This is a genomic window from Pseudomonas sp. GW821-FHT04C07 (assembly GCF_059420325.1).
Window position 1 is genome coordinate 204658 of record NZ_JBWKTM010000008.1, and the last position, 55341, is coordinate 259998.

The 55341-nt window shown below is 59.7% G+C and carries 53 protein-coding genes and 3 pseudogenes (2 of these 56 cut by a window edge); 28 read left to right on the forward strand and 28 right to left on the reverse strand.

Translation table 11 applies throughout. The annotated features are described in order from the left end of the window. The 3 genes in view from AC07UI_RS16690 to AC07UI_RS16700 are tightly spaced (at most 41 nt apart) and all read left to right on the forward strand, a layout consistent with a single transcriptional unit that may run on beyond the window. On the forward strand, positions 1-640 hold the 3' portion of the coding sequence (locus AC07UI_RS16690; protein WP_494993530.1) for a methyltransferase. It extends 110 nt beyond the left edge of the window; only the last 640 of its 750 coding nucleotides appear in the window; its start codon lies beyond the left edge, outside the window; it ends in the stop codon at positions 638-640. A 24-nt stretch (positions 641-664) separates the two neighbouring features. Next, on the forward strand, positions 665-1276 hold the full coding sequence (locus tag AC07UI_RS16695) for a DUF4136 domain-containing protein (protein ID WP_494993531.1): 612 nt from the start codon (positions 665-667) through the stop codon (positions 1274-1276). Between the two features lie 41 nt (positions 1277-1317). Next, complete coding sequence (locus tag AC07UI_RS16700) at positions 1318-1881, forward strand: DUF4136 domain-containing protein (RefSeq protein WP_494993532.1); 564 nt, start codon at positions 1318-1320, stop codon at positions 1879-1881. A 182-nt stretch (positions 1882-2063) separates the two neighbouring features. On the opposite strand, the gene AC07UI_RS16705 is transcribed toward AC07UI_RS16700, so the two are convergent. Continuing rightward, positions 2064-4817, reverse strand: a complete 2754-nt coding sequence (locus AC07UI_RS16705) for an ATP-binding protein (RefSeq protein WP_494993533.1) — start codon at positions 4815-4817, stop codon at positions 2064-2066. Next, positions 4814-5083 carry a TadE/TadG family type IV pilus assembly protein gene (locus AC07UI_RS16710; protein WP_494993534.1) on the reverse strand — a complete coding sequence of 90 codons (270 nt, stop codon included), beginning with the start codon at positions 5081-5083 and terminating at the stop codon, positions 4814-4816. The genes AC07UI_RS16705 and AC07UI_RS16710 overlap by 4 nt, the downstream gene beginning before the upstream one ends. A 75-nt stretch (positions 5084-5158) precedes the next feature. Here AC07UI_RS16710 and AC07UI_RS16715 point away from each other — a divergent pair, with 75 nt between their 5' ends. Continuing rightward, positions 5159-5629: a prepilin peptidase gene (locus AC07UI_RS16715; RefSeq protein ID WP_494993535.1), complete on the forward strand. Its 471-nt coding sequence runs from the start codon at positions 5159-5161 to the stop codon at positions 5627-5629. A gap of 290 nt (positions 5630-5919) precedes the next feature. Continuing rightward, a pseudogene (locus tag AC07UI_RS16720) lies at positions 5920-6240 on the forward strand (response regulator); the annotation flags it as partial. 92 nt (positions 6241-6332) lie between these two features. Here AC07UI_RS16720 and AC07UI_RS16725 read toward each other — a convergent pair. From AC07UI_RS16725 to AC07UI_RS16740, 4 genes are all read right to left on the reverse strand, one after another. Further along, on the reverse strand, positions 6333-6599 hold the full coding sequence (locus AC07UI_RS16725; protein ID WP_494993629.1) for a DUF3613 domain-containing protein: 267 nt from the start codon (positions 6597-6599) through the stop codon (positions 6333-6335). Positions 6600-6617: 18 nt separating this feature from the next. Next, entirely contained in the window at positions 6618-7340 is a 723-nt protein-coding gene (locus tag AC07UI_RS16730; protein ID WP_494993536.1) for a tetratricopeptide repeat protein, read from the reverse strand. 120 nt (positions 7341-7460) lie between these two features. Then, positions 7461-8639 (reverse strand): type II and III secretion system protein family protein, encoded by a 1179-nt coding sequence (locus AC07UI_RS16735; RefSeq protein ID WP_494993630.1) that lies wholly within the window; start codon positions 8637-8639, stop codon positions 7461-7463. Positions 8640-8716: 77 nt separating this feature from the next. Beyond that, positions 8717-9268, reverse strand: a complete 552-nt coding sequence (locus AC07UI_RS16740; protein ID WP_494993537.1) for an SAF domain-containing protein — start codon at positions 9266-9268, stop codon at positions 8717-8719. A gap of 215 nt (positions 9269-9483) precedes the next feature. Between AC07UI_RS16740 and AC07UI_RS16745 the strand changes: the two are divergent. Continuing rightward, positions 9484-9612, forward strand: a pseudogene (locus AC07UI_RS16745) (response regulator); the annotation flags it as partial. Positions 9613-9668: 56 nt separating this feature from the next. After that, positions 9669-10118: a DMT family transporter gene (locus tag AC07UI_RS16750; RefSeq protein ID WP_494993538.1), complete on the forward strand. Its 450-nt coding sequence runs from the start codon at positions 9669-9671 to the stop codon at positions 10116-10118. 9 nt (positions 10119-10127) lie between these two features. Here AC07UI_RS16750 and AC07UI_RS16755 read toward each other — a convergent pair whose 3' ends face one another. Then, positions 10128-10982, reverse strand: a complete 855-nt coding sequence (locus AC07UI_RS16755; RefSeq protein ID WP_494993539.1) for a MaoC family dehydratase — start codon at positions 10980-10982, stop codon at positions 10128-10130. A gap of 2 nt (positions 10983-10984) precedes the next feature. Then, entirely contained in the window at positions 10985-12337 is a 1353-nt protein-coding gene (locus AC07UI_RS16760; RefSeq protein WP_494993540.1) for a 3-oxoacyl-ACP reductase, read from the reverse strand. Positions 12338-12460: 123 nt separating this feature from the next. Between AC07UI_RS16760 and AC07UI_RS16765 the strand changes: the two genes are divergently transcribed. Beyond that, positions 12461-13738 carry an acetyl-CoA C-acetyltransferase gene (locus AC07UI_RS16765; RefSeq protein ID WP_494993541.1) on the forward strand — a complete coding sequence of 426 codons (1278 nt, stop codon included), beginning with the start codon at positions 12461-12463 and terminating at the stop codon, positions 13736-13738. Here the strand turns inward: AC07UI_RS16765 and AC07UI_RS16770 are convergent. Then, positions 13725-14753, reverse strand: coding sequence for a bile acid:sodium symporter family protein (locus AC07UI_RS16770; protein WP_494993542.1), 1029 nt, complete (start codon positions 14751-14753; stop codon positions 13725-13727). The genes AC07UI_RS16765 and AC07UI_RS16770 overlap by 14 nt on opposite strands. 83 nt (positions 14754-14836) lie before the next feature. Between AC07UI_RS16770 and AC07UI_RS16775 the strand changes: the two genes are divergently transcribed. Further along, positions 14837-15628 (forward strand): AraC family transcriptional regulator, encoded by a 792-nt coding sequence (locus AC07UI_RS16775; protein ID WP_494993543.1) that lies wholly within the window; start codon positions 14837-14839, stop codon positions 15626-15628. 133 nt (positions 15629-15761) lie between these two features. Here the strand turns inward: AC07UI_RS16775 and AC07UI_RS16780 are convergent, their stop codons facing one another. Both AC07UI_RS16780 and AC07UI_RS16785 read right to left on the reverse strand, forming a co-directional pair. Continuing rightward, complete coding sequence (locus AC07UI_RS16780) at positions 15762-16529, reverse strand: methyl-accepting chemotaxis protein (RefSeq protein ID WP_494993631.1); 768 nt, start codon at positions 16527-16529, stop codon at positions 15762-15764. 90 nt (positions 16530-16619) lie between these two features. Beyond that, positions 16620-17708 (reverse strand): annotated as a pseudogene (locus tag AC07UI_RS16785) (cache domain-containing protein); the annotation flags it as partial. Positions 17709-18195: 487 nt separating this feature from the next. Between AC07UI_RS16785 and AC07UI_RS16790 the strand changes: the two are divergent. Further along, positions 18196-19089, forward strand: coding sequence for a PA4780 family RIO1-like protein kinase (locus tag AC07UI_RS16790; RefSeq protein ID WP_494993544.1), 894 nt, complete (start codon positions 18196-18198; stop codon positions 19087-19089). A 226-nt stretch (positions 19090-19315) separates the two neighbouring features. On the opposite strand, the gene cueR is transcribed toward AC07UI_RS16790, so the two are convergent. From cueR to AC07UI_RS16805, 3 genes are all read right to left on the reverse strand, one after another. Continuing rightward, positions 19316-19729 (reverse strand): Cu(I)-responsive transcriptional regulator, encoded by a 414-nt coding sequence (gene cueR, locus AC07UI_RS16795; protein WP_494993545.1) that lies wholly within the window; start codon positions 19727-19729, stop codon positions 19316-19318. Continuing rightward, entirely contained in the window at positions 19726-22122 is a 2397-nt protein-coding gene (locus tag AC07UI_RS16800) for a heavy metal translocating P-type ATPase (RefSeq protein ID WP_494993546.1), read from the reverse strand. Before AC07UI_RS16800 ends, cueR begins: the two co-directional genes overlap by 4 nt. 216 nt (positions 22123-22338) lie before the next feature. Further along, complete coding sequence (locus tag AC07UI_RS16805; RefSeq protein ID WP_494993547.1) at positions 22339-22722, reverse strand: hypothetical protein; 384 nt, start codon at positions 22720-22722, stop codon at positions 22339-22341. Between the two features lie 148 nt (positions 22723-22870). Here AC07UI_RS16805 and AC07UI_RS16810 point away from each other — a divergent pair, with 148 nt between their 5' ends. After that, positions 22871-23068, forward strand: coding sequence for a heavy-metal-associated domain-containing protein (locus AC07UI_RS16810; protein ID WP_494993548.1), 198 nt, complete (start codon positions 22871-22873; stop codon positions 23066-23068). Between the two features lie 94 nt (positions 23069-23162). Further along, positions 23163-24359, forward strand: coding sequence for a multidrug effflux MFS transporter (locus AC07UI_RS16815; RefSeq protein WP_494993549.1), 1197 nt, complete (start codon positions 23163-23165; stop codon positions 24357-24359). A gap of 1 nt (position 24360) precedes the next feature. Here AC07UI_RS16815 and AC07UI_RS16820 read toward each other — a convergent pair whose 3' ends face one another. Together AC07UI_RS16820 and AC07UI_RS16825 are read right to left on the reverse strand one after the other, a co-directional pair. Continuing rightward, positions 24361-24540 carry a hypothetical protein gene (locus AC07UI_RS16820; RefSeq protein WP_494993550.1) on the reverse strand — a complete coding sequence of 60 codons (180 nt, stop codon included), beginning with the start codon at positions 24538-24540 and terminating at the stop codon, positions 24361-24363. Positions 24541-24688: 148 nt separating this feature from the next. Then, entirely contained in the window at positions 24689-25702 is a 1014-nt protein-coding gene (locus AC07UI_RS16825) for a zinc-binding alcohol dehydrogenase family protein (protein ID WP_494993551.1), read from the reverse strand. A 136-nt stretch (positions 25703-25838) separates the two neighbouring features. On the opposite strand from AC07UI_RS16825, the gene vimR reads away from it, so the two are divergent. Together vimR and AC07UI_RS16835 are read left to right on the forward strand one after the other, a co-directional pair. Further along, on the forward strand, positions 25839-26768 hold the full coding sequence (gene vimR, locus AC07UI_RS16830) for a transcription regulator VimR (RefSeq protein ID WP_494993552.1): 930 nt from the start codon (positions 25839-25841) through the stop codon (positions 26766-26768). 129 nt (positions 26769-26897) lie between these two features. Next, entirely contained in the window at positions 26898-28277 is a 1380-nt protein-coding gene (locus AC07UI_RS16835) for an MFS transporter (protein WP_494993553.1), read from the forward strand. Positions 28278-28403: 126 nt separating this feature from the next. Here the strand turns inward: AC07UI_RS16835 and AC07UI_RS16840 are convergent, their stop codons facing one another. Next, positions 28404-29369 (reverse strand): alpha/beta hydrolase, encoded by a 966-nt coding sequence (locus AC07UI_RS16840; protein WP_494993554.1) that lies wholly within the window; start codon positions 29367-29369, stop codon positions 28404-28406. Next, the gene (gene ypfJ, locus AC07UI_RS16845; protein WP_494993555.1) at positions 29370-30260 is read right to left on the reverse strand and encodes a KPN_02809 family neutral zinc metallopeptidase; all 891 of its coding nucleotides are present in this window, start codon (positions 30258-30260) and stop codon (positions 29370-29372) included. It lies immediately after the preceding gene. Here ypfJ and AC07UI_RS16850 point away from each other — a divergent pair. Beyond that, positions 30259-30447 (forward strand): hypothetical protein, encoded by a 189-nt coding sequence (locus AC07UI_RS16850; protein ID WP_494993556.1) that lies wholly within the window; start codon positions 30259-30261, stop codon positions 30445-30447. The two genes, ypfJ and AC07UI_RS16850, sit on opposite strands and share 2 nt — an antisense overlap. A gap of 40 nt (positions 30448-30487) precedes the next feature. Here the strand turns inward: AC07UI_RS16850 and AC07UI_RS16855 are convergent, their stop codons facing one another. Continuing rightward, on the reverse strand, positions 30488-32206 hold the full coding sequence (locus tag AC07UI_RS16855) for an FAD-dependent oxidoreductase (protein WP_494993557.1): 1719 nt from the start codon (positions 32204-32206) through the stop codon (positions 30488-30490). A gap of 187 nt (positions 32207-32393) precedes the next feature. On the opposite strand from AC07UI_RS16855, the gene AC07UI_RS16860 reads away from it, so the two are divergent. From AC07UI_RS16860 to AC07UI_RS16875, 4 genes are all read left to right on the forward strand, one after another. After that, positions 32394-33170: an IclR family transcriptional regulator gene (locus AC07UI_RS16860; protein WP_494993558.1), complete on the forward strand. Its 777-nt coding sequence runs from the start codon at positions 32394-32396 to the stop codon at positions 33168-33170. A gap of 298 nt (positions 33171-33468) precedes the next feature. Next, the gene (locus AC07UI_RS16865; RefSeq protein ID WP_494993559.1) at positions 33469-34521 is read left to right on the forward strand and encodes a Gfo/Idh/MocA family protein; all 1053 of its coding nucleotides are present in this window, start codon (positions 33469-33471) and stop codon (positions 34519-34521) included. 10 nt (positions 34522-34531) lie between these two features. Then, the gene (locus AC07UI_RS16870; protein ID WP_494993560.1) at positions 34532-35347 is read left to right on the forward strand and encodes a sugar phosphate isomerase/epimerase family protein; all 816 of its coding nucleotides are present in this window, start codon (positions 34532-34534) and stop codon (positions 35345-35347) included. A 127-nt stretch (positions 35348-35474) separates the two neighbouring features. Beyond that, positions 35475-36353: a DMT family transporter gene (locus AC07UI_RS16875; RefSeq protein WP_494993561.1), complete on the forward strand. Its 879-nt coding sequence runs from the start codon at positions 35475-35477 to the stop codon at positions 36351-36353. Between the two features lie 6 nt (positions 36354-36359). Here the strand turns inward: AC07UI_RS16875 and AC07UI_RS16880 are convergent, their stop codons facing one another. Together AC07UI_RS16880 and AC07UI_RS16885 are read right to left on the reverse strand one after the other, a co-directional pair. Next, positions 36360-37982 carry a methyl-accepting chemotaxis protein gene (locus AC07UI_RS16880; protein WP_494993562.1) on the reverse strand — a complete coding sequence of 541 codons (1623 nt, stop codon included), beginning with the start codon at positions 37980-37982 and terminating at the stop codon, positions 36360-36362. A 96-nt stretch (positions 37983-38078) separates the two neighbouring features. Beyond that, positions 38079-39416, reverse strand: a complete 1338-nt coding sequence (locus tag AC07UI_RS16885) for an MFS transporter (protein ID WP_494993563.1) — start codon at positions 39414-39416, stop codon at positions 38079-38081. A gap of 590 nt (positions 39417-40006) precedes the next feature. Between AC07UI_RS16885 and quiC the strand changes: the two genes are divergently transcribed. Continuing rightward, the gene (quiC, locus tag AC07UI_RS16890; protein WP_494993564.1) at positions 40007-41917 is read left to right on the forward strand and encodes a 3-dehydroshikimate dehydratase QuiC; all 1911 of its coding nucleotides are present in this window, start codon (positions 40007-40009) and stop codon (positions 41915-41917) included. 102 nt (positions 41918-42019) lie between these two features. Next, positions 42020-42697, forward strand: a complete 678-nt coding sequence (locus AC07UI_RS16895; RefSeq protein ID WP_494993565.1) for a TetR/AcrR family transcriptional regulator — start codon at positions 42020-42022, stop codon at positions 42695-42697. Between the two features lie 47 nt (positions 42698-42744). Here AC07UI_RS16895 and AC07UI_RS16900 read toward each other — a convergent pair whose 3' ends face one another. After that, entirely contained in the window at positions 42745-43599 is an 855-nt protein-coding gene (locus tag AC07UI_RS16900; RefSeq protein WP_494993566.1) for a shikimate dehydrogenase, read from the reverse strand. Positions 43600-43604: 5 nt separating this feature from the next. After that, positions 43605-44045 carry a type II 3-dehydroquinate dehydratase gene (aroQ, locus tag AC07UI_RS16905; RefSeq protein ID WP_494993567.1) on the reverse strand — a complete coding sequence of 147 codons (441 nt, stop codon included), beginning with the start codon at positions 44043-44045 and terminating at the stop codon, positions 43605-43607. A gap of 324 nt (positions 44046-44369) precedes the next feature. On the opposite strand from aroQ, the gene AC07UI_RS16910 reads away from it, so the two are divergent. Together AC07UI_RS16910 and AC07UI_RS16915 are read left to right on the forward strand one after the other, a co-directional pair. Continuing rightward, a complete protein-coding gene (locus tag AC07UI_RS16910) occupies positions 44370-44798 on the forward strand; it encodes a DUF4160 domain-containing protein (protein ID WP_494993568.1) in 429 nt (142 codons plus the stop codon). Continuing rightward, positions 44795-45241, forward strand: a complete 447-nt coding sequence (locus AC07UI_RS16915; protein WP_494993569.1) for a DUF2442 domain-containing protein — start codon at positions 44795-44797, stop codon at positions 45239-45241. The genes AC07UI_RS16910 and AC07UI_RS16915 overlap by 4 nt, the downstream gene beginning before the upstream one ends. A 65-nt stretch (positions 45242-45306) precedes the next feature. Here the strand turns inward: AC07UI_RS16915 and trmA are convergent, their stop codons facing one another. Both trmA and AC07UI_RS16925 read right to left on the reverse strand, forming a co-directional pair. Further along, positions 45307-46395, reverse strand: coding sequence for a tRNA (uridine(54)-C5)-methyltransferase TrmA (trmA, locus tag AC07UI_RS16920; RefSeq protein ID WP_494993570.1), 1089 nt, complete (start codon positions 46393-46395; stop codon positions 45307-45309). Then, complete coding sequence (locus tag AC07UI_RS16925; RefSeq protein WP_494993571.1) at positions 46392-47687, reverse strand: NCS2 family permease; 1296 nt, start codon at positions 47685-47687, stop codon at positions 46392-46394. The genes trmA and AC07UI_RS16925 overlap by 4 nt, the downstream gene beginning before the upstream one ends. A gap of 203 nt (positions 47688-47890) precedes the next feature. On the opposite strand from AC07UI_RS16925, the gene AC07UI_RS16930 reads away from it, so the two are divergent. Next, on the forward strand, positions 47891-48346 hold the full coding sequence (locus AC07UI_RS16930) for a DUF4879 domain-containing protein (RefSeq protein ID WP_494993572.1): 456 nt from the start codon (positions 47891-47893) through the stop codon (positions 48344-48346). A gap of 67 nt (positions 48347-48413) precedes the next feature. Next, a complete protein-coding gene (locus tag AC07UI_RS16935; protein ID WP_494993573.1) occupies positions 48414-48965 on the forward strand; it encodes a DJ-1 family glyoxalase III in 552 nt (183 codons plus the stop codon). Between the two features lie 14 nt (positions 48966-48979). On the opposite strand, the gene AC07UI_RS16940 is transcribed toward AC07UI_RS16935, so the two are convergent. Then, positions 48980-50221 carry an MFS transporter gene (locus tag AC07UI_RS16940; RefSeq protein ID WP_494993574.1) on the reverse strand — a complete coding sequence of 414 codons (1242 nt, stop codon included), beginning with the start codon at positions 50219-50221 and terminating at the stop codon, positions 48980-48982. Positions 50222-50618: 397 nt separating this feature from the next. On the opposite strand from AC07UI_RS16940, the gene AC07UI_RS16945 reads away from it, so the two are divergent. From AC07UI_RS16945 to AC07UI_RS16955, 3 genes are all read left to right on the forward strand, one after another. Further along, entirely contained in the window at positions 50619-52052 is a 1434-nt protein-coding gene (locus AC07UI_RS16945) for a cytochrome ubiquinol oxidase subunit I (protein ID WP_494993575.1), read from the forward strand. 3 nt (positions 52053-52055) lie between these two features. Beyond that, on the forward strand, positions 52056-53063 hold the full coding sequence (gene cydB / locus AC07UI_RS16950; RefSeq protein WP_494993576.1) for a cytochrome d ubiquinol oxidase subunit II: 1008 nt from the start codon (positions 52056-52058) through the stop codon (positions 53061-53063). Positions 53064-53134: 71 nt separating this feature from the next. Further along, complete coding sequence (locus AC07UI_RS16955) at positions 53135-53302, forward strand: DUF2474 domain-containing protein (protein WP_494993577.1); 168 nt, start codon at positions 53135-53137, stop codon at positions 53300-53302. Between the two features lie 90 nt (positions 53303-53392). On the opposite strand, the gene AC07UI_RS16960 is transcribed toward AC07UI_RS16955, so the two are convergent. Next, the gene (locus AC07UI_RS16960; protein ID WP_494993578.1) at positions 53393-54517 is read right to left on the reverse strand and encodes a methyltransferase; all 1125 of its coding nucleotides are present in this window, start codon (positions 54515-54517) and stop codon (positions 53393-53395) included. A gap of 217 nt (positions 54518-54734) precedes the next feature. Further along, positions 54735-55341: the 3' portion of an autoinducer binding domain-containing protein gene (locus tag AC07UI_RS16965; RefSeq protein WP_494993579.1), read on the reverse strand. It continues 104 nt past the right edge of the window; the window shows 607 of its 711 coding nt (coding positions 105-711); its start codon lies beyond the right edge, outside the window; its stop codon occupies positions 54735-54737.

A 55341-nucleotide genomic window follows, 5' to 3' on the forward strand; every position in this document is an offset into this window, starting at 1 on the left:
CCTGCCGGACCGCCCATTGCGGGTGCTGGATATCGGTGCCGGTCTTGGTCACATGTCCCTGTGGCTGGCCGAGCGTGGGCATCAGGTGACACTGGCCGAGCCTGCCGAGCCGATGCTCGAAGGCGCGCGCCAGCGTTTCGCCGAGGCGGGTCAAACCGCGACCTTCATTCAGGCACCGTGGCAGGAATTGCTCGGCCAGCTCACCGAGCCTTACGACCTGGTGCTTTGCCACGCGGTGCTGGAATGGCTGGCCGAGCCCCACGCGATCCTGCCGGTGCTGCATCAGCTTACGACCCAGGAAGGCTGGCTATCGCTGGCGTTCTACAACCGTGATGCGTTGATTTATCGCAACTTGCTCAAGGGCCACTTCCGCAAGATGCGCAAGAACAACATGGCCGGTGAAAAGCAGAGCCTGACGCCTCAGCAGCCGCTTGATCCACGTGAATTGGCAGTGCAACTCGAAGGTCTGTGGCAGGTCGAAACTCAGAGCGGGGTGCGGGTTTTCCACGACTATATGCCGGTGGAATTCCAGGCACGCGCCGAATTGCTGGATTTGCTGGAAATGGAGCTGGCTCATCGTCGTCACCCAAGCTTTGCCGGACTTGGGCGTTATTTGCATTGGATCTGCCGTCCGGTTTAAGCGGTCCCGTCAGTGGAGAGCGAAATGAAACGCCGCGTTGGATCAGTCGTGCTGTGGTGCTCGCTGTACTTGAGCCTGGTCGCTTGCCAGGGCAACAATCCTTATGTCGCCAGCTCTAACCCGATTCCGCCCGCACCGCCACAAGCCGCCAATACTTTCGACCGCAGCGCCTATCCGGCGCCGCAACGGGATTACGGTCGCTATCGCAACTGGGCCTGGCTCAACGGGCGTTTGCCCGTCGGCTCGGCTTGGGCCGATTCGGCGCAGATTGCTGAAGCGGTCAGCAATGCTCTTGACCAACGCGGTTTGCGCCCGCTGCGTGACAACCGTCCGGCGGACCTGTGGGTCAGCGCCGACGTGCATCTGGAGAAACGACTGCGTCAGGTGCAGGACGACTACGGCTACGGCGGTTATAACCGATATGGCAATGGCTACGGTATGTACAACACGGTGCCGGTCGTGCGCACGTATGAGGTGCAAGTGATGGTCGTGCGGGTCGACTTGTTTGACGCCGGCAGCGGTCAGCCGGTGTGGAGCTCCAGTGCCGAAACCAGTAGCCAGGGCAGTCTCAGCGAGCGTGCCGATGCATTGCGCAAAGCTGTGGAAAAGGCCCTTTCGGCGTATCCTCCTGGTTAGCGACACGCCGTCAGGTTCATGTCTTCGACCGGAGAAAAATCATGTTCCGCCGTCTCGTTTTACTGGCTTTGGTTGCGTTGCTCGGCGCTTGCGCTTCCAGCCAGGTCAACCACGACTTCGATGCCAGCCGAGACTTCGCCGCCTATCGCAGCTGGAGCTGGAAAGAACCCGCCCTGCAATACCGCCCCGATGATCCACGGATCAAAAGTGACCTGACCGAGCAGCGCATCCGCCAGGCGATCAGCGATCAATTGGATCAGCGTGGTCTGCGTCCGGCTGCCACTGGTACCAAGGGCGATCTCAAGGTGCAGGCTTACCTGATCGTCGAAAACCGTCAGCAACAAGTGACCACCAGTTACGGCGGCGGCGGCGCCTGGGGTCGCCCATGGAATGGTTATTGGGGCGGGCCGATGTACAACGAAACCCGCAATGTCACCTACAAGGTCGCGACCATTCAGATCGACCTGCTCGATGGCAAGGACGGCAAGCTTGTCTGGAGAGGCAGTGACGAGCAAATGCTCAGCCGCACGCCGGAGCCGGCAGACCGCAGCGCCGCTATACGGGTAACAGTGGGCAGGATTTTGGCGAATTATCCGCCGAGGTAAGGACCTTTTCATCAGAAGCCAGGTAATGTCAGTCGGTTAAGCGATTGGTTTTGCGCAATACCCTGCTGCCGCAGCCTGCGGCAGCGGTTGCAGGGAACTTCGCCTCCCCCGGGGATTACCTACTGGAGGAAGCGCTCGGCACTGCGCCGGCAAAGGAGTGCTCGATGTCCCATTCGGGTGATCTAACCCACCACCGGCAACTCAATACAAAACCGCGCACCCTCAACCGTGTTGCTGGCGCTTAGCCGTCCGCCCATGTTCTCGACGATGCCGTAACTCACTGACAACCCGAGTCCGGTCCCGACACCGACCGGTTTGGTGGTGAAAAACGGTTCGAAAATCCGCTCCAGCAGCCGCGGGTCGATTCCGCCGCCGTTGTCCTCCACCCATAGGCGCACCGAACTGCCATCTCGTTGGGCAGACACCGCAATCCAGGGTATGAATTCCCGGTTGGCCTCGCGTTTGCTCAGCAGTGCGTCGCGGGCGTTGACCATCAGGTTGATCAGCACCTGCTCAAGCTGATCGACATAACCGCGTACTTGCACCTCGAAGGCCATCTCCCTGACCCGCAGTTCGACGCCTTTGCCGCGCATACCTTCGCTGAGCAGCGATAGCGTGCCTTCTATCGCCTGCGCCGGGTTGAACGGTTGCTGTTCGACTTCCGAGCGTCGACCGAACACCCGCATATGATCGACTACCCGCGCCGCACGCTGGACCTGGGCGTCGATACGGTTGAGTGTGTCTTGCAGGTAGTCGATCTGCACCTCGCCGCGGCTCAAACGTTTGAGCACATTGAAGATGGCCATGCGCATCACGTGCAACGGCTGGTTGATTTCATGGGCAAGGCCGGTGGCCATTTCACCGAGTGTGGCCATTTTTGCGCTTTGAGCGAGTTGCTGTTGGGAGCGACGGACTTCGGTGTTGTCACGGCCCACGGCTTGAACCTCCAGCAATCGGCCTTGCTCATCGAACACCCCCCGATCCGACCAGATCCACCAGGCGTGTTCGCGCCCAGGCAATTGCAGGCTGATTTCTGCGGTGCTCACCGGGAGTTGCGGGCTTAACCGGCTGATGCGCTGGACAAACGCTTCGCGCTGTTCGGCAGACAACCAACTGCCCAGACTCACCCCCGGCAGTTGCGCAGGCAGACATTCCAGATAGTTCGCCAGGGGCCGGTTGCCGAAGGTCAGGGTCAGGTCCGGGCGATAGCGACAGATCATCGCTGGCGAGTCCTCTACCAGAATGCGATAGCGCTCTTCGCTCTGTTTCACGTGCTCGGCGGCCAAGGTCGCCTCGGTGATATCCAGCCACAGTCCGACGGCCTCCACCGGCAGGCCCAGGTCATCACGGAGCAATTTGGCTTCATCCAGCAGCCAGTGGTAATTGCCGTGTTTATCTTGCAGGCGATAACGGCAGCGCACCGAGCCTTCGCGCAGCAGTTGCCGGGTGCGTTCGAAATACAGGTCGCGATCTTCGGGATGAACCCGGTCTACCAGTGCACCATTGAGACAATCGACCAGGTTCCAGCCGAGCAGCGGCAGCAAACTGTCGCTGAAAAACGTCGGTTGCAACGCACCTTCGACATAACGCTGCACGTAGATCACCGCAGGCGAGCTGGCGATCAGGTTATCCAGCCGCGCATGGGCGGCATCGGCTTGCCGTTCCTGGTTCTTGATATCGCTGATGTCGAGCATGAAACCGACCACCCGCCGAGCTTCGCCCACTCCCAGTGCCTGGCCTTGAAGGCGATACCAGATCGGGTTTTGCGCGGCGTCTGACCGGTGCAGGCGTACACACAGCAACAAGGCTTTGCCGTGTTGTTGCAGGTCCTGCAAGCGGCTGCTCAGCTCCAGGCGGTCAGCGGGATGAATCAGGGCCAGCCACGCGTCCAGGGGCAGCCGGGCAGTGTCTGGTTTCAGATGCAGGTTGAGGGCCAGTTGTGGCGCCAGTTGTACCTCGCCACTGTGCGCATAAAGCTCCCAGCAACCGGTGCCGAGTAATCCTTGCAGGGTTTCCAGTCGCTCCAGTTGCTGATGGTGATGCTGTTCGCGCAAGCGGCTCAACAACGGCCCGGCCAGCGAAGCGGTCAGCAGCAACCAGTCACGCTCACTCAGGTCCGGGGCGCGCTTTTGCACCGGGTAGAAGCCACAGAGCAACCAGGCCGCAACACCATGATCATCGCGGTAGGGCACCATAAACCCATCGCTATTGCCAAAGGCACTTTGCAAGCGCGGATGTTCGCTGAAGCCCTGGCGCACGCTCAGGCGCAACGGTGTATTGCCGTTCAAGCTGTCCAGGCTGGTACCCAGAAGCTGCCCGGCGTGCCATAGCGCCGGGGCATCGTGGGCCGCATACTGGCTATGGATTTGCCAACCCTGCTCCTGTTCGTCGAGCAACGCGAGGGCGATACAGGGGATGCACCAGCGCTGGGCAAGCGCTTGCAGTTGTTCGTTCAAGACCTCCGCCAGCCGCGCCATGCTGCACAAGTACAGATGTTCACTCATCTGTCCGGCAAACACTTGGCATTGCTCACGGCTTTGGGACAGCTGCCGCTCGTGGAGCAAGTCGCCGATATCAAGTAACTGCAGCAGCCAGCCGTCCGCTGTGGGCTGGACCCAACCGCGCAGATGCAGGCTTTGTCCGGTGAGGCTCAGGAAGTCCAGGTCGAGGGTCTGTCCCTGCCAATCGGCGGGCGCGCCGTCGACCACAAGCGCGCTGTGGGGCAACAGGAAATCGAGCAGACGCGGCGACTGATTACCGGGTGTTTGTTGGACCAGAGCATGGTGCAAGGGTCCGGTCATCTGCAGCACGCGGCCATCGTGGTCCAGGTACAGGTGCAGCCCGACACTGCGCGCGGTGACGCTGCCCGGCGTCTGGGCAGTGAGCGGGGGCTGGCGTCCGAGCAAGCGCCCGAAGAGTTTTTCCCCCGAATTCAAAACTGCAAACTCGACTTCGCGCTGAGTGTCACCGGCAGATTGGGGACTGTTCCCACGCCGGGTAGCAGCAGAAACGGCAGGACCTGATTTAATTTAATGGTTGGATAGTTCATGCTGACGGTCAACACCTCGTTGAACGATTGCATCGGCAGCAGCGGCAGGCTGTAACTGACCAAGCCATAAAACACCGCGAAGAAAATGACAAACACCAAAGCGAATTCAATCGCCACGGCACCTTTTTGCTTTCTGAGGAGGCTTAGCGTCATCAGTGCGTCTACCCTGACAAGTACTACGTCATACCAGCATAGAATCATTCAGCCAAAAGGGACGCTTTTTACCTGATGCAGAGCTTTATCCTATTTATCTGGCTGGCTCTCTGCGCTGTGCAGGACATTCAGCACCGCCAAATTGCCAATGGCTTGACCCTTGGCGCGACGGTCGTGGCGCTGGTGTATTTGCTGTGGAACGACACCACGTGGCTAGGCGCCCGTGCGGAGCAGGGTGTCTGGGCATTCTTGCTGGCGTTGGCCTTCACGTTGCCCGGCTACGTGTCAGGGCGTCTGGGGGCGGCTGATGTGAAGCTGATGGCTGCGTTGGGGCTGGCGACCGACAACCTGCATCTGTTGGGAACCTTCATTGGCGCGGGCATCGTCAGTGTCATCTGGCTGCTGATTGCTCCCAGGCTATGGCCGCATATCAGTAAAAAGCTGAGAACCCGCTTGCAGTACCTCGATCCGAAAGAGTCCAGACAACAACCCTTTGCGCCATTCGTTTTTGTCGGCATGCTCCTGGCTGTCGCCTGGATTCATTAGTAGCCCTGAGCTACTAGTGGCCTGTGTGGCTAGTTCTGTTAGTCAACTTCGGCGCCAGCAGCCCATATCCTGCGTTGCTGTTCCTCGCCATAGCGGGCTATGACTCGTCACAGCGCCTTGGCTCTGGGCCGCCGGCATCCGAATTTGAGCTAACGAACTAGCCACACAGGCCACTAGCGCTATGTACATAGTCGCAAAGTAGTCTATTTTCAATTCAGTACCTGAACAGCCCGACGCTGCAGGTACAGGAAAGGTCAGTCAGTCTTCGGCTGCCAGACATGGAGTCGCGCGTGAACAAGCTAATGTCCCCGGTAAAAGTGCTTGTGGTCGACGATCAGCCGCCGGTCGTGGAAGAACTCTGCGAATTTCTCGAAAACAGCGGTTATCGCTGTGTCCCCTGTAAATCCAGCAGACACGCCATCGAACGTTTCAGTGAGGACGCTGAAATAGGCCTGGTGCTGTGTGATTTACACTTGCCCGAGCTGGACGGCATTGAGTTGGTGCAGGAGCTGCAACGCATCGCCGGCAAACAGCGAGCGTTCGAGGCGATCATGCTCACCGGGCATGCCGATAAGCAGCATGTGATCAAGGCGCTACGCGCCGGGGCCGCCTTTGATCAGCGAGCCGGACACAGCAAAGCCGTGTTGACGGAAAGGCTCAGGGCGTGATGGCGGCCTGTCATTGAACGAAGATCTCGCCTTTACTAATTGGATTTCACCCTCCCGGCCATTTTCTGCTCATAGAGGGCAGGAATTTCATGTTGATAGCTTTTCAGCCAGCGCTGCATGCTCAGCTCACGCTCGGCGGGCGTTGCGATTTGCGGTATTGACGATGCCACTGTGTTGCGGCCTTGCAGCTGCAGCCAGACTTCGGTTCCTTGTTGCTGCGCCGAGGCGGGCCCGGCATCCATGGCCAGGGCGGTCAACGGCAGGCTCAGCAGGCCCGCATAGCAGAGGATATTCAGTTTCATCATGGCCTCTCTTGGTGCTTACTTGATACTCGGTTGTTGTGGATCGCTGGCGGTAACGACTTGATCGCCTACGGCCGGTTTGGCTTTGATCAGGGTTTTGAGCTTCTCGGCGCGCGCCTTGGCATTGGTGAATTGTTCAGGGCTCAGGCCGGCGCGGCTGACCACCTCGGAAGCTTGTCTCCAGTTGTCTTGATAGAGTAGCAAGGACACCAGATTCACTGCCGCCAATTGATCTGTCTGCTTGAGCTCAATGGCGGTGAGGAACTCAAAGCGTGCTTCGTTGATCCGCAGTTGGTTGAGGTAGACCACGCCCAGGTCGTTGCGGATTTTCTCGTCAGTGGGCGAGAGTCGTGCGGCACGCGACATATGTTCCAGGGCCTGGTCGTTGTCACCTTTGGCCGCGGCCAGTTGGCCCAGGCCATGTTCAGCTTCGGCTGACAGGCAGGTGCCGAGCAGGCTGCGGTACAGCGGCTCGGCTTCATTTTGGCCCAGCAAGCGGTAAATCCTGGCTTTGCGCAAGCGCACCTGGTTGAGGTCATCGGGCAGATTTTGCAGGTTGGCCAGGCCGGCGTGCAGCTTGCCATCATTGATCATGTCGTCGGCCAGGTTCAGCGACAGTTCCTGATCGGAGTTCAATTTGGCACAGGGGCCGGGCGGGGAAAGGCTCGACCAGGAGCCCTGACCGTTGGTGGCGCAGCCGCCCAGCATCAGCAGGCTTAGTACAGCAATCATTGCTTTCATCAGGATCCCTCTAGTAAGCAAATGCACGGGCGATGTCGGCGCTGATCACTTGCCCCAGTGGCGCCTCAAAGTAAGTACTGTTGCGAGTGATCGCAAGGAAGGTCTGACTCAGGCTTTGGTTCATTGCGAGAGTCCCATTTTTTTGTCGAAGTCGCCGTTTTCCAGGAAGTACATGCGGTAAAAGTTCGGGTCGTAATTGCGCAGTTGCTCGCCGGGCAGCGACGGCAGTTGCGCATTGGCCGCCAGCGGCTGAACCAGGTGCGGGGTGACGATCATCAGCAGCTCGCGCTCTTCGCGATTGATCTTCGAGTCACGGAAAAAAGCCCCGAGGATTGGAATATCACCCAGGCCGGGAAACTTGTTGACCTGAGAATTATTGCGGGTACTGATCAAGCCGCTGATCACGAAGCTTTCGCCATCGGCCAGGGAAACGCTGGTGTCGGTACGTCGCACCGTCAGTGCTGGCACCACGGTACCGGCGATGGTCACGGCGTTGGTGAAGTCGAGTTCACTGACTTCCGGCGCCACCTTCAGGGCAATGCGGTTGCGGCCGACGATCGTCGGCGTCAAGCTCAGGCGGATGCCGAATTCCTTGTATTCGATGAACACGCTGTCGCTGCCGGAGCTGGGCACCGGAATCGGAATCTCGCCGCCGGCGAGGAAGCTTGCACTCTGGCCGCTGAGGGCCACCAGGCTCGGACGTGCCAGGGTGTAGGCAAAACCGCTGCCCTCCAATGCGTTGATCGCTACCAGGGTTTTGCCGCCGATCCAGTTGAAGTTGAACTGGGCGTTATCCACTGGTGCGACGGCGGTGACGACTCCGTTAATCGTCGGCAGGGTTTTCGGTGCGCCGAACAGGAAGTTGCCACGGGTACCAAAAATTGAGGTCGTGGCTTCTTTGAGCTTGGTGCGGCTGACCTCGACAAAGCGGATGTCGGTCTGCACCTGGATGGGCAGCGTCGGGTCTTCGGACGGTGCTAACGAACTGCTGGTCAGGGAGGCGCTGGCTTTGCCCTGAACGAATATCATGCTCTGACGAGGAGCACTGGAGCACGCGGTCCAGACCATCAGGCTGGTTGCGCCCGGGGCCATACCCGTGAGCAGAAAAGCATTGTTGCCATTGAGGTGCACGTCGGCGACTTTCGGATCGCCCACCGCCAGGCGAGTGATCGCCACAGGTGATGGTATCTCTCGCTGGAGGCCCTCGCCGACTTCAATCGCTGCTGGCAATCGGTCTAATGCGGGGCAGTTGCTGGAGGCGGCTAGCGCCATATCGATAGGTAGTCCGGCCAGCATCATGGCCCAGATCACACGTTTGAACTCTGGCACGGAATGTTTGCGCATGTATGTTCTTCCCTGCTTTATCAAGGGGTTTGTCATGAGGCCTGGTTACCGCGAATAATCTCTATGGCTGTGTGTAGCGTAGCCACAGTATTGTTTCTAGCCAGCCCTTTGGACGCCGCACCGAGGGCCAGTTGGGTGAATTGGAACAAGTGACTATTGACGGCGTAGAGGTTGGCCGGGGAGTCGCTTTCGCCTGCCCAGGAAAGGGCTTGCGGGCCACCGGCCTCGAAGCTGTCATCACTGAACCAGGCACCGGCGCTCAGGTGCCGCCAAGGCGCACGACCAACAACCTGATCGATACTGCTCAGGCTGCCAGCAGGTGCACTGCGAAGTTTTTCCAGAGCAAGGTCAGCGGCGCTGATCGGCACGAAAGGAGGTACGTCGTGGACCAGCACCACGACCGGTTGACAGGGCTGGTCTTCGGCCGTGGCAACAGCTTTTTCCAGTGCGACGGGGGCGGCGCTTTGGATCATTGGTTCGGCTACCAGCACTGGTTGGTGGCTGAGTACGAGCCCCCAATAAACAACAAAAATGGCCCCTGCTAAAAGTAATCCGGCCAGGCCCATGGTGATGCGACTGTTCATCACGGCTCTCCCTTTCCTGCCGTATTACCAGTCTGTATTTCCAGACGGTCAGTTTCGCAATCAGGCAGCTATGAACATGTATCTATTTGCTATTTGACGGTAGCGCAGACCAGCCAAAATGCCATTACCCAGAAAGAAATAACTCGAAGACGTCTGAAAAATTTCAAAAACGACGGACTTTTGGCGTGATCCTTCCGGTTAATACTTTGTGATTAATCCGTTCTTGCAGTTGCTTCACCGCGACCTCGGTCAAACTTGCCCTGCAACACTTGACCCGCAATCCGGATATCGCGTTGGTCATCGCCGACCTGCGCATGCCGGAAGAAAGCGGAATGCCGATCATTTAATCAAGAGGCATTGCCTTATACTGCGCGTCCTGACTTCCCCGCTGGAGAACACTATGCCCGCCCCTGTCTGGTGGCTGCTTTGCCTGCCCTTTATTGCCGGCGCTTTTCTTCCGCTGCAGGCGGGGATCAATGGCCAACTGGCCAAGCAGGTGTCCAGCGTTCTGGCTGCGGCATTGATTTCATTTTTTGTCGGGGCCGTGGCGCTGCTGATTCTGGTCATGGTTCAACGTGAAGTACCAACCTTGAATGCGCTGAAAAGCCTGACCTGGTGGCACTGGAGCGGGGGGCTGCTCGGCGCTTTCTTTATCACCACAGCCGCGTTTGCCGGCCCGCGAATCGGCGCCATGTTGTTCATGGCGCTGGTACTGGCCGGTCAGTTGGGCATGGCCCTGGCACTGGACCATTTCGGCTGGGCCGGTTTTCGCGAAGCGCCGATCAGCGTCGGCAAGGTTGCCGGGCTGGTGCTGATCCTGGCCGGGGTGTTCATGATCCGGCGTGGTTGAGTCGCAGCCTCAGGCAATCGGCCGCCAACTGCCGAGCATGTGCTCCAGATCCCCGACACCCATCAATCGCAAATCCCCACTGGAGCCCGCTGCGCTGCTCAGTAATGTGACCTCGCCGGGCAAGCGCACCGGTTTTTTGAACTCCACCGCAATTTCTACATTGGCCGCGGGCAAACGCTCGCTGAGTGCTGCCAGGGTGCGCGCCTTGTTCCACAATCCATGGGCGATGGCCTTGGGGAATCCGAACATTTTGGCGCTGACGGCGCTCAGGTGAATCGGGTTGTAATCGCCGGAGACCCTGGCGTACCGACGGCCGATGTTGGCGGGAGCCCACCAGCGCGTCAATTCGCTCAAGGCCGTGGGCGCTGATTGCGTTTCTTCGAGTGGTTCGCCCGGCAACTCGACGCCTCTGCACAGCATGCGGCTTTCGGCTTCCCACAGCGGACCGAGCGGATCTTCAAGCGTGGTGATCAGGTCGAACACCGCACCTTTGGCGTGAGGTTGCAGGTTTTTCAGATGAACACTCACTCGCACACTGCCGACGCCGCCCATGGGTCTTAACACGCGGATGCGATTGGCCAGATGAATCAGCCCCAGCAGCGGGAAAGGGAAGTCACTGGCGGTGAGCAGTTGCATCTGCAAGGCGAACGCCAGCACATGGGGATAGGTCGGCGGTAGCAAGCCGTTCTCGGTAAAACCGCAGACTTTGCGATAGGCCGCCAGCCGTTTTGGGTCGACATCGACCCAGCAGCGCAAGCCATTCTCGGGCAGTGTGGTGCCGGTGATCTTGCGCCGCGTGGCTGCCCGAACGTATAGCTCGGTCAGGTTGGGGGCTCTGTTGAGTGTGTGCCAGTCCACTGCCATGATTATGCTCCCAATACGTTTTGCCCACAGACGCGCAAGGCTTGCCCGGTGACTGCGCCGCTACCCGGCTGGCTGAGCCAGGCCACAGCTTCGGCGACGTCCTGGGGCAAACCACCCTGACCCAGAGAACTCATGCGCCGCCCGGCTTCGCGCAGAGCGAACGGAATATGTGCAGTCATCTGTGTTTCGATAAAGCCCGGCGCTACCGCGTTGATGCTGATGCCGCGCTCCTGCAGCAGCGGCGCCCAGGCCTGGGCGAGGCCGATCAGCCCGGCCTTGCTCGCGGCGTAGTTGGTTTGCCCGCGGTTGCCGGCAATGCCGCTGATGGAGGCCAATAGAATCACTCGACCGTTATCGCACAGGGTGCCGCTGTCCAGTAGCGCCTGGGTTAGTACTTGCGGCGCGTTGAGGTTGACGGCGAGCACCGCGTCCCAGAAATCCGGGGTCATGTTGGCCAGGGTCTTGTCGCGGGTAATCCCGGCGTTGTGCACCACGATATCAATGCCGTCCGGCAGCTGTTCGATCAGTTGCGTACCGGCATCCTCTGCGCAGATATCCAGCGCGATACCGCGCCCGCCCAAGCGAGCGGCGAGGGCATCGAGATCGGATTTGGCCGGCGGCACGTCGAGCAGGATGACGTCGGCGCCATCTCGGGCCAGAGTCTCGGCAATCGCTGCTCCGATACCGCGTGCAGCGCCGGTGACCAGGGCTTTGCGCCCGGCCAGGGGGCGGCTCCAGTCCTGCACCTGGGTGTCGCAGGCACTCAGGCGCAACACTTGCCCGGACACGTAGGCGCTTTTGGGCGAAAGGAAAAACCGCAGTGCACCTTCAAGCTGCTCTTCGGCGCCTTCGCCCACCTGCAACAACTGCAAGGTGCCGCCGTTGAGCAATTCCTTGGCCAATGAGCGACTGAAACCTTCCAGCGCCCGCTGGGCACTGGCGGCGAACGGGTCGCTCAGGGTGTGCGGTGCGCGTCCGAGAATTACCACGTGAGGGCTGTTGTCGAGGTTCCTCAGCAGCGGCTGGAAGAATTCGCGCAATTGCTTGAGTTGATCGGTCCGGGTAATGGCGCTGGCATCGAACACCACGGCTTTGAGTTTGGGGCCGTGACCGGGAATCCAGGCAGGCGCCACCAGCGGCTCGGGGCCGTAGCTGTAAATAGCATCGGTCAGCTTGTTGGCGAACGCGCTGATGTTCTGCGCCAGCGGGCCACTGCCAATCAGCAACGCGCCTTCGACGGGTCGCAGGCGCCCGGCCTGCCAGCGCTCCAGACGTCCCGGTGACGGCAGGCCAAGGGCACCGACCAGGCGGCGGCCGATTGCCGAGTTGGCGAAGTCGATGTAGCGATCAGACATGGAACGCCCTCCAGCTGCTGGGGTTCAAACTGTGGACCATTGATGGTCATCAGTCGTTCGATTAAACGAGATACAACCTACGCTTGTACAAGCGTGCACCACTCACAGGATAGGGAGCTTTTCATGACTCAGCCGCGCCGCGTCGCGATTATCGGCGGTAACCGTATCCCCTTCGCCCGCTCCAATGGTCCTTATGCCACGGCGAGTAACCAGGCGATGCTGACGGCGGCGCTCGAAGGGTTGATCGAACGCTATAACCTGCACGGCCTGCGCCTGGGCGAAGTGGTTGCTGGCGCGGTACTCAAGCATTCGCGGGATTTCAACCTGACCCGCGAATGCGTGCTTGGCTCGCGGCTGTCACCGGCCACCCCGGCCTACGACATTCAACAAGCCTGCGGTACAGGCCTTGAAGCGGCGCTGCTGGTGGCGAACAAAATCGCCCTGGGGCAGATCGAATGCGGCATCGCTGGCGGGGTCGACACAACCTCGGATGCGCCGATCGGGGTGAATGAGGGGTTGCGCAAGATTCTGTTGCAGGTCAATCGCAGCAAAACCACCGTCGAAAAGCTCAAAACCCTGCTGCAACTGCGGCCCCATCACCTGAAGCCTGAACTGCCGCGAAATGGCGAACCGCGCACCGGCTTGTCCATGGGGGAGCATTGCGAGTTGATGGCGCAGGCCTGGAGCATTCCCCGTGCCGAGCAGGATCAGCTGGCGCTTGAAAGCCATCAGAAAATGGCTGCCGCCTACGCTGAAGGCTGGCAAAACGATTTGATGACGCCGTTCCTTGGCCTGACCCGTGACAACAACCTGCGCCCTGACCTGACCCTGGAAAAACTCACGTCGCTCAAACCGGTGTTCGAGCGCAGTGAAAAGGGTACGTTGACGGCGGGCAATTCGACGCCGCTGACCGATGGTGCGTCGCTGGTGTTGCTGGGCAGTGAGGCATGGGCCAAGGAGCGCGGCTTACCGATCCTCGCGTATCTGCGCGACGGCGAAGCGGCTGCGGTGGATTTCGTCAAAGGTGCGGAAGGCCTGTTGATGGCGCCGGTGTATGCGGTGCCGCGCTTGCTGGCGCGTAACGGTCTGACGCTGCAGGACTTCGATTACTACGAGATCCACGAAGCCTTTGCCGCGCAAGTGCTGTGCACCCTCAAGGCTTGGGACGATCCGGTGTATTGCAAAACCCGTCTCGGCCTGGACGCGCCGCTGGGCTCCATTGACCGCAGTCGGCTAAACGTCAAAGGCAGCTCTCTGGCCGCCGGACATCCGTTTGCGGCCACGGGCGGGCGGATCGTCGCGAGTCTGGCCAAGTTGCTGGACGCGGCGGGGCAGGGTCGAGGCTTGATCTCGATCTGCGCCGCTGGCGGTCAGGGTGTCACTGCAATCATTGAGCGCTGAGCACAGCTGCGCCTTGCTGCTCGGCGATCAACCGATTGCGGTTGGCGTAACTCTCGGCCATCACCGAGCAGACGATCAACTGCAAGGGGTGATAGATCATGATCGGCAACAGGATCAGCCCCAGCCCCGGGTTGGCGCCGAAGATCAGCGCGGCCATCGGTGCGCCGGCGGCCAGAGACTTTTTGCTGGAGCAGAACACCGCGGCGATCTCGTCGGCCGGACTGAACTTCAAGGCGCGGGCGGTGCGAGTCGTCATCCAGAGGATAGCTGCCAGCAATATCGCGCTGCCAATCAAGGCGCTGAGAATGACCGAGTTACCCTGCTGTTGCCACATGCCGGAGACCATCGAGTTGCAGAACGCGGCGTAGACCAGCAACAGGATCACCAGCTTGTCGACGATGTTGGTGTAGCGCTTGTGTCGGGCGAAAAACTTGCCGAAGAACGGCCGTAGCAACTGGCCGAGCACCAGCGGCAGCAGCAACATTGCGCAGAGGTCGAGCAAGGTCGAGCCCAGATCGATCCCGCCCGCGCCGCTGCCCATCACCAAACTCACCAGCAACGGCGTGAGGAAGATCCCCAGCACGCTGGACAGGCTGGCATTGAGAATCGCCGCTGGCACGTTGCCGCCGGCGCTGCCGGTCAGGGCCACAGAGGAGGAGATCGTCGAGGGCAGGGCGCACAAGTAGAGAAAGCCGAGCATCAACAGCGACGGGAAATGGGAACCCAGCAGTTTGTCGCTGAGCAGCCAGATCAGCGGAAACACCACGAAGGTGAAACTCTGCACCATGATGTGCAGACGCCAGTTCTTCAGACCATGGCTGATCTGTTCGCTGGACAGGTTGACCCCATGCAGAAAGAACACCAGAAACACACCAATGTTGATCACCCATTCGGCATGCATCGATCCGCCCGAAGCGCCGATGCGTGGGAACAGGTACGACAGCAAGGTCGCCACCAGCATGCCGCACAAGAACCAGTCGGTGACCACGCGTTTGAGGTGTTTGAAGGCATGCATATCCGGCACCGATAGGATTGTAAGAATTGATGACTTAGCCTAACGTCGGTGCAACAAGCCGTCTTGCGACATAAGGCCAATCAATGCCGACTAACGGACAACGTGGACTCGAACGGCAAATTCCTGCCCTGACGGCATTGCCGCGTCCGCTGTATGCGCGGGCTGAAAGTCTCAGCGCCGGCTCATGGACGCCGGCTCATCGCCACGACTGGGTGCAGTTTTCCTACGCGATCAGTGGCGTACTTGGCGTGCATACCGCCGAGGGCAGCTTCTTTGCGCCGCCACAGTGGGGGATCTGGATTCCGGCTGACCTGGAGCATCACGTGGTGACCTCGATGCGTGCGGAAATGCGTAGCCTCTATGTGCGCCGCGAAGATTGCGCATGGGCCCCTGAGCGTTGCCGGGTGCTGGAAGTGACGTCGCTGACGCGGGAGTTGATCAAGAGTTTTTGCCAATTGCCGGTGGATTATCCACAGGGCAACACCCGCGAAGCGCGCCTGGTGCAGGTGCTGATGGACCAGTTGGCGAGCTTGCCTGAGGTCGGCTTCTCCTTGCCGCTGCCACGCCATCCACGCCTGCTTGGGCTGTGCAACGAGTTGATCGCCAGCCCTGAGCAAAGCGTCACGTTGCACGAGTGGGCTGAGCATCTGGGGACATCGGAGAAAACCTTGATGCGGCTATTTCAGCGTGAGACGGGTCTGAGTTTCCGCAGCTGGCGTCAGCGTATGCGCTTGTTGTCGTCATTGCGCACATTGGAGGAGGGCGACAGCGTGACCACTGCTGCGCTGTCGTGTGGCTATGACTCGACCTCGGCGTTTATTGCGGCGTTCAAGGGGTTGTTCGGATTTACCCCGGGAGAATTGTTCAAACAGTGAAAGCGCTAAAAGAGCGATCGCTCCCACGCAGCGCGTGGGAGTGTAGCGATGGACGCTCCAGCGGCGCTTTTGAAGCGTGACGCGGAGCGTCACCGGAGGCATTCCCACGCAGAGCGTGGGAACGATCAGGCTCTCAAGTGCGGAACCTTCTCACCAAAACATCCAGCTCATTGGACAACCCTGCCAGGCTCCGGGAGTCCAGTTGCGCCGAGTTGGCCAATTCGGCCACCAGCTGCGCATCGCCATGGATCTGGCTGATGTGGCGGTTGATGTCTTCAGCGACCTGGTGCTGCTCCTCGGCGGCCGTAGCGATCTGGGTGTTCATGTCGCGGATCACGTCCACCGACTCACGGATCTGCCCGAAACTGCTACGCGCCAGCCCGATGCGGCTGACGGACTGTTGCGACACTTCAAGGCTGGCGTGCATCTGCTGCGTGACCTGACTGGTGCGCTTGGCCAGATTGCCCAGCAGGCCGTCGATCTCGGCAGTCGAGTCGGCGGTACGCTTGGCCAGGGCTCGCACTTCATCGGCAACCACGGCAAAACCGCGACCTTGCTCACCCGCACGGGCGGCTTCAATGGCCGCGTTCAAGGCCAGCAGGTTGGTTTGCTCGGCGATGGAGCGGATGGTGCCGAGAATCGACTGGATGTCATTGCTGTCGCGCTCCAGTTGCTGCATCGACTGCGCTGACTGCTCGATCTCCTGGCTCAGCTGATCGACGCTGCTGACCGCGGCATCGATCTGTTGCTGACCTTCGCGGGCCTGGCGCTGACCACTGTCGGCCGATTCGGCGGCCTGGCTGCAAGAGCGCGCGACTTCGTTGGCGGTGGCGACCATTTCGTGGAACGCGGTGGACACCATGTCCACTGCTTCGCGCTGGCGTCCGGCGGCTTCGGCCATGTCGCTGGAGACCTGGGTCGAGCTCTTGGAAGTGGCGAGGATCTTGTTCGCTGCCTGGCCGATGTTCTGGATCAGGTTACGGATCGCTGCCAGGAACTGATTGAACCAGTTGGCCAGTTGCGCGGTTTCATCGCTGCCACGGATCTGCAGGTTCTGCGTCAGGTCGCCTTCACCCTGGGCGATCCCTTCCAGACCGCTGGCGACGCTGCGGATCGGCCGCACGATCAGGCTGGCGAAACTGGCACCGACCACGGCGAAGATCACCGCCAACACCGTGGCGATGATTGCGATCAACCAGGTCAGCTGGGTCGCCGAACTCATCACTTCGGTCTGTTTGATCAGGCCGATAAAGGTCCAGCCCAGCTGTTCCGATGGCCAAACGTTGGCCATGTAGTGCTCGCCGTTCAGTTCGACTTCCACCAGGCCTTTGCCGGCCTTGGCCAGTTGCGCATAACCATCACCCAGGCTGCTCAGGGCTTTAAAGTTGTGCTCCGGTTGCTTGGGATCGACCAGCACCGTGCCGGTGTTTTCCATCAGCATCAGGTAACCGGTATCGCCAAGCTTGATCTGTTTGACGATTTCGGTGAGCTGTTTGAGCGTCACGTCGATACTTACCACGCCGCCCGTGGCGCCCAACTTGTTGCCGATGGTGCGCACGGTACTGACGTAGGTCGTGTCGTCGGCGGCATAGTAATAAGCTTCTGTGCGAAACGGTTTGCCCGGATTGGCCATGGCGGCCTTGTACCAGGGGCGCTGACGCGGGTCGTAGTTGTTCAGCTTCGCTTCGTCAGGCCAGGAGACGTAACCGCCAGCACTAGTGCCCACGATCGCATAGGCGTAAGACGGATGGCTGGTGCCTATGCTCTCGAGCAGGGTAAAAATCTGTTTGTCCATCTCCCCTTGGGGAATGTCCGCCGCGTTGGCGCTGATGTAGGTTTTGAGGCTGTCATCGCTGTTTTTGATCAGCGGCTGGTTGGCCAGATAGTTGACGTTCTGGCTGATGCTATCGAAAAATATTTGCATGGCGTTGCTGACCTGACGAATCTCACGGCCGCTGCCGTCGACGAAAGCGTCTTTCGCATCGCTGCGCAGGTTCAGCACCACCAGGGTGGCGACCAGTACGACCGGCAAGCAGGCGATGATTGCAAACGCCCACGTCAGTTTTTGTTTGATGTTCATCCGCGCTCCAGATTTTTCTTATAAGCCCACGAAGTGCTGATGACTCGCGGATTAACGGCAGCCGTAAAGCCTTGCGGTGTTTTTTGCAGTCTCTTGCATCCTGCGACGTGCGCGGCCTCCATCAAGGAGATCCAGTGCGGTACGCTGGCGTCTTTATTCTGATTGTCAGACAAAATAGGTTTGTCTCTGATGACTTCGGCTGATTGGAGAGAAAATTGAGGCTCTTCAAAAAAAATCCTGCACTGGCCTGGTGACCCGGTCTCAGCTTGTGTCACAAATGCCCTCGTATCGGGCCGCTAACAAGGGCAGGACTCTCGGCTATGATTCTGTGCGGTCGACCGATGTCGACCGGTTTCTCTGATTAATCTGGCACATTGAGTGCATCTGAGGTGTTCATAGGTCGGCAACCCCTCCCCGCTGTGAGAGGATTGCCGTATAACGAGTGACATTCGCGTGTTTGGTAATAAAGGACCCACAATAAAAGCTGATGAAGACTCCAAAACGCATTGAACCCCTGATCGAGGACGGTCTGGTCGACGAGGTGCTGCGCCCACTCATGAGTGGTAAAGAAGCAGCTGTTTATGTGGTGCGCTGCGGTAACGAGTTACGTTGCGCCAAGGTTTACAAGGAGGCGAATAAACGAAGTTTTCGTCAGGCGGCCGAGTACCAGGAAGGTCGCAAGGTGCGCAACAGCCGGCAGGCTCGAGCGATGGCCAAGGGCTCCAAGTTCGGTCGTAAAGAAACCGAAGACGCCTGGCAGAATGCCGAAGTGGCTGCATTGTTCCGTCTGGCCAGTGCCGGCGTGCGGGTTCCCAAGCCGTACGACTTCCTTGAAGGCGTGCTGCTGATGGAGCTGATCGCCGATGAATACGGTGACGCGGCGCCACGTTTGAACGATGTGGTGCTGGAACCGGATCAGGCGCTTGAGTATCACGCTTTCCTGATTCAGCAGATCGTGCTGATGTTGTGTACCGGTCTGGTGCACGGCGACCTGTCCGAGTTCAACGTGCTGCTGACGCCGACGGGTCCTGTGATCATCGATCTGCCGCAAGCAGTGGACGCGGCGGGCAACAACCATGCGTTCAGCATGCTGGAGCGGGATGTCGGCAACATGGCGTCCTACTTCGGGCGTTTTGCTCCGCAGTTGAAAGGCACCAGGTATGCCAAGGAAATGTGGGCCTTGTATGAAGCCGGCACCTTGCATCCGGCCAGCGTGTTGACCGGCGAGTTCGACGAACCGGAGGAGCTGGCGGACGTCGGCGGCATCATGCGCGAGATCGAAGCCGCACGGTTCGATGAAGAGCGTCGGCAAGCGGTGCGCGCCGCTGACGATGCGCCACCGGGCAAAACCGAAGAGCCGCCTCCACCCTGGATGCAGTGATTGGTTAAAAAAATCCGGCCTCGGCCGGATTTTTTGTGGAGGGTGTTTTCTCACGACGCGGCACATTTCCTGTAGCAGCTGCCGCTAGGCTGCGTTCGGCTGCGAAGCAGTCGTAAAATCAGGCACTGCGGTATTCCAGGCGAACCGTGGAAGCAGGATTTGCGACTGCTTCGCAGCCGAACGCAGCCTCGCAAGCTCGGCAGCTGCTACGGATCGTATAGCGGCTTCAGGCAACACCCTTCTCACAACATACGCCCGAGGCCAGCTCCTTGAGGATCGGGCAGTCGGGTCGATGGTCGCCGTGACAGTGTTCGACCAGGTCTTGCAGCGTGTCGCGTAACTGCCCCAGTTCGCGGATCTTCAGGTTCAGCTCCTCGATATGCTGACGAGCCAGCGCCTTGACGTCGGCGCTGGCCCGCTGCCGATCCTGCCACAGGGTCAGCAGCTTGCCGACCTCTTCCAGCGAGAACCCCAAATCCCGTGAACGTTTGATAAAGGCCAGCGTGTGCAGGTCGACGTCACCGTACACGCGGTAGCCGCTGTCGGTGCGATGGGCCGCTTTGAGCAGGCCTGTCGACTCGTAATAACGGATCATCTTCGCGCTCAGGCCGCTCTGACGGGCTGCTTGGCCGATGTTCATTCAGCGTCCTCCAGGTCGTTGGGTTTCCAGGTTTTCAACAGTAGCGCATTGCTCACTACGCTGACGCTGGACAATGCCATGGCGGCGCCAGCCAGTACCGGATTGAGCAGACCGAACGCCGCCAGCGGGATCCCGATCAGGTTATAGACGAAGGCCCAGAACAGGTTCTGGCGAATCTTCGCGTAGGTCTTGCGGCTGATCTCCAGCGCCGCCGGCACCAGCCGCGGATCGCCGCGCATCAAGGTGATCCCGGCAGCATGCATGGCGACATCGGTGCCGCCGCCCATGGCGATGCCGATATCGGCTGCCGCGAGGGCCGGTGCATCGTTGATGCCGTCTCCGACCATGGCCACCACGCCCGTCTTTTTGAGATCGGCGACGGTGGCGGCTTTATCGGCTGGCAGCACTTCGGCGTGTACGTCGCGAATCCCCAGCGCTTGGGCGACGACCCGAGCGCTGCCACGGTTATCGCCTGTCAGCAGGTGGCTGCTGATATCGCGGGCGTTGAGCGCTTGCACGGCTTGCAGGGCGCCGGGCTTGAGGGTATCGCCAAACGCGAACAGGCCGAGCACACGAGGTTGCGGGCTTTGTTCGATTAGCCAGGACAAGGTCCGGCCTTCGATTTCCCATGCTTGAGCGGATTCTTTCAGTATTCCGGCGTTCAAGCCGCTTTCCTCCAGCAGGCGACGGTTGCCCAGTGCCAGCTTTCGGCCGTCAAGGGTGCCGGCGATACCGCGTCCGGTCAGGGACTGGCTGGCGCTGACATTGGCCACGGGCAAATTACGCTCGGCGCAGGCGTCCAGCACAGCTTTGGCCAATGGGTGTTCACTACCGCGTTGCAGCGCACCGGCCAGTTGCAAGAGTGTGCCTTCGTCACCATCGATGGCACTGAGGTGGGCGATTCGTGGCGTGCCGCAAGTCAATGTGCCGGTCTTGTCGAAGACCACCGCGCTGACTTCATGGGCGCGTTCCAGTGCTTCGGCGTCTTTGATCAGAATGCCGTGGCGGGCTGCAACGCCGGTCCCGGCCATGATCGCCGTCGGCGTTGCCAGGCCCAGCGCGCAAGGGCAGGCGATGACCAATACCGCCACCGCATTGATCACGGCAATCTCTAGCGGTGCGCCATACAGCCACCAGCCAATTAGCGTTGCCAGGGCCAGCAATAGTACGACGGGCACGAACACCTGGCTGACTTTATCCACCAGTTTCTGGATCGGCGCCTTAGCGGCCTGGGCGTCTTCCACCAGACGAATGATTCGCGCCAGCACGGTTTCCGCGCCGAGTGCCAGGGTGCGCACCAACAGGCGACCTTCTCCATTGATTGCGCCACCGGTGACTTTGTCGCCGGGCTGTTTCGGTACTGGCAGGCTTTCGCCGCTGATCAGCGCCTCATCGGCATGGCTCTGACCTTCGAGCACCTCGCCATCCACCGGGAAACGCTCGCCGGGTTTGACCATGACCAGATCCTGGAGGCGCAAGTCGCTGATGGCGACGTCCTGTTCGCGGCCGTCGATGACTTGAATCGCCCGTTCCGGACGCAAGGCTTCAAGGGCGCGGATGGCGCTGGCGGTCTGGCGTTTTGCGCGGCTTTCCAGGTATTTGCCAAGCAGCACCAGAGCGATGACCACTGCCGACGCTTCGAAATACAGGTGCGGCATGCTGCCGGCGGTGGCAGTGGCCCATTCATAAAGACTCAGGCCATAACCGGCGCTGGTGCCCAGCGCCACCAGCAAGTCCATGTTCCCGGCGCCGGCACGAACGGCCTTCCAGGCGGCGATATAAAAGCGCGCACCGAAGATGAACTGCACCGGCGTCGCCAAGGCAAATTGCGCCCAGGCGGGGAGCATCCAGTGCAGACCGAAGGGTTGCACCAGCATCGGCAACACCAGCGGGAGTGCCAGGATGATTGCGAGCAACAAGGCCCAGCGTTCGCGAGGCAAACGCTGTTCCTGATCGGTGAAAGTCGATTGTTCGCTTTGCCACAGGCTGGCGGAGTACCCGGCGTTGCTGACGGCTGTGATCAAGGTCGCGGGATTGATCTGGCCAAGCAGTTCGAGGTGGGCACGTTCATTGGCCAGGTTGACGCTGACGCTCTTCACCCCGGCGACTTTGCCCAATGCTCGCTCGACTCGCCCGACACAAGAGGCGCATGTCATGCCACCGATGCTCAGTTCCAGGCTCTGGGCCGGAACGCTGTAACCAGCCAGCTGCACAGCTTCCATCAAGGCCGGGAGGCTGTCGCTCGGCGCCTGGACGCGAGCCTGCTCGGTGGCCAGGTTGACGCTGACGGCGCTGGCACCGATGACCTTGCTCAAGGCGCGTTCCACACGCCCGGCACAACTGGCGCAGGTCATGCCGGCAATCGGCAGATCGAAGGTGGTTGATTCGGGCATGGGCAGTACTCCCTGTAGAAATTACCTACAGGATCAACCTTGCCATGCTGGCAAGGTCAAGCGCCAATTTGCGGACACAGAATAACTGTAGGAGCAGCCGGTCGACGCTCGATTGCTCGCGATGGACGTTAACGATAACGCGTACTCATTGAAGAAACGCGTCAAGTTCATCGTCGGAACGCCGCCCGGAGCAAGCTCGCTCCTACAGGGCGGTGATTAATACTCCAGCGACGCCTGTTTCAGGTACATGCCTGCCTGGGTCATGGCGATGCGGAATTTGACAATGTCGCCCGCCTTGAGGGTGATGTTCTGCGGCCCCGAAGCCAGCATCCCGGGGTTGCAGCCCGGCGCCTGGCCCGGCAGCAACTTGAGTCGTAGTGAAACGTTGCCCGGTGGCAAATTGAACGAAGTGCTCTGCTCCTGGAACAATCGCGCAGATAACTGATCCTGTATGTACACGCCGATCTCGCACGAGGTCGCGACTTCCAGGCGTTCGCGGGAAATAATCAACACGCCGTAATCTGTTCCGGCGGCGCTGGTCGTTTGCGCGACACCGAAAAGGCTGAGGAGGCTGAATAGGCTAAAGGCTGACCAGCGCATGGCTGAATCTCCTACTGTCGTTTCATTGATGACGCAGCTTGGCCGAGCAGGGCGCCGATTGCCAGCCCGGCAGATCACTTCAGAACTTGACCTTGCCATCGTGGCAAGGTCGAGGATGGTCACATCCCTCATTAAAAGGAGAAGTGTGATGCAAGTATTCAATGTTCAAGGTATGTCGTGCGGCCACTGCGTTCGGGCCATTACTCAGGCGCTACAGGCCAAGGATCCGGCGGCCAGTGTTCGTGTCGATCTTGCTGCGAAAGAGGTGGGTGTTGAAAGCGCTCTGTCGGCGGATGAAGTGATCAACCTGATCAGCGAAGAAGGCTACGCAGTGACGCTCGCCTGAGTCTTTTTATTAGTTAGCGACCTATCGGAATGTTCAAGGCGTCCAAGCGCGGCTAGACTGTCGGGCTGCTGACTGACGTTCAACTGGATGCCTGATGAACTTTCGCACAATCCTGATTCTTGGTGCCTTGAGCGCTTTCGCACCGCTGGCGATCGATTTTTATCTGCCGGGTTTTCCGGCGATGGCGGTCGCTTTCGGTACTGATGAAAAACATATTCAGCTAACGCTGGCAGCTTATTTTCTCGGCTTGTCTATCGGGCAATTGGCCTATGGCCCGGTGGCGGATCGCTTCGGTCGGCGGATTCCGCTGCTGGCCGGGGTCACGCTGTTCACCCTGGCGTCGCTGGCTTGTGCCTTTGCGCCTGGTCTCGATTGGCTGATCGGCGCGCGCTTTATCCAGGCCTTGGGCGGCTGCGCGGGGATGGTGATTTCCCGGGCGGTGGTCAGCGACAAATGCGATGCGGTGGGGTCGGCCAAAGTCTTCTCGCAACTGATGCTGGTGATGGGCCTGGCGCCGATCCTCGCGCCGATGCTCGGCGGGCTGATGGTCAACCTCTATGGCTGGCAGTCGATCTTTATTGCGCTGACCCTGTTCAGTGCCCTGTCCGCACTGGCCGTGGCACTGGGACTGCCGGAAAGCCTGCCGGCCAGTCAGCCGCGCCAACCGTTGTCGGGTGCCTTGCGCCAATATGGTCGCTTGCTGTCAGACAAAGTCTATCTCGGACATGCCTTGACCGGCGGGATTGCGATTGCCGGGATGTTTGCCTATATCGCCGGTTCACCCTTTGTCTTCATCAAACTCTACGGCGTACCGGCTGAGCACTTCGGCTGGTTGTTCGGCAGTAACGCGGCGGGTTTCATTCTGGTAGCGCAGATCAATGCGCGGTTGCTGTCCAGGCGTGGGCCGGCCTTTTTGCTGGCGCGTACGGTGTGGATTTATCTGGCGGCCGGTTTAACGTTGTTGGGCGTCAGTGCGTTGCACACGACTCAGTTGTGGCCGCTGCTGGTGCCGCTGTTTATCTGCATCGCGAGTTTGGGCTGCATCATTCCCAATGCTTCGGCCTGCGCCATGAGTGGTCAAGGCGCACGGGCGGGCAGCGCCTCGGCCATGCTGGGATGTCTGCAGTTCAGTGTTGCCGCCGGGGCGGCGTCACTGGTAGGTGTTCTGCATGATGGCAGCGCAATGCCGATGGCTATGGTGATCAGTCTGTGCGGGATTCTTGCGGTGAGCGTGGCGATGGTCACTCGCCGACTGCAAAACGCCCGGACCGCAGCACAAGCGGCTGCCTGACTCAGCCAGCAGTGTACTGTTGTCTGTCGGGAAATCGATGGGGAGCCTGGAGCCGCGTTTCCAGTGTATGGGCAAAGGCGCGGGCTTCGGCTTCACTACGGAATGTCACCGCGTGTTGGTCGAGCCGGACCTGCCATTGAGGGCCTTGGGGTTTTGCCAGTTCTTTTATCAGGATCTTCATTGCTGACCTCCTCACGTAAAAGACAACGCTGCAAAGACCTAGAGTGTAGACCCGAATGCGGTCGCAGATATGACGCAGGTCAAGTCTCTGACTGACGGTGTCATCCGCATCCCGCTCAGGTTGCGGATGACTGCGATGTCCCTGCGCTTTAGAAGCCTTCGAGCACGATCTTGCCTTTGGACTTGCCGCTTTCCAGCAGTGCGTGGGCACGCCGCAGGTTGGCCGCGTTGATGGTGCCGAAGTGTTCGCCGACGGTGGTTTTCAGGGTGCCCGCATCGATCAACTCAGCCACGCGGTTGAGCAGCTTGTGCTGTTCGAGCATGTCTGTGGTTTCGAACAGCGAACGGGTGTACATGAACTCCCAGTGCAGCGACAGGCTCTTGCGCTTGAGCTTGGTGACGTCCAACGCCTTCGGATCATCGATCAGCGCCAGTTTGCCTTGGGGCGCCAGTGCTTCGACCAATTGGTCCAGGTGCTGATCGGTTTGCGTCAGGCTGGCGACGTGGGTCACGTGAGTCTGGCCGGCACGCTTGAGTTCTTCGCTTAGCGGCTGGCTGTGATCGATCACCAGATCGGCCCCCAGTTCATGCACCCAGCTCCGGGTTTCGGGGCGTGACGCGGTGCCGATCACTCTCAACGCCGTGAGCTGGCTGGCCAGTTGAGTCAGGATCGAACCCACGCCACCGGCGGCACCGACAATCAGCAGGCTTTGGCCCTGATCGGTTTTGCCTTCACTGACTTGCAGCCGTTCGAACAGCAACTCCCACGCGGTAATCGCGGTCAGCGGCAATGCAGCGGCTTGCGCGAAGCCGAGGGTTTTTGGCATGTGGCCGACAATCCGCTGGTCAACGACGTGCAACTCGCTGTTGCCGCCGGCACGGGCAATGGACCCGGCGTAGAACACTTTGTCGCCAGCCTTGAACAGACTGACTTCGCTACCGACGGCTTTGACCACGCCAGCCACATCCCATCCCAACACCTTGGCGGTGCCACCTTCGGGCTGGACGTTCTGGCGGACTTTGGTGTCCACCGGGTTGACCGAGATGGCTTTGACTTCAACCAGCAGATCCCGTGGGCCGGCCACCGGTTCTGGCAGCTCGATGTCTTGCAGGGATTTTGGGTCGTCGATGGGCAAGGAGGCGTAGTAGGCAACGGCTTTCATCGGAGCTCCTGAAGGGTAATAACGCTGAAGGGCAAAAGTTCGATGGGCGGATCATTGGCTATTTCTCTTGAAGATAAAACCCGCTAAAACAGCAGTCTCTTTCAATATTTTTTTGATAATCGGCTGGTGATAGACGATGTTGCGTTTCGATGACTTGCAGTTGTTCGTGCGCGCGGCGGACCTGGGCAGTTTGTCTGCGGCGGCGCGGGTGATGGATATGTCGGCGGCGGTGGCCAGTGCCGCGTTGAAACGTATCGAGCAGCAATTGGGTGCCCGGCTGCTGGCGCGTTCGACCCGCAGCCTGCGGTTGACGGCCGAGGGCGAAGGCTTTCTTGAGTACGCCAGGGCCGCGTTGAGTAACCTCGATGAGGGCCGGCGTCTGCTGACCAGCGGGCAGGATCAGGTGAGCGGGATCTTACAGCTGTCGGCGCCTTCCGATTTCGGGCGCAACGTGTTGTTGCCCTGGCTGGATGAGTTCCAGCGTGAGCACCCCAGGCTCACCGTACGTTTGTTGCTGGGCGACCGGATTGCCGACCTGTTCCGCCAGCCGGTGGATATCGCTCTGCGTTACGGTGAGCCGGAAGACTCAAGCCTGGTGGCGTTGCCGATTGCACCGCAGAACCGTCGGGTGTTGTGTGCGGCCCCCAGTTATCTGGCCCGGCGGGGTGAGCCCCGGCAACTGGAGCAATTGGCCCAGCATAATTGCCTGCTATTCATGCTCGGCAGTCGGGTTCACGATCACTGGAGTTTTCATGACGGCAAGCGCGAAGTGGGCCTGACCGTTAGCGGCGATCGCTTCAGTGACGATGCCGATGTGGTGCGTTTATGGGCCGTGGCGGGTGCGGGGATTGCCTACAAGTCCTGGCTTGATGTGGCCGCCGATGTGCTGGCCGGGCGTTTGCGAGTGCTGATGCCGGAATTGTCATGTGAGCGTGCGCCGCTGAATTTGTTGTGCGCCCATCGCGCGCAATTAAGTAAACCGGTGAACTTGTTGCGTGAAATGATTAAGTCACGTTGCGAGACGATATCCAGCCAATGTCCAACATTGTTTGTCTCTGATGATTAACCGCCATAAGACGTCTGTGCCCTGGGTTTAAAGAGTCGTTAACAGATGCGGGCAGGTCGCATCCAGCAATAGCCCTGGTAAACGATCCCGCACACTCGATTTGCAGACTATCGAATCGGGGGAGAGGACATGGGGATTCAAGGATATAGCGCTGCTGAGCGTCTGGAACGGTTACCCATCAGTGGTTACCACCGAATCATTTTCATCATCATTGCCCTGGCGTTTTTCTTCGACTCCATGGACCTGGCAATGATGACCTTCCTGCTTGGCTCGATCAAAGCCGAGTTTGGACTGAGCACGGCGCAGGCGGGGTTGCTGGCCAGTTCGAGCTTCTTCGGCATGGTCCTGGGGGCGTCCTTGTCCGGTATGTTGGCCGATCGTTTCGGCCGCAAGCCGGTGTTCCAGTGGAGCATTGTGTTATGGGGCCTGGCGAGCTACCTGTGTTCCACGGCGCAGACGATCGAGATGCTTACGCTATTCAGAATCCTGTTGGGGATCGGCATGGGCATGGAGTTTCCGATTGCCCAATCAATGCTCTCCGAGTTGATTCCGGCCAAGGGGCGGGGACGTTACATCGCGTTGATGGACGGCTTTTGGCCCCTTGGGTTTGTAGCGGCGGGAATTCTTTCCTACTTCCTGTTACCCGTCATTGGCTGGCGTGACATTTTTCTGGTGTTGGCGGTGCCGGCGGTGTTTGTTCTGGCTATCCGCTTCTTCATTCCGGAGTCACCGCGCTGGCTGGAACAGGCCGGGCACCACGACTCAGCAGACAAAGTATTGCTGCGCATCGAGGACCGGGTTCGCGCCTCGTTGAAACGGGCTGATTTGCCTGAGCCGATTCGCCTGCCGCGCATCGTCATCCACCCCGTGACCTTCTTTTCGGCATTCCGCGAGCTATGGTCGCCACTCTATCGCCAGCGCACGATGATGATCTGGAGCGTCTGGTTCTTTGCTCTGCTGGGCTTTTACGGCCTCACTTCCTGGCTCAGCGCGTTGCTGCAGCAGTCGGGTTTTGCCGTGACGCAGTCGGTGTATTACACCGTGCTGATTTCCCTCGGCGGGATCCCTGGCTTTTTGATGGCAGCGTGGCTGGTGGAGCGCTGGGGGCGCAAACCCGTGTGCATCGTGACCTTGCTCGGTGGCGGGATCATGGCGTTCTTTTACGGGCAAAGTGCGGTGTTTGGCGGCAATGTCAGCCTGCTGATTGGCTCGGGCTTGCTGATGCAGTTCTTTCTGTTCGGTATGTGGGCGGTGCTTTATACCTATACACCCGAGCTGTATCCGACGTCGGCGCGGGCTACCGGATCGGGCTTCGCCTCGGCGATCGGTCGGATTGGTTCTTTGCTCGGGCCGATGGTGACCGGGCTGGTATTCCCGATCACCGGGCAGGGCGGTGTATTCGCCTTGGGTGCACTGTGTTTTGCGACCGCCGCAGCGGTGGTCTGGCTGTTCGGGATGGAGACCCGGGGCAAGACGCTGGAGGAGTTGAGCGAGGCGGTTGCGGGGTAGGTCTGTCAGGGCACACCACGTTATCGTTCATCGCGGGCAAGCCTCGCTCCTACAGGTACATGCGGTCCGTAGGAGCGAGGGGCGCCCAGTCCTTGCCCGCGGCGTCCTGTTTGACGACGTTTCCAACTACCTGAACAACGCCGCCTGCCCCTCAGGCGATGTAAACATTCCATCCTCGTCATGCCCAACCCCGGGCACTTCGATCAGGCGCTGACTCAGTCCTTGAGGATGGCGCCGCCTCAGATAGTCAAAATAATTGTGCCCTCGAATCAATCGATAAGCGCCCTGGGTTTGGGCCTCACAACTTTTATCCAGCGTCGGATGATGCGGGTCGATGTCTTGCTTCCCCAGTAGATAAACGATGTCACGTTTGACGTAGTTTGCCTCCAGCTGCGCAGGCGTCTGCCCGCTTGCATAGGCGGGTAAATCCGTTAGCCCGTACTTCCAGTGGTTAAATGCCGGACAACTGGCGTGATTGAACGCGACTGGCCGTTTTTCATCGAAATACGCGTACGACGAGGGATTGACGATCACATAACGCACCTTCACGCCGGCGGTCTTGATGGCTGGCTGATCATGGCTCAGCAGCGCGTAGCGCTGAACCACCTGAGCGCCGCCGGAGTGGCCGGCGATGACGATTTCCTTCACATCCGGAAACTGTTGTCGATCGACGAGTCGGGCGACGATTTCGTCGATAACTGCGTAGGAACTCAGAGGGTGCGGAGCTGAGGACAAGCCGCCGGCCATCCAGTCATTGCCCTGCCAGCGCAACATGCTGTCGGGCAACTGATGGCGGGCGATATCGGATTCATTGAGAAACTGTGGTGCGATCACCAGTGTGGTCGCGCTTTGCCCGGCCTGCTCGGCTGCGCGTTCGGCACTCCGACGGTAGGTTTCAGCATTGCGTAAATGGCCATGAATGATGATCAGCACGCGTTCGATCTTCGTCGGCGCAGGGCCGATGTCCACGGTCATCTCGCCGGCTTCCAACTGCAAGCGCCCGGGGCTGATCTCCTTGACCCCGTGCTCGGCAGCCTGGCTGCCGATGCAGATGACCAACAGGCCCAGAAACGTCAGCCATCGAGCGATCATTTACAGGTCTTTCACAGCGAAGGTATCGCACTGGCTGATCTGGCCCTGGGCGAACCCGGTCTTGAACCAGCGAACCCGTTGTGCCGAGGTGCCGTGAGTGAAGGAGTCCAGTATTACGCGGCCCTGACCCTGCTGTTGCAAGCGGTCGTCACCGATGGCATTGGCTGCGTTCAGCGCTTCTTCGATGTCTCCCGGCTCGAGCCAGTTCAGACGTTTTTGCGCATTGTTGGCCCAGACACCGGCCAGGCAGTCGGCCTGTAACTCCTGACGCACCAACAGACCACCGTCGCCCTCCATCTGCCGACCCTGGTGCCGAGCAGCCTGGATCTTGGCAGAGACGCCGAGCAAGGTTTGTACGTGATGGCCGACTTCGTGGGCGATGACATAGGCCTGAGCAAAGTCGCCCGCAACGGAGAAACGTTGGGACATCTCCCGGAAGAAACTCATGTCCAGATAAACCTTCTGGTCCGCCGGGCAATAGAAGGGGCCGGTGGCGGAGCTGGCGAAGCCACACGCGGAGTTCACCCCGTTGCTGAACAGGGTCAGCGTAGGGTACTTATATTGGCGTCCGGCCTGCTGGAAAATTTGCCCCCAGGTGTCCTCTGTATCGCCGAGGATGGCGCGGACGAATTCTGCTTGCTCATCTTTGGCCGGCAGTGCCTTGCGCATCTGTTGGGTGGTGGCCGCTTGCTCGGTCAGCTGGCCGGACAGTTGCCCGAGAATCTGCATCGGATCCTGGCCGGTCAGCCAGCCGATGCCGACTATCAGCACGACGGCAGTCAGGCTCAGGCCCTTGCCACCACCGAAGCGCATCCCACTGCCGCCCTCGCCAGTATCGTCACCGCGAGCATCCACCACGTTGTCGCTGCGTCGACCTTTTTTCCATAGCATGTGGGAATCCTCTCTTAATCTGGTGATGAGTGTTGCTGGTGAGTGGCGCTGGCGCCAGTCCGGCCGTCCGGCGTTTGCCGCGAACGGTGGTATTCGCGGCAACGATTTCGTCGTCGCCGAGAAATATTCAGCGTTCCATAGAACACAGGCGACCCATCAAATTCCGTCGGGTGACGGGTTTTATTAAGGAGGGCAGAACGTCTGCTTCGAGAGGGCTGGTCGATCTCCTATTCGTAAGCGGCAGCACCGGCGATATGTCGACCGGCAATGTAGCCAAAGGTCAGCGCCGGGCCGAGATTGATGCCGCCGGCCGGGTAGTAGCCGCCCATGATGCTGGCCATGTCGGTACCCGCAGCGTATAGCCCGCGGATCGCCTGGCCGGTTCCATCGAGCACTTGGGCGTGTTCATTTACTTTGAGCCCGGCGAAGGTGCCGAAACACCCCGGCTGGACTTTCACGGCATAGAACGGACCTTGTTCGATGGGGGCGACGCAGGGGTTGGGCTGCTGCAATGGGTCGCCCTGTTTACGGTTATAGGGTGTCGAACCGCGGCCGAACTGCGGGTCGTCGCCGTGTCGCGCATGCTGGTTGTAGCGCGACAGGGTGGAGCGCAGGCCCTGCTCGTCGATACCGCAGGCGTGGGCCAGTTCCTCGAGGGTGTCGCCGGTCTTGAGGTAACCCGAGCGAATAAACGGCGACACCGGCAAGGGAAAGGGACGAGAGATGCCGAGACCATAACGACGCTGGAAACGATGGCTGCAGATCAGCCAGGATGCGACTTCCTCACCTTGTGGGGCTGCTTCAACCATCGCCGTGACATAGTCGTAGTAACCGTTGGCTTCGTTGACGAAGCGTTGGCCATTGCTCAAGACACCGATGATTCCCGGCTTGCCGCGCTCGATAATGTGCGGGAAGTGGCCGATCCTGCCGTCCTTGTACGGCACTTGCGAGACCGGCGCCCAGGCGACGGGGGACTCGAGATCGGTCTTGACCTGCGCGCCGACGCTTTCGCCCAGCCGCAGCCCGTCGCCTGAAGCGCCAATAGGCGGCAATGCCAGATGTTCGTGGCCGGTGGGTGTGCGCGGGAACAGTGCTTTACGTCGCTCTATGTCGTTGGGGAAACCACCCGCGGCCAGCACCACGGCTTTGCGGGCGCGGATGTGGAACGTGCCCTTGGCGGAACTGACTATCGCACCGCTGACCTCATCTCCCTCGCGCAACAGTTCTGTGACCGGTGCCGACTCCCAGAGCAGCACGCCGAGGTCTTCAGCCGATTTTGCCAGGCGTGCGATCAGCGCGACGCCGTTGACCAGTTGCATGGCGCGACCGTGCCGCGCAAGGTCAAACACATGTCGGCTCAAGCGCTTGACCACATGCAGTGCCGCAGATGGCGAGCGGGTCAGGTTGAGGAACGCCGAGAGGTCAGCACCGGCCATGATCGGCATGCCCATGAATGAGGTTTCACGCAGGGTTTTGCGCAGGCGTTTGAGCAGTTTGCCGACCAGGCGACCATCATAGGGCGCGGCGATGACCGAGCGCCCGCCGGTGCCGGCACCGGGAGTGTCGCCATGGATATCGGCGATGGCGTTGCCGTCGGCGAATTGCAGCGAGGTGTGGCGCTCGAAAAACGACACCATGCGTGGCCCGGCTTCGAGGAAGGCGTCGATCAGTGCCGGTTCATAGCGTTCACCCAGTTCGTGCTTGAGGTAGGTGCGCGGCAGCTCCACATCTTCGACGATACCCGCGCGTTGGGCCAAAGGGTTGCACGGCACCCACATCCAGCCACCCGACCAGGCGCTGGCGCCGCCGAACACCTCGTCCTTTTCGACGACGATGACTTTCAGGCCATGCCAGGCTGCTGTGACGGCGGCTGCCAGACCCGCTGCGCCAGAGCCGACGATCAGCACGTCGCAGTCGATTTCTTGCTGGGAGGAGGCGGCAGGCATCGTGGCAGAACTCCAGAAATATTCAGTAGATTGTTATTTTGTGGAACTTGGTTCCAAAATATACTTAGTCGAATTAGAAACGGCAAGTGACGGGCTACCGACTGATTTCACTCCGGAACGCAGTTCCAGGTTTCGTATTCGGTGTGTTGTCTTCTAGAATCACGCAAATTTCGTCTGGACCCCAACCATGGCCGGCAGTCAAATCGAACGTGTTTTCAGCGTTCTGGAAAGTCTCACCAGTGACCCGCGGGGCCTGCCGATGCAGACCCTGGCAGAGCAACTGGACATCCCGAAAAGCGCCACCCATCGTCTGCTCGCCGAGCTGATTCGCTTGGGCTATGTGCGGCAAAACCCAGACAATCTGCGTTATCACCTGTCAACCAAACTGGTCGCGATGGGCTTTCGTTACCTGGCGAGCAGCGGTGCGGACATCGTTCAGCCAGTGCTTGATCGCCTCGCTCAGGAAACCGGTGAGCTGGTGCGTCTGGGGGTGATCGAGGGCGAGTGTCAGACCTGGATTGCCAAGTCTCAGGGGGCGCGCTCCGGCCTGCGCTACGACCCGGACATGGGCCGTGAAGCGCCGCTGTTCTACACCGCTTCCGGGCATGCCTGGCTGGCTTGTCTGAGCGATGCCGAGGCCTTGTCGCTGGTTGAGCGACAAGCAGCGCACGTTCCAGCGGAGCTGGGGCCGAACGCGCCACGCTCCAATATCGAACTGCTCGAGCGTTTGCGATTGGCGCGTGAACAGGGCTATGCCTGGGTCGAGGAAAGCTCGGCGGTCGGTACCTCGGCGATTGCCGCGGTGGTACGTCATCCGGTGGATGGGCGGGTGGTCGGCGTGCTCAGCGTCGCCGGGCCGAGCGCGCGGCTGCCACAGGCAAGGCTGCATGAGCTGGCGCCGCTGCTGTTGAAGTTTGCGCACGAGTTGTCGGCGGCGAGCCAGGCGTCTGAACTCTTCAGCTGAACCTTTCGGGTTGACCTCAAACCTGTAGCAGCTGCCGAAGGCTGCGTTCGGCCGCGTAGCGGACGCAATCGGGTTTCCTCGTTTCACCTGACGAATCGCGGTTAACCTTCTTACGACCGCTTCGTCCGGATGCGACCCAGATCGAACGCAGCCTTAGGCAGCTGCTACACGGGCGAATCGTCTTCAAATCTGTTCGCTGTTCGCCCAGCATTTTGTTTTTCTCTTGATTGAAACTGGAACTGAGTTCTAAATAATTTTAGTTCAGCGTCCCGAGAACAATCACAAGAGGATTTCCGCTTTGAACCCGTCACTTCGTATCGCTCTGATCGGCGCCGGCAACATGGGCCAGCAGCATTATCAACACCTCAAACATCTGCCCGAGGCCACGTTGTGCGCGGTGGCCGATCCCGGGCCTCAGGCCGTGAACATTGCGGCGCAATGGGATGTGCCGTATTTCGCGGATCATCGGCAGATGCTCGAGCAGGTACGGCCTGAGGCGGTGATCGTCGCCAACCCGAACAACCTGCATGTCGGCACGGCGCTGGATTGCCTGGCGATGGGCGTGCCGGTGCTGCTGGAGAAACCGGTAGGCGTGCACATGGACGAAGTGCGCGAGCTGGTTGCCGCCTCGAAAGCCACGGGGGTGCCGGTGCTGGTAGGGCATCATCGGCGACACAATCCGCTGATCGTCCACGCCCATGAACTGGTGCGCAGCGGCGCGCTGGGACGGCTGACCACGGTCACCGCGCTTTGGCAATTGCAAAAGCCCGACAGCTATTTCGAGACCCCCTGGCGTCGCGAACCCGGCGCCGGGATGCTGCTGACCAACCTGATCCATGACCTCGATTTGCTGCGCCACCTGTGTGGTGAAGTGCGCCAGGTTCAAGCCATTACCAGCAACGCGGTGCGCGGTTTTGCCAATGAAGATTGCGCGGCGGTGTTGCTGCAATTCGACAATGGCGTGCTCGGCAGCCTGACCGGCTCCGACGCGGTGGCGGCGCCCTGGAGCTGGGAACTGGGCTCCGGTGAAAACCCGATTTATCCATGGCAGTCCGATCAACCCTGCTATTTGTTGGCCGGGACCCGCGGTGCACTGAGCATCCCGCAGCTCAAGCGTTGGCAGTACGCCGAGGCCGGTGCCGGGTGGCATCAGCCGTTGCTGGCGGTGCAGGAAAGCTTCACCGCGGATGAGGCGTTGCGTCTGCAACTGCAGCACTTTGTTCGGGTTGCGCGAGGTGAAGTGGAACCGTTGGTGAGTGTCGCCGACGCCGCTCGCACCCTGGCGCTGATTGAAGCGATTCGTGAAGCCGCCGAAACCGGTCGTGCTTGCGCCCCAGCCCACATTGGATGAAGTGACGATGATGAACGAACGCGTTTTTTCTCTGGCAGCCCTGACGGTTCTTGAGCTTTCACCTCCTGAGATGGTCGAAGTCGCAGCCCGCGCGGGCTACAGTCATGTTGGCTTGCGCGTAGTGCCGGCGACGCCTGAGGAGCATCACTTCCCCTTGGTCGGCGATACCGGTTTGCGCCGTCAGACGATGGCGCGGCTGCGCGATACCGGCATACAGGTGCTGGATGTCGAGATCCTGCGGCTCAAACCGCAGACCTGCGTCGCTGATTTTGAGGCGATCATCGCTGTGGGCGCTGAACTGGGTGCCAGTGAATTGCTGGTCGCCGGTAACGATCCTGATGAACGTCGACTCACCGACAACGTTGCATCGTTGTGTGATCTGGCCGGTCAATACGGTTTGCATCTGCATCTGGAGTTCATGCCCTGGACCGATGCGCGCAACCTCGAGCAGGCTGTGCGCATCATTGAAAACGCCGACCGCGAGAATGGTTGCGTGCTGGTGGATGCTTTCCACTTCGACCGCTCGGGATCGCGCCTGGAGGATCTGGCCAGGGTCGCGCCGTCCCGGCTGCGTTATGCACAACTTTGCGATGTGGCGGGACCGCGACCGGACGACATGCAGGAAGTCCTGCGCCAGGCGCGTAATGAGCGGCGTTTCCCTGGTGATGGCGATTGCGATTTGCTCGAGCTGTTGCGTTGTTTGCCAGGCAATCTCCCTTTGAGTCTGGAAGTCCCTACCGCGCGGTTGTTGGAGCAGGGTGTGAGTGCCCTGCAGCGGGCGCAGATGGCGCTGGACAAGACCCGGGTGTTGTTGGAAAACCTATAGCTGATCGTTCCCACGCTCCGCGTGGTAACGCATCCATGGACGCTCTACGTCCGCTTCCAAAGTGACGCAGAACGTCACGGTATGCATTCCCACGCGGAGCGTGGGAATGATCAATGAAGAGAATCCCATGACCCTCAGCACACCCCTTTCCGGCGTCAATAAGCCCTTTAAAGGCATTGTGTTGATCGTCGTGGCGACCTTTCTGTTTTCCAGTCATGACGCGCTGTCGAAGTTCCTCTGTGGTTTCTATCCGGTGGTGATGGTGGTCTGGGCGCGTTATCTGGTTCATACGTTGCTGATGGCCGGCATCTTTGTGCCGCAGTCCGGCCTTCGGGTGTTGCGCACCAAGCGGCCGCTGCTCCAATTGCTGCGGGCGCTGTGCCTGCTCAGTACCAGCCTGTTGTTCACCACGGGATTGCTGTTCATCCCGTTGGCCGAAGCTACGGCGGTGAACTTTCTTGCTCCGGTATTGGTGACAGCCTTGTCGGTGCCGTTGCTGGGCGAAAGGGTGACGCGTGGCCAGTGGGTGGCGGTGCTCTGCGGCTTTATCGGGGTTCTGATCATCGTCCACCCCGGCGGTGAACTGTTCACCCCGGCGGTGCTGTTGCCATTCTGTTCGGCGCTGTTTTTCTGCTTCTATCAGTTGCTGACGCGCAAGCTCAGCGAGTACGACAGTCCAACCACCAGCAACTTCTTCGCCGGCCTGTGCAACACCTTGGTGATGAGCGCGTTGGTGCCGTTCTTCTGGCAAGTACCGAGCTTCAGTCATGGCTTGCTGATGCTGGCGCTGGGCGGTTGCGGCATGACCGCTCACTTGTTCCTGACCCAAGCCTTCCGCCACGCGGCGCCTGCGTTGCTGGCACCCTTCAGCTATTGCCAGATTGTTTTTGCCGGCCTGTTGGGTTGGTTGCTGTTCAAGCACACCCCTGACCTCACCACTCAGATCGGGATACTGGTGATCTGCCTGAGTGGCCTGGCCGCAGCGTGGCAACAACGCCGCCGCTGACATCGATCAAAACCTGAAGCGCACTACCAGGCTTTGCAACCCGGCCGCCAGCCGTGACAGCTCGTGGCTGGTAGCGCTGGTCTGGGTGGACGCACCGGCGCTTTGCAGGGACAGGTCGCGGATATTCAGCAGGTTGCGGTCGACCTCCCGGGCCACCAGGGCCTGTTCCTCGGAGGCGCTGGCGATTACCAGATTGCGCTGGTGGATCTGCTCCATGGTCCGGGTGATTTCAGTCAACGCCTGACCCGCATGTTCGGCGATAGCCAGGGTGTGGGCGACGCGTTGGCTGTTGCTATGCATCGATAGCACCACACTGTCAGTGCCGCCCTGAACCCGGGCGATCATCTGTTCTACTTCCCGGGTCGATTGCTGAGTGCGATGAGCCAGAGCGCGAACCTCGTCGGCAACCACGGCAAAGCCGCGTCCCGCCTCACCGGCCCGTGCGGCCTCGATGGCGGCATTGAGGGCGAGCAGGTTGGTCTGTTCGGCAATGGCGCGGATCACATCGAGCACCTTGCCTATTTCCCGCGACTGTCCGGCCAGGTCCTGGACCTGATGCAGGGCGGATTGCACGTCGTTGCTCATTGCCCGGATAGCATCCAGAGTCTCGGCGACTCGTGTCTGACCGCGGGTCGCTTCGAGGGTCGATTGGCCCGTGGCGTCGGAGGTCGAGACTGCATTGCGTGCGACCTCTTCAACGGCGGCGGTCATTTCATTGACCGCTGTGGCGGCCTGCTCGATTTCGTTGTGTTGCTGCTGCAAACGGTTGGAGTCTTGTTCCGTGCTCTGGCTCATTTGTCCGGCCGCGCTGGCCAGTTGCGTAGACGTGCCGCTGATCAATTGCAGGGTTTCGCGCAGGCTGGTTTGCATACTCGCCAAGGCCCTGAGCAGGCGTGCGGTCTCATCGGTGCCGAGGCTCTGGATAGGGCTGCTCAAGTCACCGTGGGCGACCAGCTCGGCGATCTGAACGGCCTGACGAATCGGGATGACGATGCTGCGAATCAACAGCCAGGCCAGGCACAACGTCAGCAGGGCGACGGCGATCAATGCACCGATCACGGTCATTTTCACTTGGGAATAGAGTGTGTCGGCATGGCTGGCCGACTGGCTGACTTCATTGGCCGTAAGGCTCATCAGTTCGGCGAACTGATCGCCGGTCCGGGTCGAGTAATCCTGGATCTTGCCGTTAAGCAGCGCGCTCATTTCCTCGCTGCGGTTTTGCCCGGACAACTGTTCGTACTGATCCAGCGCCTGACGGTAACTCTGCACGGTATTGACGAATTGTTGGTATTGCGGGCGATTGTAGTCACCGACCAAGGGCGCGAACCGACCCATAGCCTGCTCCAGCCAGCCTTCTACCAGATGCAGACGGGCGATGGTCGCGTCGAGCACTTTGGGCTCGCGATTCAGAGCCATGCGCAGGCTGAGCACGCGAATGCTCAGAATATAGTCGCGGATCTCCCCCAGATACTGGGTGCTGGGCAGGGAAACGTTTTCTGTATGTTGACCGGTGGCGCGAACCTCAGCGACCTGTTTGAGGGCGAATAACCCTTGCAGCAGGACCAGCAGGGCGATCAGGCCGAAGCTGATCAACGCGCGTTTGGCGATGCTCAGGTTGCCAGGCGACATGGTGTGAGTTCCTTGGGCGCAAGAGAAAAAAGAGGGGGCAGTGAAGGGCGAGGGGCAAGTACGCAGGCCTGGAGTCCAGGCCTGCGTGGAGGTGGATCAGTCTTCGATTTTCGGGATCTTGCGCGGTGCCATGAAGTACATCCAGATCAGCGCAATGAAGTACATCGCCGGGATCATGGTGAACAGTACGGTGTAGTTATTATGGGTGGTGGTCAGGATGTAGCCGACCAACTGGGTCATGAACATCCCGCCGATGGCCGCGCACATACCGCCGAAGCCGAACACCGTACTCATCATGTGCTTGGGTGTGTAGTCCATCACCAGGCTCCAGATGTTTGCGGTCCAGGCCTGGTGTGCGCCGATGGCCAGGGAGATGGCGAACACCGCGACCCACAGATTGCTCGAGCCTGCAGCCATGATCACGCCGATGATGCAGCAGGCGAACAGCAGCATCGACATCAGCCGCGCTTTGATCGGGTTGACTCCGCGACCGATCAGGAACGAAGACAGAATGCCGCCGCCGACGCTGCCGAAGTCGGCGGTCAGGTAAATGATGATCAGCGGGATACCCATTTGGGTCACGTTGATGCCCAGGTTGTATTGCTGGTTCAGAAATGGCGGCAGCCAGTACAGGTAGAACCAGAACACGGGCGCGGTGATCGCGTAGGCCAGGGCGAAAGCCCAGGTGCCACGCATGCGCAGGATTCGCGAGAAGGGTACGGAAGGTTGTTCCGGCTCGACTTCCTTCTGGATGTAGTCCAGTTCGGATTGTTTTACCGAGGGGTGATCTTCCGGGTTGAAGTATTTCAGGCCCCAGAACATCAGCCAGATCGCGCCCAGTGCCGACATGCAGAGGAACGCGGCTTGCCAGCCCCAGACCTGCAGGATCAGCGGCAGCAGCATCGGCGTGAACATCGCACCGACGTTAGTGCCGGCGTTGAAGATGCCAGTCGCTACTGCACGCTCGCCAGCCGGGAACCACAGCCGGGTGGTTTTAACGCAGGCCGGGTAATTGGCGGCTTCGGTCAGGCCGAGAATGAACCGACAGACCATAAAGCCCGCTGCCGAGGTTGCCAGGCCATGGGCGCCAGTGGCCAGGCTCCAGAGCAGCACGGCGAAGAAGAACACCCGTTTCACGCCGATCCTGTCGATCAACCGTCCTTGCAGGACGAAGCCAACGGCGTAGCCGACCTGGAACCAGAAGTTGATGTTGGCGTAATCCATCGCCGTCCAGCTCATTTCCTTGGCCAGGATTGGCTGCATCACGCCCAGTGCGGCGCGGTCGATGTAGTTCAGCGTGGTGGCGAAAAACACCAGTGCCAGCATGCCCCAGCGGGTCTTGCCGACAGCCATTGCTGCGCGAATCTTGTCACCTACGCCGCCTCTGGCGACGCCCAGATCTGGGGCCATGCGTGAGCTTTGAGAAGGAATCATGTGGGCCATCCGTTCAATGACTGACGAGCATTGCTCGTCGGGACTTCAAGGGCGCGTGATCAATCGTCAGGGTGCGCGGGCTTACGCAGGGCGAACTCAATGATTGATCGGCTGAGTGTTCTCGTCGACTCAAGGCTGGGCCGAGCGGACGAAAGCGGTTTATTCAGCGTGCAAGCACGGTTCAGCCGAGGGCGCGTAGGGCGTCGGAATGAGGGCTGCGGATGGGCGCCAGGCAGGGCGTGTGAAGGGGCGAGCAAGGGAGCAAAGCGTTGGATGCGAGCATGAGCGTGTACCCGATTTTTGAAATTTTTATGGTGTGTTCTGGGTCTTTGGTAACTGAAACCCGCTTTCTTAAGGTGGGTTCAATGTGGTGTCGATGGTGCGCAGTGAGCGAAAAATCGTCAATTCACTAACGGCCATTGTGTTCGATAATCGCCCGAAAAACTAACCAGTTCGTACACTTTGAATTGCTGTATGGATGGCTCGGCTCAATAATTCACACCGCTAACCCCGTAGCAGCCTTCGGCAGCTGCTACGAAAAGCGTGCAGGTCCTCTAACAAGATCAGCCCATTTCACCGGGAGTTGAAACATGCAGCGTTCCATTGCCACCGTTTCCTTGAGCGGTACCCTGCCGGAAAAGCTTGAAGCCATCGCCGCCGCCGGTTTTGACGGGGTGGAGATTTTCGAGAATGACCTTCTCTACTACGACGGCAGCCCGCGTGAAATCAGGCAGATGTGCGCTGACTTGGGCATCGCCATCACACTGTTTCAGCCTTTCCGTGATTTTGAAGGTTGCCGCCGCGATCGTTTGTCGCGCAACCTCGAGCGGGCCGAGCGCAAGTTCGACCTGATGCAGGAACTCGGCACCGATCTGGTGCTGGTGTGCAGCAACGCCTCGGCAGACAGCGTCGGTGATGAGCAAATCCTGATCGACGACTTGCGCCTGTTGGCCGAGCGCGCTGGCGCTCGGGGCCTGCGGATTGGCTATGAAGCGCTGGCCTGGGGCCGGCATGTGAACACTTATCAACAGGTCTGGAACATCGTCCGTCAGGCCGATCACCCGAGCCTTGGCGTGTTGCTGGACAGCTTTCACACCCTGTCGCTCAAGGGCGATCCGAGGGCCATCGCCGAGATTCCGGGCGACAAGATCTTTTTCGTGCAAATGGCCGACGCACCGATTCTGGCCATGGATGTTCTGGAGTGGAGCCGGCACTTCCGCTGTTTCCCTGGTCAGGGTGAGTTCGACCTGCCGGGCTTCCTCGCGCCAATCATCAAGAGTGGCTACACCGGACCGTTGTCGCTGGAAATCTTCAACGACGGTTTCCGCGCCGCGCCGCCCCGGGCCAATGCCGCCGATGGTTTGCGCTCCTTGCTGTACCTGGAAGAAAAAACCCGCGAGCGCCTGCAACAAGAAACTGTACCTGCGGCTAACCTTGATACTCTGTTCGCCACGCCTGCGGCCAGCGAGTACGACGGCATCGAGTTTCTCGAGTTTGCGGTGGACGAAAGCCTTGGCGCCAAACTGTCTCACTGGCTGGAGCGCCTGGGGTTCGTCAAGGCCGGTCAGCATCGTTCCAAGAACGTCAGCTTGCTACGCCAGGGCGATATCAACCTGATTCTCAACTCAGAGCCCTATTCATTTGCCCACAGCTTTTTCGAAGCTCACGGGCCGTCGCTGTGCGCTACGGCGATTCGGGTCAAGGACAGCGCCAGCGCACTGGCTCGGGCTGTTGCTTACAAAGGCCAGCCTTATCGCGGTCTGGTCGGGCCGAATGAGCTTGAGCTGGCGGCCGTACGGGCGCCGGATGGCAGCCTGATTTACCTGGTGGATCAGGACGTCGACGGCAAAACCCTCTACGACACCGACTTCAATCTGCAACCGGCGCTGATCGCCAGCGGCGGTCTCAAGCGCATCGACCATATGGCCATGGCGCTGCCGGCGGACAGTCTCGACAGCTGGGTGCTGTTCTACAAAAGCCTGCTGGATTTCGAGGCCGACGATGAAGTGGTACTGCCCGATCCTTATGGTCTGGTGAAGAGCCGTGCGCTACGCAGCCGTTGCAGCTCGATTCGTTTGCCATTGAACATCTCCGAGAACCGCAACACGGCGATTTCACACGCCTTGTCCAGTTACCGCGGTTCTGGGGTACACCACATTGCCTTCGATTGTGACAACATCTTCGCCGAAGTCAGTCGGGCCAAAGAGGCAGGGGTGCCGCTGCTGGATATCCCTCTGAACTATTACGACGACCTCGCGGCACGTTTTGATTTCGACGACGAGTTTCTCAGTGAACTGGCGTACTACAACGTGCTGTATGACCGCGACGCGCAAGGCGGTGAGCTGTTCCATGTCTACACCGAACCTTTCGAAGGGCGCTTCTTCTTTGAAATTATCCAGCGCAAGAATGGCTACTTGGGTTATGGCGCGGCGAACGTCGCGGTGCGCCTGGCAGCGATGGCCAAGTCACGCAGTGGTGGCGTGCGGCAGGCCAAGTTGTAAGCGTTTGGTAACGGCGGTCAGAAACGGCCGCCAGTGTCCTTTCCTTCACTGCGCGGCGCGGCCCATAATCGCTACCTGTGCAGTGATGGCCGTGAGCCCGGAATGACTATGACCCCAGACCTCTCTGTAGCGCCCGATGAGCCTGCTCTCGAGCCGCGCAAGAGTCGCAAGAACAACCCGGAAAAGACCCGCGAGAATATTCTTCAAGAGGCTATTGTCGAGTTCGTCCAGCAGGGGCTTTCGGGTGCTCGCGTTGATGCCATCGCCGAGCGTATCCACACCTCCAAACGAATGATCTATTACTACTTCGGCAGTAAGGAGCAGCTCTACGTCGAGGTTCTGGAGAAACTCTACGGCGATATTCGCAGCACCGAGAGCCGTCTGCACCTGGCTGAGCTGGAGCCCCGTGAGGCGATTCGGCGGCTGGTGGAATTCACCTTCGATCACCATGATCGCAACGTCGATTTCGTGCGCATCGTCAGCATCGAGAACATTCACAATGCCGAGTACGTGAAGCAGTCCGACGCGATCAAGGCGATGAACAACACCATTCTGGATTCACTGGGGGAGATTCTTGAGCGCGGTGCCGAGGAGGGCGTGTTCCGCCGTGGGCTTGAACCACTGGACGTACATTTGCTGATCAGTTCGTTCTGTTTCTACCGCGTCTCGAACCGCAATACCTTTGGCGAAATCTTCCAGATCAATCTGGCGGACGAAGCGATCAAACAGCGCCATCGCGAAATGATCAGCGAGTCGGTGTTGCGGTATTTGCAGGCCTGAGCTGTGGCGAGGGGCTTGCCCCCTCGCCACACATACCTGTGCATCTCTTAGCTATTCATGCTCTGAAAGTGCTCAAGCATTCGCTGCGCATCCGGCACCACGCCGCTGAACAATTCAAACGCCTTCACTGCCTGAAACACCGCCATCGTGCCGCCATCCAGTGTGCGACAGCCTAAAGCTCGAGCGTTGCGCAGCAGTTCGGTTTCCAGCGGGAAGTAGACGATCTCTGCGATCCACAATTCTGCTCTCAGTAACTCCACCGGCACTGGCATTCCAGGCAGCTTGGCCATGCCCATCGGTGTGGTGTTCACCAAGCCATCGGCTTGCGCCAGTGCGCTCGGCAGATCGCTTCCCGCACGGGCGCGACCGGCACCGAAGTGCTTGTTAAGGTTGTCTGCCAGGCTTTGTGCGCGGCTGGTTTCCACATCGAAAATGCTCAGCTGTTGCACACCTTCGCTCAGCAGCGCGTGGGCAACCGCCGCCCCGGCACCGCCTGCGCCCATTTGCACCACGTGCCGGCGGGCGACGCCATTCAAGCCACGCCGAAAACCTTCGGCAAAGCCCAGACAATCAGTGTTGTGGCCGATGCGTTTGCCATCCTTGAGCACCACGGTGTTCACCGCGCCGATGCCGCTTGCCTCAGGTGAAAGTTCGTCGAGCAACGGGATGATCGTTTGCTTGCACGGGAAGGTGATGTTCAGCCCGGTAAAGTTCATCCGCTCGGCGGCCAACAGCAGCTCGGGCAGGGCGTTGCTGTCGAGTTTCAACGGGTCCAGATCGATCAACCGATAGAGGTAGCGCAAGCCCTGGGCATCGCCTTCATGCTCGTGAAGTGCGGGTGTGCGCGATGCCTGGATGCCCGCGCCAATCAGTCCAGCCAGTACACCGGTTTTCTGCGACATATCGATTACCCCTTCAACTGCTGGCTGAAATGCTCCAGCGCCAGGCGATAGCCGTTGCTACCAAAACCGCAAAGCACGGCCTTGGCAATCGCCGACACAAACGAGTGATGACGGAACGGTTCGCGAGCATGGACGTTGGACAGGTGGACTTCGATCACCGGCAGCTCACTGGCCACCAGTGCATCGCGGATTGCCACCGAAGTGTGGGTCCAGGCCGCCGGGTTGATCACGATCCCGGCGCAACGGCCGCGAGCGCCGTGAATCCAGTCGAGCAACTCGCCCTCGTGGTTGGTCTGGCGAAACTCTACCGCCAACCCGAACTCCTCTGCGGCACGGCCGCACAAGGCAGAAATGTCAGCCAGGGTTTCATGGCCATAAGTCGCCGGCTCACGGGTGCCGAGCATGTTCAGGTTCGGGCCGTTGAGCACCAGAACGATAGGGGACATGTGGGGTATCTCCGCTGTTATTTTTGGCTTTGGCTGAGAGAGTCAGCCTGTGGGGATAAATTGTACTAACTAGTTACTTCGGTCAATTGAAGACATGCGGCAGGCGAAAAAAGGCAGAAATAAGTGTTCGGTGATCGGACATTTCGGCCAGGGCAGAGGGCAGGGTCGTAAGAATTGCTTACGGCTTGGAGCCGCAGGACGAGGGGCTTTGCCCGCTGGCAGAACTAATCTCAAGTCCGGGCAGTGGCATGGAAAACTGCCAGCTGTCGGATTCATTAAGGAAAAACGAGCCAAGTGGCTTATTAACCTAACGGATGGGTTAGCATGAAAATATGCAACTACAAGGGATTGGCGATGGTGCTCATGCTGCGAGACGAACACTGTCCGCCTCACGTGCATGTCGACGGAGGCAGATGGAGTGCTCGTTTCAAATTCAGCTTCTGGCATAACGGCGTTGAGCTGTGGGATGTCATCCCTTATGCCCGTCGACCGCCTTTGGCGATCCTGGAGGGCTTGCGTCAGGAGCTGAAACAACCTGCTCATTTGCAGCGTGCGCGCAGTATTTGGTGGGCCAAAATTCAGACTGCCTGCCTGGATAATCAATTGTGGGATTGGCAGGCAGATGAAGTGGTCGCAACGAAGAGGCCTGGCAGCACGACCTATCTGATTGAGTCGGCTCGTTATGAGCTAGAGGGCAATAGAACCCTGCTGGAGCTGGTTGATGCGCCAGACAGGGTGGAGATCGAACTATGAAAACGATAAAGGCCAGGGTGCCATTCGATGGGCCGGTAACCGAGGCCGTTCTGGATGAGGCGATAGAACGTGGTCAGGCTCGCCGCAGTTGCGGGGTCAATGCGACCACCGTGAAGTTTCAGGAGCAGCGCCTGTCTATCGGTTTTGAAGATGGCAGCGCGATCCTGCTGCCGGTGAAGAACTATCCGGAATTCGATGATTTCAAGGGCGAGGATTTCGCCGGACTGGAAATTGGCTTTGCAGGTACGGCGATCTGTCATGAGGCGCGGGATTTACAGGTATCCATTGCTGGTCTGATATCGGCCAGCAAGCCGTTGATGGACATGGCAGCGGTAGTGATCGCCTCGCGCAATGGACGGCAAAGCAGTGATGCCAAAGCGCAGGCGGCCCGTGCTAACGGTAGAAAGGGTGGTCGTCCGCGCAAGGTCGATGTCACCCTTTAAGCTGCCCGGATGACCCATGCAAAACAGCCATCATTGCGACGGCTGTTTTGTAGGTCAGAGCAGTTTCAGCGCCGGGTCAACAACACCCCGGACTCCATATGATGAGTCCATGGGAATTGGTCGAACAGCGCACAGCGGGTGATGCGGTGGGTGTCGTGCAGTTGGGCGATGTTGGCCGCGAGGGTTTCCGGGTTGCACGAGATGTAGAGGATATTCTCGAAGCGTCGGGTCAGCTCGCAGGTGTCCGGGTCCATACCGGCGCGCGGTGGGTCGACGAACACGCTGCCGAACTCGTAGCTCTTGAGGTCGATGCCGTGCAAACGGCGGAACGGGCGAACCTCGTTCAAGGCTTCGGTCAGTTCTTCTGCGGACAAACGCACCAGGGTGACATTATCCACAGCGTTTTCGCTGAGGTTGCTCAATGCGGCATTCACCGAGGTCTTGCTGATTTCGGTGGCCAGCACTTTGCGCACACGGGTTGCCAGCGGCAGGGTGAAGTTGCCGTTGCCGCAATACAGCTCCAGCAAGTCATCCGAACGCTCGCCGAGTGATTCGAACGCCCAGTTGAGCATCTTCTGGTTGACCGTACCGTTGGGCTGAGTGAACGCGCCTTCCGGTTGGCGGTAGCTGAACGTGCGGCCGCCGACGTCGAGCTTCTCGACCACATAATCGCGGCCAATCACCTCGCGCTTGCCCTTGGAACGACCTATCACGCTGACATTCAAGTCGGCGGCCAGTTTTTCTGCGGCGACTTGCCAGTGCTCATCCAGCGGGCGGTGATAGCACAGGGTGATCATCGCATCGCCAGCCAGGGTGGTCAGGAAATCCACCTGAAACAGCTTGTGGCTCAATGCTGCGCTGGCTTGCCATGCCGCCTTGAGCTGCGGCATCAATTGATTGATGCGCAGGCTGGCGATCGGGAACTCTTCGATCAGGATCGGCGTGCGATTGTCCCCCGGGGCGAACATCGCGTAGTGGCGCTCGCCGTCTTCACGCCACAGGCGGAATTCGGTACGCAGGCGGAAATTCTTCAGCGGTGAGTCAAACACCTTAGGCTCGGGCGCATCGAACGGCGCCAGCAGTTCGCGCAGGCGCGCAGCTTTTTCGTCGAGCTGACGGGTGTAGGCTTCGGTGTCGAAAGACGGAGCACTCATGCGTTGAACCAACCCAGCTTGATCACAAACAGAATCGACAGAATCACCAGCGCCGAGTTCAGTTCACGACCACGACCGGACAGCACCTTGATCGCGGTCCAGGAGATGAAACCGAAGGCAATGCCGTTGGCGATGGAATAAGTGAACGGCATCGCCAGGGCGGTGACAACTACAGGCGCGGCGACAGTGATGTCGTCCCAGTCGATTTCGGCCAGGCCGGAGGTCATCAGTACCGCGACGAACAGCAGGGCGGGCGCGGTGGCGAAGGCTGGAACGCTGCCGGCCAGTGGCGCGAAGAACAATGCCAGCAGGAACAGGATCGCCACAACAATGGCGGTTAGACCGGTACGGCCGCCGGCGCTGACGCCCGCTGCCGACTCGATATAGCTGGTGGTCGTCGAGGTGCCCAGCAAGGAGCCTGCCATGGCCGCAGTACTGTCGGCGATCAGGGCGCGACCCATTTTCGGCATGTGGCCGTCTTTGCCCATCAGGCCGGCGCGTTTGGCCACGCCGATCAGAGTGCCAGAGTTGTCGAACAGATCGACGAACAGGAAAGCGAAGATCACGCTGACCAGACCGATGTCCAGCGCGCCTTTGATGTCCAGTTGCAGGAAGGTCGGCGCCAGGGGAGGCGGCATCGACATCACGCCGCCGAACGGGGTAAAGCCCAGCGCGATGGAAACAATAGTCACCGAAAGAATGCCGATCAGCACGGCGCCACGAACCTTCAGGGCTTCAAGAGCGACGATCAGGGCGAAACCCAGGGTGGCGAGGATCGGTGCCGGTTGTTTCAGATCGCCCAAGCCAACCATAGTGGCTGGGTTACTGACCACGATGCCGGCGTTGTGCAGGGCGATCAGTGCCAGAAACAGGCCAATACCGGCGGCAATCGCCGAGCGCAGCGCCAGCGGGATGCTGTTGATGATCCATTCGCGGATGCGGAAGATCGACAACAGGAAAAACATCACCGCCGAGATGAACACCGCCCCCAGTGCTACTTGCCAGGTGTGGCCCATGTGCAGGACTACGGTGTAGGTGAAGAAGGCGTTCAAGCCCATGCCCGGCGCCAGAGCGATCGGGTAGTTGGCGATCAGGCCCATCACGGTCGAGCCGATGGCCGCCGCCAGACAGGTCGCGACAAACACTGCACCCTTGTCCATGCCGGTCTCGCCGAGGATGCTCGGGTTGACGAACAGAATGTAGGCCATGGCCAGGAAGGTCGTGAGGCCCGCAAGAATCTCGGTCTGCACGTTGGTGTTGTGTGCCTTGAGTTGAAACAGCCTTTCCAGCATGTCTGCTCCCCGTGGCGCGCCCGGCGCCGTGAATGTATCGACTCAAACAGCAAAGCACAGTCTGCCTGAAGCACCTGTTGATTTTCTGTGGGTCGGAAAAAGCCGCGCATCATACCAGTAGCTTGCACCAATGACTGCGATCCTTGGCGTTGTTTTGCCGTAGTGGGTAGTGGGGCATACTGCGCGCAAGTTTGGGGGTAGATATGTATTGCACAAAGAACAGTGTCGTTTTGCGTCTTGGGTTGTTGGGTGCCCTGCTAACAGGGGCACAAACCGCCTTGGCTGCTCCGGCCCCGCCGTTGAGCGAGGTGAAAATTCTCAAGGTCCAGTCGCCGGTCTGTGGCCTGGAAGACGTATCGGATGGCCGTGAACAGACCCACTGCAATCACGGCGGTGGGACTATCAGGGTTTTCGTGCTGGAGCAGGGTTATGGCCGAAACCCGATTGTCGCGTTGGACGGTTTAGCGGTGAGTGGTAATAAAACGAGGGTCTGTGCGGCCGCCGGCAATGGTTTGGGGGCGTGTTCCGATTCGGCGAAAATAGTCGGTTATCTCTATATCTTCGATCTGGTCGGCAAACAGGAGGGCACCTTCACCTTCAGTAACACGTCCATCAACGCGCCTGGAAACACCCTGTCAGCGCAGATCTACATCAAGTAATTGCACTCGCCGGACGCTTATAAGGAAAGCTGACTAAGCTTTAAGGATTATTGTGTGGAAACAGCCCATGACCTTTAGAGCTCTGATCACCCTCGCCGAAGGCATCGACGACCTGCAAAGCGTGACCCTGATCGATGTACTGCGCCGCGCCGGGATTGAAGTGGTGGTGGCCAGCATTGAGTCTCGGCGCATGCTCACTTGCGCGCGCGGTACCCGGCTGACGGCCGACGCCATGCTGGTGGATGTGCTGGCACAGCATTTCGACTTGATCGTACTGCCCGGCGGTGTGGTCGGCGTCCAGCACCTGGCGGCCAATCAACCCTTGCTGCAATTGGTCACGGACCAGGCTGCGGCCGGACGTCTGTTCGCCGGCATCGCCGAAGCCCCGGCGCAGGCCTTGCAGACTTATGGCGTTCTGCGCCAGCGGCGCATGACCTGCCTGCCAACAGCCAGCCATCAGTTGTCCGGCTGTAACTTCATCGACCAACCGGTCGTCGTCGACGGCAATTGCATCACCGCCCAAGGCTCCGGCGCGGCGCTGCCGTTTGCGCTGACACTGGTTGAGCAACTCTGCGGCAAGGCCAAGCGAGCGGCGTTGGCGGGGGAGTTGGTGGTTTAACCGCGAAGGGCTCCTCAGGCGTTGGTTTCGACACTCGCGACCGCATGCATGCGGTCGCGTTTGGCCAGTGTCGGAAACAGTTTGATCCATGCGCCGGTGACCATCAGCGTACCGATCCCACCGAGCACCACAGCCGGCACGGTACCGAACCAATGGGCGGTCACGCCGGATTCGAATTCACCCAACTGGTTCGAGGCACCGATGAACAGGCCGTTCACGGCGCTGACCCGGCCGCGCATTTCGTCCGGGGTCTCCAGTTGCACGAAGGAGGCGCGGATCACCATGCTGATCATGTCAGCGGCGCCCAGCACCACCAGGACCGCGAGGGAGAACCAGAATGAGGTCGATAAGCCAAAGGCGATGGTCGCAACGCCGAATACGGCGACGGCGGTGAACATGATTCGCCCGACGTTGCGCTCCACGGCAAAGCGCGCCAGCCACAGCGACATCAGCAAGGCGCCGACAGCAGGGGCCGAGCGCAGTAACCCCAGGCCCCATGGCCCGGTGAGCAGGATGTCTTTGGCGAACACCGGCAGCAATGCTGTCGCCCCCCCCAGCAGTACGGCGAACAGGTCCAGGGAAATCGCCCCGAGAATGTCCGGCCGACTGCGAATGAAGCGAATCCCGGCCAGCAGCGAGTCCAGCGTCGCCTTGCCTTTGTTCAGCGGTGTCTGTCGGGCGGGCAGGTTGAGCATCAGCAGGCAGGCAATGATGTACAAAATCACGGTGGGGCCGTAAACCCAGACGCTGCCGAAGGCATAGAGCAAACCGCCCAGAGCCGGCGCGACAATGGTGGCTGATTGTTGGGCTGACTGCGACGCGGCAACGGCTCGCGGGAACAGTGCACCGGGGACGATGGTCGGCAGCAACGCTTGAGTTGTCGGCATTTCGAACGAGCGGGCGGCACCCAGCAGGAAGGCGAGGATGAAGATCATTTCCCGGGTGACGTTGTCGGTGACACTGCCGATCACCAGGGCCAACGCGATCAATGCTTGTAAGGACTGACAGATGGCTGCGATTTTGCGCCGGTCATAACGGTCCGCAACATGCCCGGTGTGGAGCATGAACAGCACCCTCGGGGCGAACTCCACCAGCCCGACCCAACCGAGGTCCAGGACATTGCCGGTCAGTTGATAGAGGTTCCAGCCAATGGCCACGGTCAGCATCTGGAAACCACTGGCGGTAAACACCCGAGCAAGCCAGAACGCGATAAAAGGGCGGTGATGACGCAACAGAAGGGGGGCTTGGCTAGGCATCTGAAAGGCAGGTCTGTGCGGGGGGAAAACGAGACTATCACCAAGCTGTAACCATTGGGTGCTATGGCCGAAAATTTCGTTAGCCAAGCATCTATTTCAACAATGACGACATTCCCTATGGCGAGGGGGCCACTCCCTCGCCACAGTGTCCGGTGAGGCAACCTGTCACGCGACAAACGACCACACAGTCCAGGCCTGAAAATGGGACTACTCTTTGAACGTTGATTGATCCAGATCAATTCCTTTTCCGGAACTGATCTGGCGGCCAGATGGCCAGAATCCCTGCGTTGTGATGGTTTAGAAAAAACGAATTTGAATTCGCCACGCGCCATATCCGTGGGGGCAGTGGGTGCAGGCCTCTAGCCGGCAGCCGGTATTACCTGACAGAGGAAGACTTATGTTCGGTTTGGAGGCACTTGATCTCGCCCGAATTCAGTTCGCGTTTACCATCTCGTTCCACATCCTGTTTCCAGCCATCACTATTGGTCTGGCGAGTTACCTGGCGGTGCTCGAAGGCCTGTGGCTGAAGACGCACAACGATACCTACCGCGATCTGTACCATTTCTGGTCGAAGATCTTTGCCGTCAACTTCGGCATGGGTGTAGTTTCCGGGCTGGTCATGGCCTATCAGTTCGGCACCAACTGGAGCCGCTTCTCCGACTTTGCCGGGTCTGTCACCGGGCCGCTGCTGACCTATGAGGTGCTCACGGCGTTCTTCCTCGAGGCTGGTTTCCTCGGCGTCATGCTGTTCGGCTGGAACCGGGTCGGGCGCAAGCTGCACTTCTTCGCAACCGTCATGGTGGCCATCGGTACGCTGATATCGACCTTCTGGATCCTGGCTTCCAACAGCTGGATGCAAACCCCGCAAGGTTTCGAAATCATTGACGGTCGGGTGATTCCGGTTGACTGGCTGGCAGTGATTTTCAACCCGTCTTTCCCCTACCGTCTGATGCACATGGCCACGGCGGCCTTTGTCGCTACCGCCTTCTTCGTCGGTTCGTCCGCTGCCTGGCACCTGCTGCGCGGCCGTGATAACCCGGCAATCCGTACGATGCTGTCGATGGCGATGTGGATGGCGCTGGTCGTGGCGCCGATCCAGGCGGTTATCGGTGACTTCCACGGCCTCAATACCCTCGAGCATCAACCGGCAAAAATCGCCGCGATCGAGGGCCATTGGGAGAATGTCGGCAATGAGCCGACTCCGTTGATCCTGTTCGGCTGGCCGGACATGAAAGCCGAGAAGACCCGTTTTGCCGTAGAAATCCCTTATTTGGGCAGCCTGATCCTGACCCACTCGCTGGACAAACAAGTACCGGCGCTCAAGGACTTCCCACCTGAAGACCGACCGAATTCGAGCATTGTTTTCTGGTCGTTCCGGGTCATGGTCGGGCTGGGTATGCTGATGATCTTCACCGGGTTGTGGAGCCTGTGGCTGCGCAAGCGCGACACCCTGTATTCGTCTCGTCCGTTCCTGTATCTGGCGCTGTGGATGGGGCCGTCCGGTCTGATCGCGCTCCTTGCCGGCTGGTTCACCACCGAGATCGGGCGCCAGCCGTGGGTGGTCTACGGATTGATGCGCACGGCGGATGCCTCGTCGGGGCATGGCTTGACGCAGATGAGTATCACCCTTGCCTTGTTCGTCGTGGTGTATTTCTCGCTGTTTGGCGTGGGTCTGGGCTACATGATGCGTCTGGTGCGCAAAGGACCGGTGCTCAACGAGGGGGCCGAAGCAAGCCACGGTGGTCCTGGCCAGAAACGTACACCAGCGCGTCCGCTTTCCGCTGCTGATGATGATGGCAATCACAGCGACAGCCTGAACAAGGGGAACTGAGTCATGGGTATTGATCTTCCGCTGATCTGGGCCGTGATCATCATCTTCGGCATCATGATGTACGTGGTTATGGATGGGTTCGACCTGGGGATCGGAATCCTTTTCCCCTTCGTCAAGGAGGACCGCGATCGCGACGTGATGATGAACACCGTCGCGCCGGTCTGGGACGGTAACGAAACCTGGCTGGTGCTGGGCGGCGCCGCACTCTTCGGGGCCTTTCCGCTGGCCTACTCGGTGGTGCTCTCGGCGCTGTACCTGCCGTTGATCCTGATGCTGATCGGGTTGATTTTCCGCGGCGTTGCCTTCGAATTCCGCTTCAAGGCCAAGGACGACAAGCGACACCTCTGGGACAAGGCCTTTATCGGCGGCTCGCTGACGGCGACCTTCTTTCAGGGCGTGGCGCTGGGGGCTTTCATCGATGGCATTCCGGTGGTCAACCGCCAGTTCGCCGGCGGTTCGCTGGATTGGTTCACGCCCTTCACACTGTTCTGCGGTGTGGCACTGGTGGTCGCCTATGCTTTGCTCGGCTGCACCTGGCTGATCATGAAGACTGAAGGCAAGCTGCAGGAGCAGATGCATAATCTTGCGCGACCGTTGGCGTTCGTCTTGTTGGCGGTGATCGGCATTGTCAGTATCTGGACCCCGCTGGCCCACGTCGAGATCGCAGCCCGCTGGTTTACCTTGCCGAATCTGTTCTGGTTCCTGCCGGTGCCGATTCTGGTGTTGGTGACCCTGTACGGTTTGATCCGCGCCGTGGCCCGCAATGCGCATTACACGCCGTTCCTGTTGACCCTGGTGCTGATCTTTCTCGGCTACAGCGGTCTGGGCATCAGCCTGTGGCCGAACATCGTGCCACCGTCGATATCGATCTGGGACGCCGCGGCACCGCCGCAGAGCCAGGGATTCATGCTGGTCGGCACGTTATTCATCATCCCGTTCATCCTGGGTTACACCTTTTGGAGCTACTACGTGTTCCGCGGCAAGGTCACCCATGAAGACGGTTATCACTAGGTGTAGGAGCGAGCTTGCTCGCGATGGCGTCTTCTTGGGCGCCATCAAACCCCCGGAGAGGATTTCAGGTAATGACCGGCAAACACTCCTTGCAGGAAATCGAACAGGCGGAAAAGAAACCGCTCTGGCACAGGCTTGGCTGGCTGGCGGTGATCTGGACCGGTAGCGTGCTGACCTTGGCGATCGTCGCCAGCCTGATGCGCATGTTCATGAACGCCGCCGGCCTGACCACACACTGAAATTCGCGACACCCATTCCCATCCCGTTGCCTTGCGGCACGGATTTATAACCCTCCTGACGGAGGGTTTTTTTTGCCTGGGATTCGAGCGCTATTTACGCGCTTTGAGAATCACGAACTTGGGCGTGGTCGCTACTTGTTCGACGCCACGGAACAATCGGGCGAGTTTGCTGTGATAGCCCAGATGACGATTGCCGACGATATACAACGCGCCACCGACCACCAGCGCTTCACGAGCTTGTTGGAACATCCGCCAGGCAAGAAAATCACCGACCACCTGTTGCTGGTGAAACGGCGGGTTGCATAACACGACGTCAAGCGATTGCGGCTCTTGCCCGGCCAGGCCGTCGCCAGCGCGGACAATCACTGCGCGCTCACCGAGTGCCGCGCGCCAGTTTTCGGCCGCCGATTGCACCGCCATGAATGATTCATCCACCAGCGTGTACTGAGCCTGAGGGTTTTGCAGCGCGCTGGCGATGGCCAGCACCCCGTTACCGCATCCCAGGTCGGCGACCCGCGCACTGCCAAGGTTTTTCGGCAAGTGTGGGAGAAACGCCCGCGTGCCGATATCCAGGCCTTCGCGGCAGAACACATTGGCATGGTTCAACAATTCGATCGCAGGCTCCTCGAGGGTGTAGCGAGTCGGGTAAGGCGATACGGCTGGCTTTTTGCTCTCGGGCGTGGCGATCAGCAGGCGGGCTTTTTTCACCGCCAGCGAAGCCTGTACCGGGCCAATATAGCGTTCCAGCAGATCGCCGGCGGCGCGTGGCAGGTGTTTGACCATGGCGGCCGCAATCACCTGCGCACCGGGGGCCAGTTGGTCTTGCAGGCGAATCAGCTGTTCTTCCAGCAAGGCCAGGGTTTTCGGCACCCGGATCAACACCCGGTCGAACGGTCCGGTCAGGTTTTCGCTGGCGGGCACGATCGGCACGGCATCGAAGGCCTGGCCGTTACGCACCAGGTTCTTCTCCAGTGCCAGGGTGGCGAGAAACGAGTCGCTGCTGCTGGTGACCTGTACATGCCCGACCAGGCTGGCTGCCAGAGCGCCAAAGCTGTCGTTGAGCACCAATACCCGGGTACCCGCTGCCGGCCGTTGCTCGGCCAGATGGTTGAGCAGAAATTCATCAGCCGCGTCGAAGGCCTGTAACGGCTCGTTCTGTTGTTCAGGCTGGCGGATCAGGTCGAGCTGGGCGAAGGGGCTGTCGAGCAGGGGCATGGTGCGGGGACTCTGGGTAATCAACGGGTGTCCCGCAGGGCCTGGGCGGCTTTGATGCTTGCAGGATCGTCTGAGTGGACTGCGTCGCGGTGCTGGGCAACTCGCGTCATCACTCAGATGCGGCCGCAAATGGTACGTTTTTTTCTAATGAATTACTCGCAGGTTTTATCGGCGCGAACAGTGGATAGTTCGGTCTTTGTCTACCGTACGGCAAGGCTCAGAGCCATCCTTTCAGGCTGGCCTGCACCACTGCCGAGATTTTATTGTTGACGCCCATCTTCTTTATTGCGCTGCTCACATGGAAATTCACGGTCCGCTCCGAGAGATTGAGGATGGTTGCAATGTCGGAGGCGGTCTTGCCGTCCGCAGACCATTTCAGGACTTCGGTTTCCCGGGTCGATAAACTGGTCCCGTCACGAAAGTCAGCGTCGGATAGCATCTTCTGCGCGACGATTGAGTGCAGCGTGTGGCTTAGCCAGATAAGTTGGCCTGCCTTCCCGTAGAGCTCCCTGGCAGTGATCGGTTGGTGGCTTCGTGAGAGGCTCAGTACGCTGAAGAATCCACGAAGATCATGCACCGATTGCGACCAGCCATGACGCATCCCATGGGCTTGCGTATCTTCCCAAAAGGCAGGGGTGCCAGAGAACGCGTTGTCATCCCAGAGGATAGGCAAAACCGACTGACTGCAATATTTTACGATCGGATCTATTGCGACATAGTTATGCGCTTCGTATTTTTTGTTCCATTCGTCCGGGTAGTTGTTGATCTTTACAGTGTGTGTTTGAGTACTTTGCGAGTGAGGGCTGACCGCAAATGCGCAGTAC

What these genes read in the sequence shown, in the direction of transcription:
- AC07UI_RS16840 (WP_494993554.1), bottom strand. Translation starts at nt 29,369, where the DNA reads ATGATCGCTCGATGGCTGACGTTTCTGGGCCTGTTGGTCATCTGCATC.
- AC07UI_RS16790 (WP_494993544.1), top strand. Translation starts at nt 18,196, where the DNA reads ATGAAGACTCCAAAACGCATTGAACCCCTGATCGAGGACGGTCTGGTC.
- AC07UI_RS16885 (WP_494993563.1), bottom strand. Translation starts at nt 39,416, where the DNA reads ATGATTCCTTCTCAAAGCTCACGCATGGCCCCAGATCTGGGCGTCGCC.
- AC07UI_RS16825 (WP_494993551.1), bottom strand. Translation starts at nt 25,702, where the DNA reads ATGAAAGCCGTTGCCTACTACGCCTCCTTGCCCATCGACGACCCAAAA.
- AC07UI_RS16855 (WP_494993557.1), bottom strand. Translation starts at nt 32,206, where the DNA reads ATGCCTGCCGCCTCCTCCCAGCAAGAAATCGACTGCGACGTGCTGATC.
- cueR (WP_494993545.1), bottom strand. Translation starts at nt 19,729, where the DNA reads ATGAACATCGGCCAAGCAGCCCGTCAGAGCGGCCTGAGCGCGAAGATG.
- AC07UI_RS16750 (WP_494993538.1), top strand. Translation starts at nt 9,669, where the DNA reads ATGCCCGCCCCTGTCTGGTGGCTGCTTTGCCTGCCCTTTATTGCCGGC.
- AC07UI_RS16740 (WP_494993537.1), bottom strand. Translation starts at nt 9,268, where the DNA reads ATGAACAGTCGCATCACCATGGGCCTGGCCGGATTACTTTTAGCAGGG.
- AC07UI_RS16960 (WP_494993578.1), bottom strand. Translation starts at nt 54,517, where the DNA reads ATGCCCCTGCTCGACAGCCCCTTCGCCCAGCTCGACCTGATCCGCCAG.
- AC07UI_RS16900 (WP_494993566.1), bottom strand. Translation starts at nt 43,599, where the DNA reads ATGTCGCAGAAAACCGGTGTACTGGCTGGACTGATTGGCGCGGGCATC.
- AC07UI_RS16725 (WP_494993629.1), bottom strand. Translation starts at nt 6,599, where the DNA reads ATGAAACTGAATATCCTCTGCTATGCGGGCCTGCTGAGCCTGCCGTTG.
- aroQ (WP_494993567.1), bottom strand. Translation starts at nt 44,045, where the DNA reads ATGTCCCCTATCGTTCTGGTGCTCAACGGCCCGAACCTGAACATGCTC.
- AC07UI_RS16945 (WP_494993575.1), top strand. Translation starts at nt 50,619, where the DNA reads ATGTTCGGTTTGGAGGCACTTGATCTCGCCCGAATTCAGTTCGCGTTT.
- AC07UI_RS16835 (WP_494993553.1), top strand. Translation starts at nt 26,898, where the DNA reads ATGGGGATTCAAGGATATAGCGCTGCTGAGCGTCTGGAACGGTTACCC.
- AC07UI_RS16710 (WP_494993534.1), bottom strand. Translation starts at nt 5,083, where the DNA reads ATGACGCTAAGCCTCCTCAGAAAGCAAAAAGGTGCCGTGGCGATTGAA.
- AC07UI_RS16915 (WP_494993569.1), top strand. Translation starts at nt 44,795, where the DNA reads ATGAAAACGATAAAGGCCAGGGTGCCATTCGATGGGCCGGTAACCGAG.
- ypfJ (WP_494993555.1), bottom strand. Translation starts at nt 30,260, where the DNA reads ATGCTATGGAAAAAAGGTCGACGCAGCGACAACGTGGTGGATGCTCGC.
- AC07UI_RS16880 (WP_494993562.1), bottom strand. Translation starts at nt 37,982, where the DNA reads ATGTCGCCTGGCAACCTGAGCATCGCCAAACGCGCGTTGATCAGCTTC.
- AC07UI_RS16770 (WP_494993542.1), bottom strand. Translation starts at nt 14,753, where the DNA reads ATGCATGCCTTCAAACACCTCAAACGCGTGGTCACCGACTGGTTCTTG.
- AC07UI_RS16810 (WP_494993548.1), top strand. Translation starts at nt 22,871, where the DNA reads ATGCAAGTATTCAATGTTCAAGGTATGTCGTGCGGCCACTGCGTTCGG.
- AC07UI_RS16755 (WP_494993539.1), bottom strand. Translation starts at nt 10,982, where the DNA reads ATGGCAGTGGACTGGCACACACTCAACAGAGCCCCCAACCTGACCGAG.
- AC07UI_RS16700 (WP_494993532.1), top strand. Translation starts at nt 1,318, where the DNA reads ATGTTCCGCCGTCTCGTTTTACTGGCTTTGGTTGCGTTGCTCGGCGCT.
- AC07UI_RS16940 (WP_494993574.1), bottom strand. Translation starts at nt 50,221, where the DNA reads ATGCCTAGCCAAGCCCCCCTTCTGTTGCGTCATCACCGCCCTTTTATC.
- AC07UI_RS16955 (WP_494993577.1), top strand. Translation starts at nt 53,135, where the DNA reads ATGACCGGCAAACACTCCTTGCAGGAAATCGAACAGGCGGAAAAGAAA.
- AC07UI_RS16765 (WP_494993541.1), top strand. Translation starts at nt 12,461, where the DNA reads ATGACTCAGCCGCGCCGCGTCGCGATTATCGGCGGTAACCGTATCCCC.
- AC07UI_RS16820 (WP_494993550.1), bottom strand. Translation starts at nt 24,540, where the DNA reads ATGAAGATCCTGATAAAAGAACTGGCAAAACCCCAAGGCCCTCAATGG.
- AC07UI_RS16895 (WP_494993565.1), top strand. Translation starts at nt 42,020, where the DNA reads ATGACTATGACCCCAGACCTCTCTGTAGCGCCCGATGAGCCTGCTCTC.
- vimR (WP_494993552.1), top strand. Translation starts at nt 25,839, where the DNA reads ATGTTGCGTTTCGATGACTTGCAGTTGTTCGTGCGCGCGGCGGACCTG.
- AC07UI_RS16850 (WP_494993556.1), top strand. Translation starts at nt 30,259, where the DNA reads ATGTGGGAATCCTCTCTTAATCTGGTGATGAGTGTTGCTGGTGAGTGG.
- quiC (WP_494993564.1), top strand. Translation starts at nt 40,007, where the DNA reads ATGCAGCGTTCCATTGCCACCGTTTCCTTGAGCGGTACCCTGCCGGAA.
- AC07UI_RS16715 (WP_494993535.1), top strand. Translation starts at nt 5,159, where the DNA reads ATGCAGAGCTTTATCCTATTTATCTGGCTGGCTCTCTGCGCTGTGCAG.
- AC07UI_RS16935 (WP_494993573.1), top strand. Translation starts at nt 48,414, where the DNA reads ATGACCTTTAGAGCTCTGATCACCCTCGCCGAAGGCATCGACGACCTG.
- AC07UI_RS16860 (WP_494993558.1), top strand. Translation starts at nt 32,394, where the DNA reads ATGGCCGGCAGTCAAATCGAACGTGTTTTCAGCGTTCTGGAAAGTCTC.
- AC07UI_RS16735 (WP_494993630.1), bottom strand. Translation starts at nt 8,639, where the DNA reads ATGATGCTGGCCGGACTACCTATCGATATGGCGCTAGCCGCCTCCAGC.
- AC07UI_RS16695 (WP_494993531.1), top strand. Translation starts at nt 665, where the DNA reads ATGAAACGCCGCGTTGGATCAGTCGTGCTGTGGTGCTCGCTGTACTTG.
- trmA (WP_494993570.1), bottom strand. Translation starts at nt 46,395, where the DNA reads ATGAGTGCTCCGTCTTTCGACACCGAAGCCTACACCCGTCAGCTCGAC.
- AC07UI_RS16910 (WP_494993568.1), top strand. Translation starts at nt 44,370, where the DNA reads ATGAAAATATGCAACTACAAGGGATTGGCGATGGTGCTCATGCTGCGA.
- AC07UI_RS16930 (WP_494993572.1), top strand. Translation starts at nt 47,891, where the DNA reads ATGTATTGCACAAAGAACAGTGTCGTTTTGCGTCTTGGGTTGTTGGGT.
- AC07UI_RS16800 (WP_494993546.1), bottom strand. Translation starts at nt 22,122, where the DNA reads ATGCCCGAATCAACCACCTTCGATCTGCCGATTGCCGGCATGACCTGC.
- AC07UI_RS16815 (WP_494993549.1), top strand. Translation starts at nt 23,163, where the DNA reads ATGAACTTTCGCACAATCCTGATTCTTGGTGCCTTGAGCGCTTTCGCA.
- AC07UI_RS16730 (WP_494993536.1), bottom strand. Translation starts at nt 7,340, where the DNA reads ATGAAAGCAATGATTGCTGTACTAAGCCTGCTGATGCTGGGCGGCTGC.
- AC07UI_RS16775 (WP_494993543.1), top strand. Translation starts at nt 14,837, where the DNA reads ATGCCGACTAACGGACAACGTGGACTCGAACGGCAAATTCCTGCCCTG.
- cydB (WP_494993576.1), top strand. Translation starts at nt 52,056, where the DNA reads ATGGGTATTGATCTTCCGCTGATCTGGGCCGTGATCATCATCTTCGGC.
- AC07UI_RS16760 (WP_494993540.1), bottom strand. Translation starts at nt 12,337, where the DNA reads ATGTCTGATCGCTACATCGACTTCGCCAACTCGGCAATCGGCCGCCGC.
- AC07UI_RS16875 (WP_494993561.1), top strand. Translation starts at nt 35,475, where the DNA reads ATGACCCTCAGCACACCCCTTTCCGGCGTCAATAAGCCCTTTAAAGGC.
- AC07UI_RS16805 (WP_494993547.1), bottom strand. Translation starts at nt 22,722, where the DNA reads ATGCGCTGGTCAGCCTTTAGCCTATTCAGCCTCCTCAGCCTTTTCGGT.
- AC07UI_RS16925 (WP_494993571.1), bottom strand. Translation starts at nt 47,687, where the DNA reads ATGCTGGAAAGGCTGTTTCAACTCAAGGCACACAACACCAACGTGCAG.
- AC07UI_RS16780 (WP_494993631.1), bottom strand. Translation starts at nt 16,529, where the DNA reads ATGGCCGAAGCCGCCGGACGCCAGCGCGAAGCAGTGGACATGGTGTCC.
- AC07UI_RS16870 (WP_494993560.1), top strand. Translation starts at nt 34,532, where the DNA reads ATGAACGAACGCGTTTTTTCTCTGGCAGCCCTGACGGTTCTTGAGCTT.